Raw genomic sequence first — 57,671 nt, 5'->3', positions numbered from 1 at the left:
CGGAAATTGATTTAGTGTATGATGATTTGTTAGATAAGAAAACTCAAAAAGAAAAACAATCAGTAAAACTTGCTTATACCGATAATCTGGAAGCCGTAAAAAAAGCATTGCGCCAAGATGTCGTTACTGAGATTGAAATACAAGAAGTAAATGAAAATAGCGTTAAAGCATTAGAACTCTATAATAAAGGCGATCGAAAAGCTGCGCAGAGAATTCTAGAGGATAACAGTTATAGGCTTGAAGCAGTTGCTAATATGTATCCAGAATATGCGAATAGAGTGAAAGATGATATGAAATGGAATAAAAAAATGGCAGCAGATGCAGTTAATGAAAGTGGAAATGGCAAAATTTATAGTAAAGAAATGGCAGAAAAGCAACAAAATACTAAACTGGGTGTGATTAAAAAATAACGAAAGTATGAAACAATTAGCAGCGATTCTCTCTTGTATAATATTTGTAATGGCTCTTAGCTATCTTGGTTGGCGTAGTATTGAACATGAAGTTTTAATGCGTCAACATCAGCAAAGATCGTTAGCACAAAGCCGATTGGAGAATATAAAATCATCGATTGAATCGCTGTTAAATCAGCGTTCCGTTTATTTGATTAGCTTAATTCAACTTTTGGAAAAGGGCGCCGGTACGTTTGATAATCTGTTACAATCGCAATCAGATATTAAAAATGCTTTCGAAATTCGCCATAATAACATTGTTTATATCAGTAATAGTAACGATCTGCAATGGGTTAAATTTGTTGAGTCGATTAAGTATGATAATGCAATTTTAATCAACCCCAATTCGTCGAATGAATTATCTCTGCCAACCTCGGGTTGGTATCAGTCTTATGATCATCTGATTTTTTGGTCTAAAAAGGGTAACATTATCAAGGGATTTGAGCTATCAACGATTAAATTTGCGTTAGATATTATTCGGTTATTTGAAGATCAATCTATCGATGATAATTTCAGTCTCTATGAGGGTTCAAAACAAATCTATGTTCATGGTCACTCTACAATCAATGACATTAATGTGATGCTTGACTATCCACTACAGAATTGGCAATTAACTTATTATTATTTATCACCAAACTTTGTTACCTTTTATTGGTTAGGTGGTGGAATATTATTTTTGTTTATTGTGTTAGTTATTGGTATCGTTTGTTATGTTTATCGAGAATATACACGAGCGATTCGTTTAGCTAAACAACAAGTTAGCTTTGTTGGGCAAGTTTCACATGAGTTTAAAACGCCATTAACTAATATCACACTTTATTCAGAAATGTTAAAAGAACGGTTAATCGATGAACCTTTTCCTGTACCTGAATATTTGGATGTGATCACCAGTGAAAGTCAGCGATTAACTCGCTTAGTGCAAAATGTACTTAATTTAAGTAAGCCAGCTAAACAGAATTTTAAAGCCGTTAATTTAACGTTGCTCATTGAGCGAGTTTTTCAAACTTTCAATCCCGTTCTTAAAACAAAATCATTGCAACTGAATTTGATTTTAAATTCGAATAAAAATCACACTATCTTTACCGATGAAGATAGTGTGATGCAAATCATAAGTAATTTTTTAAGCAATGCTGAAAAATATGCCGTAAATGGCAAAAATGTTGATTTATCACTGACGACTAATGATAAACAGACTATTATCACCGTGCGGGATTATGGTCGTGGTATCCCTAAGCATCTATTAAAGAAAATTTTTAAACCCTTTTATCGGATAAATTCATCCATTACCGAAGGCGTTTCGGGAACAGGAATTGGGCTTACTATTGCCAACCAATTAGCGCAGCAATTGCAGGGTACTATCAAGGTAACCAATGAAAATCCGGGTACTGCGTTTTCATTAATTTTAACGGAGCATGTGCATGAAGATTTTAATCGCTGAGGATGATCATAACATTCGTAAAGGAATGTCGGATCTTTTACAACAAGAAGGTTATACCATCCTTCAAGCTGAAAATGGGAAAACTGCGCTTAAATTGTTTAAACAGGATAAACCTGATTTTATCATTTTAGATATTATGATGCCCGAAATGGATGGGTATTGTGTTTGTCGTGAGATTCGAAAATTAGATGATGATATACCGATTCTTTTTTTATCCGCTAAAGATGAAGAAATCGATCGCGTTATTGGTTTAGAGCTTGGCGCTGATGACTATATGAGTAAACCTTTTGGCATTCATGAACTTCGAGCAAGAATCAAAGCTATTGCTAAACGTTATTTAAAATTAAAACATGCTAACCATATAAACGATGAATTTTTTTATTTTGGTGATTTGACGGTTTATCCAATCGAGTTATGTGCAAAACGTAATCAACAAGTAATCGAGCTTTCACTTCGAGAAATCAAAATTATATCTTGCCTGTATCAACATCAAAATCAAGTTGTGACAAGGGATATGCTTTTTGATTATGTATGGGGATATGATTATTCACCAAATAGTCGAACACTTGATCAGCATATCTCTAAATTACGTAAACAAATTGAACTCGATCCATTGAATCCTGTTTTAATTAAAACCATTCATGGCTTCGGTTATCGACATTAAAATCGGGTGATTTATTAAATCGTTCTGCCTGAATTGAAATTTAAAAGCGATGTAATTGTTGTTTTATCAAAGCTTGAAAAGAGGTATTATTAACGCTAAATGTATTTATTGTGATAACTAAACGAATTTATGCAAATTAGCCCATTATTAGAATCACTCATGGAAGCATTACGTTGCTTACCTGGCGTTGGTCCCAAATCTGCACAACGGATGGCTTTCCATTTATTACAGCGTAATCGACAAGGCGGTATTAAATTGGCTCACGTACTTCATGAAGCGATGATTAATATCGGTCATTGCCAAGAGTGCCGAACTTTTACTGAACAATCCATTTGTACCATTTGTGCCAATGCTCGTCGTCAAAGTAGCGGTCAACTCTGTGTTGTTGAAACCCCAGCAGATATCGTTGCTATTGAACAAACCGGTCAATACAGTGGTCGTTATTTTGTATTGTTAGGTCATCTTTCTCCTTTAGATGGTATTGGTCCAACTGATATTGGTCTTGATCTATTAAAGCACAAACTATCTTCAGAAACGATCAGTGAGGTTATTTTAGCGACGAACCCAACAGTTGAAGGGGATGCAACCGCCAACTATATTGCTCAAATGTGTGCAGAGTTTGATGTAACGGCAACCCGTATCGCTCATGGCGTGCCAGTTGGTGGAGAACTTGAAATGGTAGACGGTACAACGTTATCGCACTCGTTTGTTGGTCGTCAAAAAATTGAATGGTAAATCGGTTGTAGATTAAGCATCAGTATTTTCTAATTAGTTACCAAATCATTCGTTAAATTAGCCAAAATCGAATGATGTAAAAGGGTGTAGGAATAGTTATTTGAAGATAGAAAGAGGAATAAAATGAAGTATAAAGCCGTTGCCTTTGATATGGATGGTACTTTACTTGCCAGTAATCGTCTAATTTTACCTGAGACAGTTGCGATGATTGAAAAAATCAGTGCCAAAGGTGTTAAAGTTATTTTAGTTTCTGGTCGTCACCATTCTGTTATTTATCCGTATTATTATCAACTTAAATTATCAACACCTGCAATTTGTTGTAATGGATCTTACCTGTATGATTTTGAAAAACAGCAATCATTTGCCGGTAAACCCATGACAAAAGAGCAAGCAAAAACATTGCTTAATTTGGTCAATCAATATGGTATTCATACGCTTATTTACACTGACCAAATGATGACTTATGAAGTGCTCGATGATCATTTAGAAGGTTTTTTTAAATGGGTAAATTCGTTGCCTTCATTTTTACAACCTGAGATTAAAAAAGTAGATAGCTTTGATAAGGTAATTGACGAAGCAGGAGCGGTTTACAAATTTGCCACAAGTAGTCATGATCTGCCTGCATTACGACAATTTTCGGATGCTGTTGAAGCACTTAATCAATTTTCATGCGAATGGTCTTGGTCGAATCGCGCTGATGTCGCCGTGAAGGGCAATACAAAAGGAAATGGTTTAATGCATTGGGCTAATCACGAAAATATCGATCTTAGTGAAATCGTCGCATTTGGTGATAGCTATAATGATATTTCAATGTTGACATTGGCGGGGCTGGGTATTGCGATGGGCAACGCAGATGATGAAGTGAAAGCCAAAGCCGACCATGTTATTGGTGACAATAACAGTACCAGTATTGCGAGTGAACTTGAAAAACTGTTTTTATAGTATTTGTTAAATAATGTTCGAAATTCTTTATCAAGATGATGCTTTAATTGCGATTAACAAGCCATCCGGTTGGCTTGTGCATCGCAGTTGGTTAGATAAACATGAAACAACGGTTGTCATGCAAACTTTGCGGGATCAGATTGGGCAACATGTGTTTCCTATTCATCGCTTAGATCGTCCTACATCTGGGGTATTATTGTTTGCTTTATCTAGTGAAACCGCTCGTTTAATGTCACAACAGTTTGCAACTAAACAGATTGAAAAAACGTATCATGCAATTGTTCGGGGTTATGTAGAAGGTGAGGCGATAATTGATTATCCTTTAGTTGAAGAGCTGGATAAAATTGCCGATAAGTTCTCGACACCGAATAAACCCGCACAAGATGCAATTACTTTTTATCGGGGTATCAGTAAGATCGAAGTACCGATTAAAGTTGGTAAATTTGATACAGCAAGATTTAGTTTTGTGGAATTAACCCCTCAAACCGGTCGAAAACATCAATTACGCCGCCACATGAAACATATATTTCATCCTATTTTAGGTGATAGTAAACATGGCGATCTTCATCAAAATCGAGCTTTTACTGCTTACTTTGGTATTAAAAGACTAATGTTACATGCAAGTTCGCTTAATATTATTCACCCACTAACGCAGTGTCCAATCACGATTAAAGCTGATTTAGATAATAACTGGCTATCTATTTTGAAAAATTTTGAATTGATTTAATCAATTCATTTTATCTTTTTATTAAATAATTTGGCGTTATTTTAGTGCAAGTAGCTTTAATTTCTATTAATAATACAAATGAATAGGGTCATTAAGTCCATTTAAAAAACGGAGTAAATAAAGTATTAAAATGTAATTTAATATAACGATTTTGTTTTTGATTACTTAAGAATAATTAATAAAATTTTACTTATTTCTTTTCAATTAAAATATTACATAGTATGATTTTGTACCTTTTCAAGTTTGTAAATCGATTTATGCTACCTTGAAAAGGAATTCGAATAGATTTATGTCGTTAATATTCTGTTAATGGGAAAAAAAAATGAAATTAGTTGTAAAATTTTTTGGTATTTTTATGTTATCGCTTATGGTTTTTGCCTGTACCAATAATGATTCTCCAGAAGCCGTTGGAGAAAAATTTACAAAAGCTGGTTATAGCGTTGATATGGATACCTTTATGGATTTATTGTATATTTCTGATGATATGCAAAAAGATGGTGTTGATGTAAAAATACTATTAAAAAGTAAATTTAAGAGTGTTTTAGATGAATCTGCAAAAATGGCAAAAAACCATGGCGGAATTGATAAAATCGTTAGTTCACCTGCTGAATATAATACCGATAAAACAAAAGCTCAAGTTGAAGTCACTGTTTCATTTAAAGATGGTGCTCAAAAGAAATCTAGTTTAGATTTGATAAAGATTGATGGTAAATGGCTTGTCAATATGAAATAAATCATAAGAATAGTATTTAATAACGAAAATAAAAAAGGGTAAATCAATGGTTACCCTTTTTCAATTATGATTAACTAATTTTTAAATTGTCATGAAATTTTGCCATTATGTCTTTATTGTTATACTGTTTTGTTCTAATTTAGTGACAAAAACGGTATCAGCTGATTCTTTAGATGCTCAATCTAACTTTATTCCACTTATAAAAGTAGGGGATTGGATTTTTCGCAAAGGTGTTCAAATTGATAGCTTGGTGATTAATCAATTAGGCGGGGGTGATTTTTCTCATATTGGTTTTATTATTGCAACTGAGCCAGAAGTTAGAGTAATTCATGCAACAACGGGCGATAATGAAAATCTACCAAATCAAGTTATTATTTCAACAATTGACGAATTTACTACGCCTTCACTTGCGCAGAAGTATGCGATAGCAAGACCCCATTTTTTATCTGATCAACAACAACAATTGATAGTTGCAGAACTATTAACTAAACAAGGTGCTCCGTTTGTACTAGCTAGTCGTGATGAAGATCATTTATATTGCACTACATTGCTTTATGACGCCATTGTCAAAATCTATCCACAGTTTAATTTAGAATGGAAGTATGCTAACTTTCCTTTATTCAATGGCATTTACTTATTTCCGAGTGCCTTCGCAGACTATGAGGGTATCACATGGATCTATCACTATTCTGAAAATTAATCAGATAGACAAAGCTTGTAAAAACCGTTCTGATAAATCATGGTTATTAGCTTTATTAATTTAAGTACTGACATCAGTCGTTATCAACCACCTTTTTAGTAAATCCGTAAGCAGGTAAATACCATTTTTAAAACACAATAGACTAGATGATTTTTGCTGATTACTAAATTTTATTTTTTTATATTTATATCTATTATGTGTTGAAATTTGGGTGAATAATTATCGAAAAGGGCAGTAAGATTAAATAACTTTTGTGACTGCTGTAATTATAAACTATTTATTCTTGACGTATAAACATGCCAATGCTAATATTTGCCACCTATTCAGTTAGACCTCAACGGCGCGTTGGCAGAGTGGCCATGCTGCGGATTGCAAATCCGTCTACCTCAGTTCGATTCTGGGACGCGCCTCCATTAAATTTTTAATCAACTCATATTCTAAATTTCAAACTTAATCTTACGCTATTTTCATTAATTTTTGTTTAAACTGATTGCTATATTGCTCAAAAAAGAGTACAAATAATAGTCAAATATAGGTATCCTTGATTTGACTACTATGAGCTACTTTAATTATCATGCAAAAGCAAAAAAATTAATCAAAGATGGTTTTCTTCTGGGCTATGAGTTTGTGGATAATTGGAATGGAATTAAACCTGCTTTGGTGCTGTATTTTGTGAACGAAAAGCCTATGCCAATCAGAGAGTATCGTTGGGAAGAGTATTTCCCTCTTATTAATAAAGAAATCTAAAAGATGAATAGTTAAACAAAGTGAAAACCATTCATTTACTGGTTTACGATATATGTTATATTCTTATCGTTGTTCCATTCATTAAAGAATTAGTTATTTGAACAATTTGATTTGATTTTAATCATCATTTTTGATGAAAATCGTATTAAGTCCTATCAAGTTAGGATTTGTTAAGTTCATCTTTAAATAAATTTGCCAAGCTCTAGCCTAAAGCGTAAAATGCCCACCTATTTTGCTTAACCTATTACTGCTGAGTAATACTGACTTGAAATCAGAGGCATTTTTTAATGACAAATTTATACCCAAAACCTGAGTTACTTTCGCCTGCCGGTTCTCTTAAAAATATGCGTTATGCGTTTGCTTATGGTGCAGATGCGGTTTACGCCGGTCAACCTCGTTATAGTTTGCGTGTTCGCAATAATGAATTTAATCATGAAAATTTAGCTATCGGCATTAACGAAGCCCACGCACAGGGCAAAAAGTTTTATGTGGTGGTGAATATTGCACCTCATAATTCGAAACTTAAAACGTTTATTCGTGATCTTGAACCTATTGTCAATATGAAACCCGATGCCTTCATTATGTCTGATCCGGGTTTAATTATGCTTGTTCGTGAGCATTTTCCGGAAATGGAAATTCATTTATCGGTACAATCCAATGCTGTTAACTGGGCAACCGTTAAATTTTGGCATCAAATGGGATTAACACGTGTTGTGTTGTCTCGAGAGCTGTCTCTTGATGAGATTGCCGAAATACGTGAAAAAGTTCCTGAGATGGAATTAGAAGTGTTTATCCATGGTGCACTTTGTATGGCATATTCTGGGCGTTGTCTGTTGTCTGGTTATATTAATAAACGAGATTCTAACCAAGGTACATGTACTAACGCATGCCGTTGGGAATACAAAGTTGCCGAAGGAAAAGAAGATGAAGTAGGGCAGATTGTTCATAAATGTGAACCAATACCGGTACAACAAGTTGAACCTACACTTGGCATTGGTCAAACAACAAATAAAGTATTTATGTTAGAAGAATCTGGTCGACCGGGTGAATACATGCAAGCATTCGAAGATGAGCATGGAACTTATATCATGAATTCTAAAGATTTAAGAGCGGTAGAACTAGTAGAAGATTTGACTAAAATAGGTGTCCATTCATTGAAAATTGAAGGGCGTACCAAGTCCTTTTATTACTGTGCAAGAACGGCACAAGTGTATCGTCAAGCGATAGATGCTGCAAGCGAAGGTAAGCCATTTGATCCTCGTTTGTTGGCTGAACTTGATTCTTTAGCGCATCGCGGTTATACCGAAGGCTTTTTGCGTCGTCATAAGCATGAAGATATGCAAAATTATGTTCACAGTCATTCGGTATCCGACAGACAACAGTTTGTGGGGGAATTTAGTGGTGAACGTCTAAATGGTTTAGCAGAAATTATTGTTAAGAATAAGTTTTCAGTGGGTGATAGTGTTGAGATGATGACACCAAAAGGTAACATGACTTTTACTATTGAACGTATGGAGAATAAAAAAGGGCAACCAGTGCCAGCGGGATTAGGTGATGGACATATTGTTTATATTCCAATCCCAGAAGAAATCGACTTAGATTATGCATTATTAATGCGTAATTTTGACTAAATATTGAAGTATCAACTGTCAGGTGTTACTGAACAGTTGATACAGATTTTATTGACGAATTAAATCATCCCCAATACCTATCCATTTATAGGTTGTTAGTGCTTCAAGTCCCATAGGGCCTCTGGCATGTAATTTTTGAGTACTTACAGCCACTTCAGCGCCTAAGCCAAATTGTCCACCGTCGGTAAAACGTGTCGAGGCGTTGACATATACCGCTGCTGCATCGACTTGATTAACAAATTGTTCCGCATGTATTAGGTTACGGGTTAAGATTGATTCTGAATGACCACTTCCATATTCTCGTATATGTTCTATTGCATTTTCGAGGGAATCGACGATAACAACATTAAGGTCTTTTGATAGCCATTCTTGACGTAACTCTTCATCGTTTATCGGATACACATTAGCTTTATTTGAGTTTAACATTTCAATTGTGCGCTTATCTGCATGTAAGGTAACCTCATTATCCGTCATTATTTGACTTAATATCGGCATAAACATTGGTGCAATTTTATGATGAACTAATAATGTTTCCAGCGTATTACAAGTACTAGGCCGCTGTGTTTTGGCATTAATAATAATGGCTAAAGCTTTATCAAAATCAGCACTTTCATCAACAAAAATATGACAAACACCAATTCCACCTGTAATGAAAGGTATAGTAGATTGTTCACGGCATAACTGATGGAGTGCCATGCCACCTCTTGGAATAATCATATCAATATACTTGTCGAGTTTAAGTAATTCGTTAATATATTTTCGGTCAGGATTGTCAATATATTGTATGGCAGTTTGTGGTAATCCAACTTGTGATAAGGCTTGTTGGATAACAGAAATAATCGCCATATTAGTCTTGAGCGTTTCTTTGCCTCCTCTGAGTATCGCCGCATTACCTGTTTTTAAGCAAAGCGAGGTGATATCAATGGTTACATTTGGACGAGCTTCATAAATAACACCAATTACACCTAATGGCACTCTGTGACGTTGTAACTTTAAACCACTGTCTAACGTTGACCCATCAATAATTTCACCTATAGGATCCTTCAATGTGATAACTTTACGAACATCATTTGCAATCGATGATAATCGCTCAGGGGTTAGCAGTAGACGATCAACAATAGCATCACTTAAGCCTTGTTCTTTTGCTAATTTTATATCGTGCGCATTAGCTGTTAGAATCAGGGTACTTTGTGCTTCTAATAAATCGGCAATGACCGTAAGTACTTTATTTTTCGCAGCAGTAGGGCATTGTGCTAATTGGTATGCAGCTTGTTTTGCTGCTTTTCCGATTTGGTTTAACATGATGAGACCTTTTTAGATTTTTTAATTCTTAATATTGGTTAAACGCAAAATATACGTTTAAAGCATTATGCTGATTTTCTGCCTTATTATTGGTATTTATGAATTCAAATCAATTGATTTTATCTTAATTATTAAGCCTAATATTTATTAGTGTATTGTATTTGAATAAGATTGCTAATAAATTATGATTTAATAATCATATCATTTCGATGAACGGCAACTGAACCATATTCATAGCCAATAATTTGGCTAATTTCCAATGAGTGATGTCCTGCTATTTGTTGTAGTGCATCGCTATTATAACGACTGACTCCTCGGGCAATGGATTTGCCTGATTTATCGCATATATCAACCACTTCACCACGTGAAAAGGTTTGTGCAACTTTTATAATTCCTTTAGGTAAAAGGGAGCTTCCATTATTTAAAATTGCATTAACTGCACCATCATCCAATATAAGTTTTCCTGCTATCGGTGCACCAAATATCCAATGTTTACGATGTTCTAATGGTATTTTTTGAGCAAGAAAACGGGTGCCAACCGATTTATTATTCATGATATCGATAATTACATTGGATCTGTTTCCTGCCGCTATCACAACTTCGATACCGGCACTTCCTGCGACTTCGGCAGCTTGTATTTTTGTGCTCATTCCACCGGTACCTAACCCTGAAACACTATCGCCTGCGATACTACGCAAATGATCGTCGATCTGTTCGATTTCTGAAATTAATTTAGCGTTTTTATCTGATCTAGGATCGGCAGTATATAAACCTTCGATATCAGTTAATAAAATAAGTTTATCAGCTTCTGCTAAAATAGCCGCAAGTGCAGATAAATTATCATTATCGCCAACTTTAATTTCCGCTGTTGCTACCGCATCATTTTCATTGATAACGGGTACAATTTGGTTATCCAACATTGCTTTTAACACATCTTGAGCATTTAGGAATCTTTCACGATCTTCTAAATCTGCACGTGTTAATAGCATTTGACCAATGTAAATTTTATAAATAGAAAACAGTTGTTCCCAAAGTTGAATGAGTTTACTTTGACCAACAGAAGCAAGTAATTGTTTTGATGCAACCGTATTAGGTAGGTTAGGGTAGTTTAAATACTCTCGTCCGGCAGCAATCGCACCTGACGTTACAATAATAACTTTATGACCTTCTTGATGTAAGATTGCACATTGTCGTATTAATTCTACTATCCGTGCACGATCTAGCTGTTTTGTCCCACTTGTTAATACGCTTGTACCCAATTTAACCACGACAACTTGCTGTTTTATGTTAGTCATAACAATACTCATTTTATACTGGTATTACAAAATAGACTTCATCCATGTTACTGATTGTGTAAGTGCTTGATGTAAACTTTTTTGTAATGGTGTTTTTGGAATAGTGATAATTTTATTTTGCTTGGCTGAATGAATAAGTTTTGCTTCAGTTAAGGTACTAAGCTTATCATTTTCGAAAATAATATTCATCACAGGAACTGGGCAAGCTCGAGTTAAAAGACCCTGATTTTTTAGTGAGAAATAATTTAATTCGGCGGCTAATTGTTGGTTGGATATTAGCGGTAATCCCAAACGGCTAGCTAGCATATCTTTGTAGCTATTAGGTAGATTCTTTTGTAGTTCTTTATCAGTGAAAATTTGATGAACAAAAGGTGTAAAATTAAATAATCCTTTTATTTTATTTGGCATCAAATAGGTTAATCGTGTTGCAATATGCGAACCAAAACGAAAACCTGCCACAATTAAACGATTATTATCCACCCAAGGCACGGTAGAAAGTTGCTCAATAATGGCTTGATGAATCTGACTACTATTTTGAGTTAAAGTGAAGTTACGACTGTATCCAACACTGGGTAAATCCACAGTTAACATCGCAATGCCTTGCGGTGCTAAATATTCACTAAAATATCGATAAAAATCAATTTGCAAATTACCAAGTGCATTACAGATCACAACGACAGGGCAAGTACCTTCAGTTTTAGGTAAATGAAGTAGCGTTTTGACATTCCGATCTTCAACTTTGAATTCAAGTTCTTTAATCTTATAAGGGGAATAATTGAGTGCTTTTGTATAAGCTTGATATGCACATGTTTGGGCATACATCGCTAACTCGTCATTTTTAAAATGAGGATAGCTTGCAATACTTGCATATTCGCTTGCAATCAAATAATAAGTATTTAGATTTTTTTTATCGTCTTCGCTTAAATTGGTGGGATCGATAGCATCGGCTTTTGCTGACCATTCAGCAGCTTGATTCAAAAATTCGTAAATCCAATTACCAGGTTGATAACTAATAACTGAATCTAACCATTTATCATTGGTGTGTTTTTTAGTTGAAGCAGCAATTCGTGATAAAACTGCTTCAACTTCAAGCTTTGGCAAACCACGCCAAAACCACAAAATAGGATTGATAATTCTATACCATCTTGAATCTAGGTCGCCGTCTAACGGACTAATACTACTACCGTCACTGTAATCAATACGATTAATAAGCCCCGAAGTTTCTGGATAATCATATTGCTGTTTAAATATCTGTTCTGATAGATTTTTAGTCGCTGACATAACAGCCAATTATCCTTTATGATAGATTAATTATTCATGATCACTAATTGGTTTAACAAACATGACACCGGTATCCCAAGGCTGTTCAATCCAAGTATCTTGTTCAATATCTACAACATAATCATCAACAAGAGGTTTACCAGCCGGTTTTGCAAATATAGTCACAAATCGTGCTTTAGGATACATATCACGAATGGTGTGAGCGGTGTTACCGGTATCAACTAAATCATCAACAACAATAAAACCTTCACCATCACCATTAGCTTGTTTAAGAATCAGTTTTTCACGCTGATGATCATGATCATAGCTTGAAATACAGACAGTATCAACATAACGAATGCTTAATTCTCGAGCAAGAATCGCAGCTGGAACTAAACCACCACGGCTTACTGCAATAATGCCTTTCCATTGATTTGCGGGTAATAAACGTTTTGAAAGTTGACGTCCATAGGCTTGTAACATTTCCCAGGTAACGTTGAATTTTTCTTTTTCAGCGATGATTTCAGCTTTATGCTGTTTTTTAGCTTTAATTTCTTCTTCAGTTAAATTTTGTTCTATTGACATGAGTAACTCGCAATTTTAATCGAATGTGTAAATATAATAAATTAATATTAATGGACTAAAAATAGATGTAAAATTGCACCTTATTATAGAGCGATTACACAAAAAAAACCACTCATTAATTAATTACTCACTTAATATTGAGGATATATTATGCTTTCCACATTAGAGCCAAAATTTACTTGGCAGATTTTTAATGATATTTGTAAAATTCCACATCCTTCACATCATGAACAAATGATAACTAAATATATTGTTGATTTTGCCAATTCTCATCATATTGCTTATCAAATCGATAATGCAGGAAATATTTTGCTATCAAAACCTGCAACCAAAGGTTTGGAACATTGTCCTTCAATTGCGTTACAAGCCCATATGGATATGGTTCCTCAAAAAAATGAAGGCACAGTACACGATTTTTTGACTGATCCTATTCAAGCTTATGTTGACGGTGAATGGGTCAAAGCTAAAGGAACAACTTTAGGAGCTGATAATGGTGTTGGGCTGGCTTCGGCATTAGCTGTTTTAATTGATCCGACTGTTGAGCATGGGCCGTTAGAAGTGCTTGTTACCACATCAGAAGAGACCGGTATGCACGGGGCATTTGGTCTTCAACCTAATTGGCTTAAAAGCAAATATTTAATTAATACCGATTCTGAAGATGAAGGTGAAATATTTACAGGATGCGCTGGAGGCGTTGATTTTACCACAACGTTCGCGATTACTTATGCTGTTATGCCTGAAAAACATGATTGTTATATGCGTATCTCATTAAAAGGTTTAAAAGGTGGGCATTCTGGGTGTGATATTCATCTTGGGCGAGGTAATGCCATTAAACTTATGGCAAGGTTTTTGGCTGAGTATGCTCAGGATTTTTCATTTCGATTGGCGGATATACAAGGTGGATCATTACGAAATGCAATCCCAAGAGAAGCATTTGCGGAAATTTCATTGAATAAACAAGATTTACCTAAGCTTGAGTCAATCATTCAGCAATACAAATCGATCTTAAAAAACGAATTAGGTAGTGTTGAACCAAATATTGAAATAAATTTGAGTGATGTTGATGAAACTAAAGTTAGACGTGTGTTAACAACCGAGCATCAAAACAAAATCATTAATTGGTTGAACTCAGCACCAAATGGTGTGGTGAGAATGAGTAATCAAATACATGGCGTCGTTGAAACATCTTTAAATTTAGGCATTGTGAATATCAAAGAGAATCAACTCTATGTAAATTTTTTAATCCGTTCACAAGTAGATTCTGCTAAAGATGCGGTTGTTTCGACCTTAATTTCATTGAGTCAATTAGTCAATGCAAATTATGAAATTAGTGGCGGTTATTCTGGTTGGGAACCGAAATTAGATTCTAGTTTGTTGCAACTTGCAAAAGACAAATATCATGAACTTTTTTCGCAAAAAGCAAAAATTATGGTAATACATGCTGGGCTAGAATGTGGTCTATTTAAGCAATCTTATCCTGATATGGATATGATTTCGATTGGGCCAACAATTGTATCTCCTCATTCTCCTGATGAAAAAGTGAATATTCAAAGCGTTCATCGTTATTGGGATCTACTTATTGCAATTTTAAAATCAGCAACACTTTTAAAATAGTATCAATTTAAAAAACCTGCGGATCGTCGTCGGCAGGTTTTTAACTGTCTTAAACATTACTTTAAATCGATAAATGAAATTAAATTCATAAAAAGTGAATAAAAATTCATTTTAGGGCTTGTGTCGGTTTAATAAATAACCTACTATATATTCATTATTTAATAATAAATTATAGGAATGGTATGTTAAAAGCGGTTATTGTTGGAGCGAGTGGTTATGCAGGTGCAAAATTAGCCTATTACTTGACTAAACACCCACATGTTGAACTTGTTGCTTTAACGGTTTCAGAAAATAGTCAAGATGGGGGAAAGCTTATCTCAGACTATAATCTTCATCCTCAATTAAAAGGGGTGGTTGATTTACCTTTGATTGCAACCTCAGATTATTCTTTTTTAATTAATGATATCGATTTGGTATTTTTGGCAACTGAGCATGCTGTTAGTCATGCTATCGCCCCTTATTTTTTAGAGCACGGCTGCACGGTTTTTGATTTGTCGGGTGCTTTTCGTGTTAATTCTTCCTCATTTTATCAAGATTTTTATGGTTTTACTCATCAACATCAACAATGGTTAGACCAAGCGATTTATGGTTTAGCCGAATGGAATTTTAAGGCAATTAAACAAGCAAAATTAATTGCCGTTCCCGGTTGTTATCCAACGGCCAGTTTGTTACCTTTAAAGCCATTAATTGAAGAAGATTTAATAGATAAATCGCAATTACCTGTCATCAATGCGGTAAGTGGAGTAAGTGGTGCAGGGCGTAAACCTTCACATAATAATTTATTTTGTGAAGTCAGCTTACATGCCTATGGATTGTTTACTCATCGTCATCAACCTGAAATTGCAACGCATCTAGGTCAAGAGGTCATTTTTACTCCTCATTTAGGATGTTTTAAACAAGGTATTCACGCAACGATAACCTGCCTTGTAAAAGCCAATGTGTCTTCTAATGATATTCTTTCGGCTTTAAATAAGTATTACAGCGATAAGCCTTTAGTTAGAGTTTATCAAAAAGATTGGCCAGCTTTAAAAGCTGTCGTTGGATTACCTTATTGTGATATAGGATTTGTTTTAAAAGGACGACATTTAATTTTAATTTCAGTGGAAGATAACTTATTGAAAGGTGCAGCAGCACAAGCTGTGCAGTGTATGAATATTCGATTTGGTTTTGATGAAACAACAGTGTTACTTTGAAAATTGGGATATTTATCGATAAATTAAGATGAATAACGGTTAACGATAATCTAAGTTAATAGGGAATTGAAATGAAACCATTAATTATTAAGCTTGGCGGCGTACTACTCGATAATAAAGATGCACTCAATAAATTGTTTTTAGTTATTCGTGATTATAAACAGAATTTTAACCGTCCTTTAATTATTGTACACGGTGGGGGCAGTGTCGTTGATTCCTTAATGGATAGGTTATCGATCCCCGTTGTTCGTCGTAATGGATTAAGGGTCACGCCGGCAGATCAAATTGATGTGATTGTTGGTAGTCTTGCCGGTAGCGCAAATACCACTTTACTCTCTGAAGCTAAAAAACAGCATATACCAAGTATAGGGCTCTGTTTAGCGGACGGTGATAGCGTCAAAGTTAAGCAGATTTCGGAAGAGCTAGGGTATGTTGGTGAAGCTCAGGCAGGGGATCCAACTTTAGTGAATCTTCTAATAAAAAATGGTTATTTGCCGATCGTAAGTTCAATTGGTATAACAGATGAAGGCCAAATGATGAATGTTAACGCTGATCATGCAGCAGTGGCGTTAGCTAAAACATTAGATGCTGATTTAATTTTGCTTTCTGATGTAGTTGGCGTTTTAGATGAAAATAAACAGCGCATTGAATCATTAACACAATCACAAGCTGATCAACTTATCGCTAATGGGGTGATTACTGATGGCATGATAGTTAAAGTTAATTCTGCATTTGAAGCTGCTGAAGCGTTAGGCAGGGGAATTGATATAGCAAGTTGGAAAGAACCGGATAAACTGATTGAATTATTTAATGGAAAATCCGGTATAACGGGCACAAGAATTATTGCTTAAATAGTGATCAGATATTATATTACATCGGTTATCATTATAACTGTTTTAAGAAAAAAAGTGATGTAGGTTTCAAGATTTTTTAACTTATTCGTCGGTCGTCGTTAATTAAGAAAGGGTATAACATGAAAAAAAGTAGCACAAAAAAGGTCGTTTTAGCCTATTCAGGTGGTTTAGATACATCCGCTATTATTCCTTGGTTAAAAGAAAATTATGGTGGATGTGAAGTTTATGCGTTAGTGGCTAATGTCGGTCAAGATCCAAAAGAATTGAAAGATGTAGAAAAGAAAGCCAAAGCTTCTGGCGCTGTAGCATGTAAAGTGGTCGATTTACGAGAAGAATTTGTTAAAGATTATGTTTACCCAGTCTTAAAAACCGGTGCTTTATATGAAGGAACTTATTATCTTGGTACATCAATGGCACGTCCAATTATTGCTAAAGCACAAGTCGAATATGCGTTAGAAGTTGGCGCCGATACGCTTTGCCATGGTGCGACAGGTAAAGGTAATGATCAAGTCCGTTTTGAAACAACTTATACTGCGCTTGCTCCCCAATTAAAAGTGATAGCACCTTGGCGTGAGTGGGATTTACGCTCACGTGAAGCCTTAATTGACTATTTAAAAGTAAGAAAAATACCAACAACCGCAACGGTCGAAAAAATTTACAGTCGTGACGAAAATGCTTGGCACATCTCAACCGAAGGTGGCGTTCTTGAAAGTACTTGGAATCAAGCAAACGCAGATTGTTGGGCTTGGACGGTTTCTCCTGAAGATGCACCAAATAAACCTGAACTTGTGACTATTGGTATTGAAAAAGGTGAGGTAGTTTCTGTTAATGGTAAAAAACTTTCGCCTTACAACTGTGTTGCCACATTGAATAAAATTGGTGCTAAACATGGAGTAGGTCGGGTCGATATTATTGAAAATCGTTTAGTAGGAATCAAATCACGTGGTTGTTATGAAACGCCTGGTGGTACCATTATGATGACCGCTTTGCGAGGGCTTGAGCAGTTGATTTTAGATCGTGATAGTTTCAAATGGCGTGAGCAATTAGGTCTTGAAATGGCTTATGTTGTTTATGATGGTCGTTGGTTTGCCCCTTATCGTCGCTCTATTCAAGCAGCAGCCGATGTATTAGCTGAAGATATGACAGGTGAAGTTGTGGTGAAGCTTTATAAAGGCAGTGCTACCGCAGTGCAGAAAAAATCACCGAATAGCTTATATAACGAAGAGTTTGCTACATTCGGAGAAGATGAGGTTTATGATCACAGCCATGCTGGTGGTTTTATTCGATTATTTTCTTTATCTTCACGCATTCGAGCATTGAATGAAGAAAAGAAAAAACAGCCAGCTAAAAAAGCTAAAGCTGCTACAAAAACATCTGATTCACCAAAAAAGGTAAAAACGGAGAGTAAAGCTAAAGCAGCAACCAAAGAAGTAACTAAATCTAAAACAACAAAAAAATCGGAAAAGTAATTTTTTGATATTGATCTAGATAAGTGAGATAAAAGATATATATAGGCTATGTCCTGTATATATCTCTTTTATAGTCTGTTAGCTATTTTATACAAAATAAGAACTATAAATTCAGATTGTTTAGCAATTAAAATTGATTAATAAATATTTGAGGTAGGTATGGCATTATGGGGTGGGCGTTTTAGCCAAGCAGCAGATCAACGTTTTAAACATTTTAATGATTCTTTGCGCTTTGATTATCGTCTTGCTGAGCAAGATATTATTGGATCTATAGCTTGGTCTAAAGCATTGGTCACGGTTAGTGTCTTATCCTATGATGAGCAAAAAAAACTCGAAAAAGCCTTAAATGAATTATTAGTCAGTGTTCAACACAATCCTCATCAAATTTTAGAAAGTGATGCTGAAGATATTCACAGTTGGGTCGAACAAAAATTAATTGAAAAAGTGGGTGATCTTGGTAAAAAATTACACACAGGACGAAGTCGTAATGACCAATCCACTACTGATTTAAAATTATGGTGCAAATCTGAAATTCAACAGTTGATTTCAGCCATTAATCACTTAAGACAATCTTTAGTTAATACGGCTGACAAGCATCAAGATACTGTGATGCCAGGTTACACCCATTTACAACGAGCACAACCCATTACATTTGCGCATTGGTGCCTTGCTTATTATGAGATGTTAACGCGTGATGTGAGCCGTTTACAAGATACGTTAACACGTTTGGATGTGAGTCCATTAGGTAGTGGGGCACTAGCCGGTACCGCTTATCCTATGGATCGGGAGGAGCTTGCAAGCTGGTTAGGGTTTGCTCAAGCAACAAATAACAGTTTAGACGCTGTTTCTGACCGTGACCATATTCTGGAATTATTAAATAACGCTTCAATTGGTATGGTACATCTATCACGTTTTGCAGAAGATTTGATTATTTTTAATAGCGGTGAAGCTAATTTTGTTGAATTGTCTGATCGTGTTACATCGGGTTCTTCATTGATGCCTCAAAAGAAAAATCCGGATGCTTTAGAGTTAATTCGAGGAAAAGTCGGGCGAGTTGTGGGGGCTTTAACTGGTGCAATTGTCACTTTTAAAGGATTACCGCTTGCTTATAATAAAGATCTACAAGAAGATAAAGAACATCTCTTTGATGCTCTAGATACATGGCTTGAATGCTTAGATATGGCCGCTTTAGTATTGGAAGATATCAAAATTAATAGCGATAGATGTCGAGAAGCCGCCAAACAAGGCTATTCAAATGCGACTGAACTGGCAGATTATTTAGTTGCTAAAGGTATACCATTTCGTGAAGCCCATCATATTGTGGGTGAGGCCGTGGTCGGTGCTATCGCTAAACAAAAAGCTTTAGAAGAACTCTCATTAGAAGAACTAAAAGCGTTTAGTTCGGTAATCGACAATGATGTTTACCCAATTTTGTCTTTGGCATCTTGTCTTGCCAAACGTTGTGCAAAAGGGGGTGTATCACCAGACCAAGTAAAAATGGCGATTGAAAATGCTAAACGACAATTAGCAATTTAATTGCTCATCCCACTTGTTTAGCCAGTATTTTGCTGGCTTTTTATATTATCACTGTTTTTATTACTCAATAATCTTATCAAATATACAAAACAAATTTGACGGCGATTATTCAAAAAATCTTGATAAAAATCTGATTGTATATCTTGCCAGACAGTGTAAAAATGTATGTCTATTTTTTGAAGGATTAAAGTGAATTGCAATGAGTAAGAGTTATAACTTTAGTGCAGGTCCGGCTAAAATACCTGCTGATGTTTTACAACAAGCACAGGCTGAATTATTAAATTGGCAAAATACGGGCGCTTCGGTGATGGAATTAAGTCATCGAGGCAAAGAATTTGATCAATGTGCGATTGAAGCAACCAATGATTTGCGTGACATTTTAAAAGTACCCAATAATTATAAAATATTATTTTGTCAGGGTGGGGCTCGCGCACAATTTGCAGCTGTTCCTTTAAACATTTTAGGGAATAAAACCAGTGCTGATTACATCAATAGTGGATATTGGAGTGAATGTGCAGCTAAAGAAGCAAAAAAATATTGCAATGTTATCGAACAAAATATTGTTATTAAACAGGCAGGAATTACATCAGTTAAACCTATGTCTGATTGGTATTTAAATAGTGATTCGGCTTATGTCCATTATTGCCCAAATGAAACCATTGATGGTATCGAAATATTTGAAGAACCTAATTTTGACGATAAAATTGTAGTGGCTGATTTTTCTTCTTCTATTCTATCTCAACCTATTGATGTTAGCCGTTATGGTATCATTTATGCAGGTGCCCAAAAAAATATAGGTCCTTCAGGTATAACCATTGTTATTGTCCGAGAAGATCTTCTTGGTCATGCTAAATCTATTCTGCCTTCCGTTTTAGACTATAAAGTGTTGAACGATTACGATTCTATGTTTAATACTCCGCCAACCTTTGCTTGGTATATGTCAGGTCTAGTTTTTAAATGGATTAAAAAACTTGGCGGATTAGAAGCGATGGCAAAACGCAATCATGCTAAAGCGCAACAACTTTATCAATTTATTGATCAGTCAGACTTTTATCGAAACACTGTGGCTAAAAATAATCGATCCATCATGAATGTAACGTTTTTATCACCCAATGAAGAGTTAGATAAAAAGTTTGTCAGTGAAGCAACGCAAGCCAATATTATTGGTATAAAAGGGCATCGTATTGCCGGTGGAATGCGAGCATCAATTTATAATGCGATGGATATTGAAGGTGTGAATTACTTAATTGAGTTTATGAAACAATTTGAAGCTCAAAATGGATAATTAAAATTAATTTTGTGAATAAAAAAGGGGAGTATTTCCCCTTTTAATCAATCTTAATTACAACGATAAACATCACCAACCATAACCGCATCAGTTGGTGCAACATCTGAGATATATTGTAATGATGCATCTTGAGCATCATATATCACATTTCCCCCCATAGCAGCAGCTTTGTTCATCAAATCAGATGCAGCATCACGTATCAGTTCGCTATGTGTTTTTGTACCAGAAAAAAATGTTCCACGACGTCCTTCTGCTTTACCTAACAGTTGGCAATTAGCCGTTGGTTTAGTATCAACAAACTGAACTTGACGCCCAGCTTGGGTAAGCTCATATTGAGAATTACTACATGCATTTAAAAATAACGCTGTAGACACTGTTAAACTAACTAATAATAATTTTTTGCAAGACATAATATTTCCTCAGCCATTAGAACAACAGAACATTAATTATAACCTAAAACATTGTAACAGGTTAATGGGTTTAAAAATATCAGTTATTAAAATCCAAAGTATCCAATAGATTAAAGATTAAGAAATAAGCAAACCGACTTGATTTATGCATTTAACTATAGCAAAATCGATTTAAGTCTATTATAATCGCAACCCTACTAACTTAGTAGCACATCACTAAAGGCCCCTTAGCTCAGTTGGTCAGAGCAGTCGACTCATAATCGATTGGTCACTGGTTCAAGTCCAGTAGGGGCCACCATCATAAGAATCAAGCAAATTTATAAACGTTCAAAAAAACATTATTTATTAAGTCATCCATATCTAACTGTAAAAGCATCCATCTTTTTTATCAATTCTGATTCGAAAGTTAGAACTTTAAGTTGAATCATTTAAAATTAGTAATGTGAGCTTTATCGGCAATTTATTTTTAGCATAAACGAAAATTGAACTTATGTTTAAAAAATTATTTTATTAATTTAATGTATTTATAATCATATAGTTATCTATTTTATTTTAATGAGATATATGTATTTTTAATTAAATAAAACCGATAATTTATCTTGATTAATTGACACCGTACATTTTTGGTGTATAATTAACCTAAACTAAGATAATTTTATTTAAAGCCCCGCTATAAATAGTGGGGCTTTTTTATTTCTCGAAAACATTAATAAGTTACTAAAATAATAATTTCCCGTTTTTTAGTTGATAGAAATGAAATTGATAGTTTATAAAATATTTCAGATTTATTTTTTATATGATCAATGCCAAATTATTTAAAAAGGAGGTTTTCAAAAAACGTAAACAAATAATTAATTTTATCTTACTCACAGTTTCATCAGTATAAAAAAGATGTTATATCTTTTCTTACAACTTTTTAAGTTAACATAAGTAACGTTTTCAATTTTTAGATTTAAACCTTAAACATCATCTCTATCGTGAGTTTATTCAAACTCTCAACAACTTTCTAATAATACAATCTCAAAAAATTAAATCAGAAATCTCATCAGTATATTAGATGAATTGATAGCCTCAATTCTAACGATTTATTTAGAAATTCTGATAATCAACCACCGCAAAATAGCAATATTTTCAATTGTTATTTTGCAAATACAACTAAAACATTTAATTAATTAGGAAATAATATGAATACAACAAAAACAATTGACAGTAATGTTACAAGTTTATACATCGCAGAAGAAGATGATTTAAAAATACTTCCTAGCAATCCAGTTTGGCATGGTATCGAAGTAAATAGCTATAGTGATTTCGGCGGTTCTACAACCTTACTACAGCGAGAAACGATCAATCCTTCACGACAAAATCAAAAGGGTAAAATTGTTGATATTGATGCTTCAGCAGGTTTTAGCCTTGATATGACTAAAAATATTTTTCCATGGCTAATGCGAGGCTTCATGTTTGCAGAAGCAAGAGAAAAATTTACAACTCAATCACTTAGCGGTAAAACATTACCTATTAAGAGTGTATCAAAAGGTTATAATTTTCCAGATAGTCATAAATTACTGCAAAAATTACTCACAGGCACGATTATTCATGCTTCAGGGTTTAGCAATTTTGCAAACAATGGTTTAAAAATTGTATCTTCTTGCTCTGATAACAATATTTCAACTAACTCAAGTACACCACAAATAGAAGAATTGAATCCGCCAGCTAGCGCAAAAATTTCTGCTGTAGGTTTTAAATTCAGCTCTGGTAGTTGTTCAATGGAAGTTAAAAAAGGAACATTACCTAAATTGGTTTCTACTTCGACTGATTTAACTAAGCTCGGATTAATTGAAGGTGAATGGATTTGGGTTGGTGGTGATGCATCGGACTCTTATTTTCCAAAAAATAGAGGTTGGGCAAGAATAACCGAAATTGCTGCGAAAACAATAACTTTTGATGATACCGACTTTGTGCCTGAAAATGATACCGGTGCTAATATTAAATTAGAAATCTATTTTGGAACGGTAATTAAAAATGAAAAAGAACAAAATAAAATTATTAAAAAAACCTATTGTTTTGAACGAACACTCGGTTCAGTTAATAACGAAATTCAAGCCCAATACGTAAATGGGGCAGTTGCAAATGAATTAACCATTAATATGGGTTCAGCACAATATGTTACTGCAGATTTGAATTATGTTGGATGTAATTCTTTCACGAAAAAAGGGAAGAATCGAATTATAGGTGAACGTTTAGAATGTGATAAATCATCACCTTTTAATGCAACTTCTAATATTTATCGACAAAAATTAAGTATTAATGATACCAAAAGTTCAACACCAAGTGCTTTATTTGCTTATGTTACTGATTCCAGTTTAGCTATTTCTAATGGTGTTACAGGAGTTAAAGGACTTGGAATTTTAGGGAGTTTTGACGTATCTGTTGGTAATTTTAGTGTAACTGGATCAATTACCGCATACTTTTCTTCGGTTGATGCGATAGAAGCGATTCGAAACAACGCAGATGTTGGCTTTTCGACAATTTTAGCTGCGGAAAATTCAGGTGTCATTTTTGACATTCCTTTATTAGCATTAAGTGGTGGTATGCCTAATATAGAAAAAGATCAGAAAATTACGATACCACTTGAGAAAACAGGGGCGGAAAACAAACATGGTTACACAATGATGTATCAAACATTTGAATACCTTCCTGATTCAGCCATGCCATATGTTAACGTTTAATTATATTAATCATAATTGTGCTTTTTAGGAGAAAAAAATGAGCTTATTTGAACAATTTGAAACAGATAGAAATAAAGAAAAAGATGGGGTTCCAGTGACTTATGGAGCCAATAAAGATGGAACAATTCCAACGTTCTATTTAGCCCGAATGGGAGGCGTAAATTCTAAATACTCAATGTTAATCAAAAAACTAACTAAACAATACAAAAGACAAATACAGTTAGATTCTTTGCCAGAAGATAAAGTCATTGAAATTTCGATGCAAGCTTTTGTTGGTGGTGTACTAAGAGGCTGGGAAAACATACAAGGACGTGACAATAAAATTATACCGTTCACTTCTGACAATGCAATTAAGCTCTTAACTCAGTTGCCAGATTTATTCAATGATTTAATTGCACAAGCAAGTGATATTGATTTATTTAAAACGGTTGAGCTGGAAAAAGATATAAAAAACTAATTGAAGTCCTTGAATATCAACTTGATATGAATGGAAAGGACGAAGATATCATCAGAATGTCTCAACAAATGGGACAAGCAATTCCAGATAAAATCAAAAATAAACCCGAACTTGACGAACATCTTGAATTTTACTATCAAGCTTTTCTCGATTTAGATACGACACGTTCACATTCAATGGGCCCAACACCTATTTCATGGTTAGCAATCATTGAATACGCTCGGTTTTATCAATTAGATAATGAAGATACGAATGATTTTGTTTATCTAATACGTGAAATGGATAAGGTAAATTTAAAACATGTTAATCGGGCTTTTAAATCAAAAAACTAAGTAACATTTTTTAAAAGTAGATGATTATTTATCTTTATTAAGCTTAGTTCATTAAATTTTTTATTGAAAATAGAGTGGTTATATAAGGCTAAAATGAACTTGTATAACTACTACTATTTTGTAAAAAGTTTACCTATAAATAATTTAAATCAGCGCTTTAAAAATATATCAACATGAGAGACAGACTTATCAGTTAATAAAGATTGTACCTCAATTTGATTATATTCAGGCAAAAAAGGGGTTTATATGCCAATTGAAACAATACAGTTTTCAGAGAATATTCCTACCTCAATCAAAACAAAGCTAAAAAGTATCGATAGTGCTTCAGTTTCAGCAAGAGTAAATTTAAACAAATTAAAAACATTGTTAAAAAATAGTTGGAATACAGATCCGTTTAAGAAAGCTGAAGATAGTATTAAAAACTTTAGTAACGAAATATTAAAAAGCTTTGAGGTTGTAATAAATCGTACAAAAGTATTGAAGAATCCAAATGAAAATTTCAATACATTGACGACAAAAACAAAAAATACTGGGATAGCACAACATCAATCAACAGCTAAAAATACAGATAACACATTAATAACTCCAGATGAACAACTTTTACTAAGTTCGTTAAATCCAATAAATGATAAACTAACAGAATTCAACAAAAAACAATCAGAATTGGCAGGCATCTATCAAAAAGCAGCAATTAGTCAAAATGAGTACAATGACTATATGACATTATTGAATCAGCAATATGATGAATCAATAGATCCACTTGGTAATTATAATAAAGAGTTAGAGCGAACATGGGAACTGATGAAACTCTCTTCTCAAGAAAGGGCTATAGAAAATGAATTTAATCGTATCACTCTAGATCTGATGAATAAAGGTTTAATATTAAATCAACAGCAAAATGCTGAATTAAGAAAAACAATCGAATTGAATCAGGAATATTTGAGAATACTTGCGATTAAAGACGGCTTAGAGAACAATTCAAAAAAACAAAAGCAACAAGATTTTGGTGATTTGGTTAATGCTTTAAGTCTGTCCGAATTAGATGATAATGAAATAATCAACGTGTTGAACACAGATAGTCGAAGTCCATTTACAGGAATGTTCGAAAACTCTTGGAGCTTATTAAGTTTGCAGATTGAACAATATCAATCGATGTATGATCAAATAAATGTTCTTACAGAAAAATTCAATCTTGATCAGTCGGTTGCCGCATCATTAAGAGCACAAGTTTGGGCCAAACAAAATGATGTTATTTTAAGTCAGGCAGATAAATTTTTTGGCAATGTGGCAAAATTACAAAGTTCAAATAATGCTACGATGGCTAAAGTTGGTAAAGCAGCAGCGATTGCACAGGCCATTGTAAATACTTATCAATCTGCTAATGCTGCCTATGCATCTATGGCAGGTATTCCTTATATAGGTCCGGCTCTAGGTGCAGCAGCAGCGGCGGCGGCTATTACTTCCGGTATGGCGAATGTCGCAGCCATTCGATCTCAATCAACAGGCTTTATGAAAGGTGGTTATACGGGGAACCTGGCACGAACTCAGGTAGCAGGTCTAGTACATGGTCAAGAATTTGTGATGAATGCATCAGCAACGCAACGAATAGGGGTTAATAACCTTGAAGCCTTACAACGAGGAGATATGAGTGGCATACAAGTTCCTCAAATTACGAATCAAAGTTCAACATCTGAAAAAGCTGAAAGTAGCTTACAAACTATTGCCCCAATCATTAATATTGCTTTAGTCAATGATAATGACAGTGCACAGCAATGGTTATCTACTCAAGAAGGTGTCAAGCGAATAATGCAAATAAATCGAGAAAATGGTGATGAACTAGCAACAATAGTGAAAGCTTGTTAATTAAAATGTCTAAGTAAGACCAAATTGCATCAAAATTGAAAATCCCAAATGATATAGTTATAAGATCAAAGTGGATTTAAAACTTGAGTAACTAATAAAATTAAGCGCCTCAATTGGCGCTTTTTCTTTATAAACATTCAAGAACAAATTAACAAAAGCGAATTTAGCTAGCCTTTCACCATTGCCAACATATCAAAAATTGCTTAATTCTTATTTTAAAGAAGGCCAACATGTCAAATATCATTACAGAACAACCCATAAAAGGGGCTAAAGAAACATTTTCCTGGCTAACTGATATCATCGAAACAAAAAACGGTAGAGAGCACAGAATAGGTTTACGTGCTTTACCACGAGTTTCTTATGAATACTCATTTTTAACTCATATTCATAATCGTAACTATTATTTAAATTCACTCAGAAATAAATTTACTGAGATATGGTTGATACCAGATTGGTTGTCAGGAATATATCTTGGTGAACTAGAATTAGGTCAGAAAACTATACCTAATATCTTAAATCAAAAAGTGGGTGATAAGTTTTTGATTTATCAGAATGCTGAACATAGTGAAGTAAATGAATGGCTACAATTACCAAAACAAAAGCCATTAGAATTTGTTTTCATAGAACCCAAAAAAACCAAATTAGTGTTTGAACTAAAAAAAAGAGTTCCTGTTGAAAAGCAGGTCAATATAAAACCGATAAATTATCATTATAAAGCAGCGTATATTCTTCCATTAATGCCATGTTATCTTACTAATACTAAATACACGACTTCAGGGTATGAAAGTCAAATAGATATTAGTGTTGAACTAAGTCATGAATTGAATTTTAGCAGCGGCGCTAATTATGGTATCAAGTATCTTGGATTAGAAGTATTGCATAATTGTTATGGAGTTAATGAATCAACAATTCAAAAAGATATTGAAATTGTTGATTATGATCTAGGTAAAATTACCCGAATTGAGAATTGGCAATATTCAAAGCTGTCTCGATCTTTGACTTTTTACCTTGATGGACTGAAAGAAATCCAGGCTTTTAAAAAATTTATTTATCGAATCGAAGGAAAACTTAACGCATTTTGGTTATGTGATAACGATGAAAATCTTGTTAAAACACATATATTAGGCGATAAGATTTATATAGAAAATCAATCATTTAACCCATCATTCAAATATTTAGCATTATTTCATCCAGATAGTGTTTCGTATGTGAAAATTATCAATATTAAAAATACGGGTAAAAGTATTCAATTAACGATTGATCAAGTTATCACTAAGCCTATAACAAAAATTAGTCACTTAATGTTATGTCGTTTTGACACCGATGATATACAAATTGAATACGATACCTATTTACAAGCTCAATCTAACATTCCAATAATCGAGGTTTTCGATGATCAATATTTTTAAACAAGCTGAATTATATGTTTTTAATGATGGAATCAATACATATCGTTATACCAATGGTATGCGTGAACTAAATATTGATAATCAGACATATAAAAAGGAGTCCATCAATCGCACAGCGATAAAACGGGATGCCGCTATTTCCAAAAATAAAATTGATATAACCATGCCAATTACTAATGAAGTCGTGAAATCATGGATAAACCCGGATATCACGAAGCATTTACTTGTTGATATCTATATTCTCGATAAAAAAAATATGACTACTATGTCATGGAGTGGACGTTTAACTCAGACATCAACATCAGAAAAAGAGATGGTGATGACATTTGAATTATTGATTACACGCTCAGGGCAAACTGGTGTAAATGAAAAAATTCAGCGTAATTGTCGTTATTCTCTTTATGGCGAACATTGTGGTCTAAATAGAGAGGATTTTAAGGTAAAAGGCACTGTGTTAGCTTATGAAAATGATATCGTCACGGTTGAATTTGAACGTGAAATTGAAAATGGTTATTTCACGGCAGGTATTTTAAGGACGCCTGAAGGCGAACAGACGTTTATTAAAGAACATAATCAATCATCAATAGTCCTAATCAGAAAAAATCAGCAATTGTTGGACAATTTAAATAAAGGGATATTACAAATTACGCTGTACAAAGGTTGTTTAAGAACCCTAAATTCTTGTCATTCATTCAATAACACCATCAATTATGGTGGATTTCCTTATTTACCTTTAGAACCGTTAAATAACGGTAATTCAATTGTTTAGGAGCGAAATATGTTTTTTTTAATTTCTGCATTAGTTGCTGTTGTTGTTGGAATGGTCGTTGGGATGGTGTCTTCAAAGGGCAAAGCAAATCAACAAAAAATAGAAGCTGATGAATTTAAAACGGGAACTTCAACAGAAGGAACGGGAATACCCATTGTATTTGGTACCGTTAAGATAACCAATCCAATTTATACCTGGATTGGAGATAAAAAAACGTCAGCTATTAGAAAAAAAGGTGGCAAAAAATAATGAAAATAATTGTAACCAGAGACGATATGATTGCAGTAAAACAATGTAGTCGTGGTGGACGGGAGTTTTTTAAACGTCATGGACTCGATTGGAACCAATTTTTGAAAGAAGGAATAGATGCTGAAATTTTAAAATCAACCAATGATGCAATGGCAAATCAAGTTATAGAACATGCGGAGCGTAGAACATGGGCGGAAGTAAGAAAAAGCAAACTGTAGGTTATAAATATTACGCTGGAGTCAGTATGGTTTTATGTCAAGGCACTATAGATAAATTGACTAATATTAGCGTAGCAGACAGGACAGCATGGCGAGGTGCTGTGCAAGATGGACAAATAGCCATAAATAAACAAGGATTATTCGGTGGTGACAAAAGGGAAGGTGGTGTATCAGGTACAGTTGATGTGTATTCAGGTCATCATCAACATAATCGAAATAGTTATTTGGCAAGTAAATTATCAGCTATTGTACCGGCTTATCGTCATGTCGCGGGTCTTGTATTCCGACAATTTTATTGGGGAAATAACCCTTATATGAAAGATATTTCGTCAGTTGTTCAGCGTATACATTATCAAGACTCCAAAAAAACACGACAATGGTATGACAGTAAAGCAGAGATAAAAACTGAAAATGGAAGTGCAAATACAGCTATCCATTTTATATTGGATACTTCAATGAGTATGAGTGGAGGGCGAATCCAAGCACTTAAATCAGCGATGAAACGTGCTATACAAAATCTTTCAACTTCAATCGATTTGATGACATTAAGATTAGATATTCTGATAACCACTTATCAAGGCGGAAATCCACAAACAAAACTAGTTAGAAAAGTTTCTCAAAACGATATTGTAGGTCTTTTATCTTTTATTGATAATTTAAAAATTGTTGGCGGAGAAAATCTTGAAAATGTGTTATCTCATTCTATAAATTTCTTTAAAGACACATTCAATCAAACAATGAATCGATGTTGTATTTTTGTTAGTGATGGTGAACTTGAAAACGCTGACCATATCAAAAATGAAGAAATTCATAATATGATTGATAAAAAAGGTCAATTTAATGAACAAGATGAACATGATGTCAATATATTTTGTATCAATGTTGATAATACCAATAAATCATTAAGTTCAAAAATTGATAATACGCCAGAAGATGGGATACCAGTAATAAAGGGAACCGATTCGAACATTATTTATGATACCATCATGAATGCAATCAATAATCTCAATGCAGATATGAATCCCGCTCACATACTAAGAGAATTAGTACTTAATCAGCAAAATGGTTTTAATTCGAGCCTAATCAAGAACAGCATTAACGAAGATTCATTTAGACAAGCTGCTGATCTCTTTTATCGAGAAAAACTTGGTCTTTCTTATATATGGAATGATCAAAGTAAGTTTGAAGATTTGAAGAAAAATATTGAAAATACTGCAAACTGTGTTTTATATCAAAATGCTAAAACAAATCAATTTGAAATAAAAGTAATTCGAAATGACTACCATATTGAAAAATTACCTCTTTTTGATAAAACGAATATAGTCAAAATTTCCGATATTAAAAAAAATATCATCACTGAGATGATTAACTCGGTTACCGTCAATTTTATAGACAGAACAAATGACTATAAACAAGGCTCGGTGACTGTTCGGGATGATGCTTTAATTTTGATGGCTGGACGTGAAAATAATACGACTGTTACTTATGATATGGTTTACAATCGTTCATTAGCTTCTAGACTAGCACTTCGTGATTTAGCCGCATTATCTTCAGATTTAGCTTCTGTTTCATTAACCCTTAATTTAGACGGAAGGATGCTTAATCGTGGTGATGTTTTTGTATTGGATATGCCACAGCTAGGGCTAAATAAAGCCGTAATGCGTGTAACTTCACTTGATTACGGTACTCAGAAAAGTAATCAAGTTACCGTTGAATGCATGAGAGATGTGTTTTCATTGCCATCATCGACAGTGGTAAGTAATCAACCCGTCATTATACCCACAACCGATATAAATTTAGCTAAACCAGCTGAACATTACGCTATTATGGAATGTCCCTATTATGAACTGGTTTATAATTACGGGCAAAGAGAAGTTGATTTTATGATTCAAGATGATAAGTCGATCGGTCAAATAGCTGCAACAATTGCATCGCCACCTGAGGGGACTTTTCATAGTGAGTTGGTTACATCTCTTTCGAATACTTTTGAGAATCCAGAAAATATCATAGATTGTGAAATGAGATTAATAGAGCATGAACTTGATCAAGTTACATCAATTATTACACTCAACTTTAATCCACCAGAACAAGACTATAACTGGATCTTGATTGGAAACGAAATTTTATATGTTCAATCTTTTTCTAACAATCAGCTGACCGTCAAAAGAGGGTGTCTTGACACATTACCAGAAAAACATGAAAAAGGGAGTAAAGTCTATTTTTGTGGGGGACAATTATCATTAAAAAGTGATGAATATTATCAAGGTGATAAAGTTGATTGCCGAATTATTACAAATACTTCTACTGATTCATTAGATCCTTCATTAGCGACAGGTGCAATGATTAATATTCAAGGTCGAGCTGCAAAACCTTATCCTCCTGCAAATGTTACGATAAATAATTTTTATTTTCCCGATAAACTTAGTACCGACCAACTCTACATCAAATGGTCATCGAGAAATCGACTTCAACAAACATCAGGAGAACTTATTGGATGGTATGAAAGCGATATTACACCAGAAAGTGGTGTTAAATATCATCTGACCATCAAACTCAATAAAAGAATAATTGTAGATCAAATTATTGATGTTACTACATTTGAATTGGATGTTTCTGAATATCTTCAGGGAACGCTAGATATTCAAATATCAAGTATTGTCGATAATATTTATTGTTTTACACCATTTTCTCATTCGATTGAACTTTATAATGACTTAATTTTTAAAATTCATGAAGAACAATCAGCAATTGATAAAAATAATCTACTAGTCAAAATTAAATAGGAAAAATTATGGCAAAAATAGCAATTATATCTACTAGCACCTATCGAAAAGACATCAAGAATGTATTTGATGGGTTAGGTCACCAAGTTGATTATCTGATAGATAACAGTATCACTTATAATCAATTGATGACCTACGATTTAATCGTATCAACAACCCAATATTCGCGTAAAGAGGTAATTAAACAATGCGTGGATAATGGTATTCCTGCAATTGTAGCGCAAGGGACGTCATCGACAGTTTCTTTAGCTAAAGATTTAGGTATGTTTGATCAAAATGAACATCAAGTTAATGATTGGAATTACTTAAGACCATTGAAAATATCTTTAATAACACAAAAGATCCCTAAATTGGGTTTTGCCCCTTATTTGAAACCAACATGGTGTTCGTCCTTTCCTATTTCTTCAATGGCACCTGGGGGTGAAGCACTGTGTGCCATGTATCATGACCGTGATGATTTTATCATTTGTGCACAATTTAAAAAAGGAACGGTCGATACATATGGGGGAACTTTTGGCGCAAATTGTGTTTTTATGTCATTCTTAGATCGTGAATTTTTAACAAGAATTGCGATAAAAATGCTCGATAATGCTATTAATTTTTGTTTTCAAAATTATACAACCCTATCGGGGAAAGTGGTGGATGAAACAGATCAACCAATCTCAAGAGAGGTAAAAATATATGATCAGAAAACAGGAGAATTAGTTTCGGAAATAACAAGTAATGAAGACGGTTTATTTTCTGCTGAAGTATTTTCTGGACAAAGCTACTATGTCATTGCATTTGATAAAGATAATGGTAAGAAAAATGCAGTAATTATAGATAATATCAAAGTTTGATTAATCATAATAATAACATATCAATATAAGTCCCATAAAATTAACCTATTAAATAATTTTAAATAATACTTAAAACCGAAATTCTAATCTAACCAACTATAACTTCTCAATTTAACCATTCATTTTATCACGATATTAAAACGACGTTTGGAACTAAAAATCACTTGTACATGCTAATAATAGATTTTCAATGAATGGTTAATTGTTTTTTTCAATGCATTAAATTTCATAATTACGTTATTAAGGAGGTCAAAATGGCCAAAATTGTTATATGCAGCGAAGAACTTATAAGAGTGCAATCAATGATAGATGCACTAAATCCATATCATGACATTACTTTTTGTATAGCAAGCTCGACAGATTACAATGAACAGTATTTATCGACATTCGATTTAATTATGGATTATCGAAATGGAACAGAATATACCACATCATTTTGCATTAAAAACTGCTCTAAAAAGGGTATTCCAGTTATAGCAGGTGGAACCAGAAATAGTACGGGCAGTATTATGTCACTGGGAATGGCCAAAAACCCTATGTATTTTTCAAGTGGAAATTTAAATAGGATAATCAATGTTAGTGACGTATTAACAAGTGATCGAAAACACGAAACAATCGCACATAGCTCAAGCGGTGAAATATTTATGATAATAGAAGATTTAAAAAAAGAGTTTGGAATTGAAATTTTATCAGTCAATCAAATGTATAATGGTACTTATTATATTAATACCGCCATATTCCGCCAAGGCAGTTTAAATGTCAATGGTGAGGTTTTTGGTAGCGATTGTGCTTTTATTGGTTTTCCTTTTAGTCGACCATTAACAGAAGAAGCAATACAGATGGTCAATGATATTATTAATTGGCTAGTTAATCGTAAAGATGTTGTCGCACAGGTAAAAGATGAAGAGGGTAACCTTTTATCGCATTGCGAAATTCAGCTTTGTTTAAGAAAAACGGGAGAAGTCATGATGACTTATACCACAGATGAAAATGGTCAAGTGAGTTTAAGAATAAGACCTAATCATGAATATTATGCCGTAGCCTTTGATCAAACAACCGGTAATAAAAATGCCGCTATTATAGATAATATTAAGGTTTGAGCCAAAGAATATAGAGTATTTTTTATAAATCAAATTAATCAATTAAATAATAAATTAGCCTCAACACGAGGCTGTTTTTATCATTAAGCATACATAAAAATTATGATTTAATTATCAAAACTATAAAATAAATTTAAAATACAGCAATAAACTTAACCAAAATTTCAGCCTAACTATAACGTTGTAAAACTGATATTATCATTTATAAAAATACTAATAATCTGTAAACTTAAAAAAATGATTAAATTCACAAGGAGATGGGTAAGAATGAAACATTGTCTATTATTTTTGACGATATTAAGCTGTTTTGGTACTTTCAATTTTGCAAACGCTAATGATAACAAACGTTGCCAAGCATTAGTAAACCTTAAATTTGATGATGCTAAAATTATCAAAACAGAACTTATTGCCGATCGTTTTACGCCGCCGTCTAATTTAGCGGATTCATTGCGCAATGCGGATACAAAAGAAATATCTCATCTTCCTCAAATTTGTCGGGTTGAATTGGTGATTCAACCTAAAATCAATGTTGAAATTTGGATGCCAACTCAATGGAATCATCGTTTACAAGCCATTGGGGGAGGGGGATATGCTGGTTTTATTCCTTTTGACGAATTAGCTGTGGCAGTTAAAAAAGGGTATGCTACAGTGGGAACTGATACCGGACATAGCGGAAATCTGTTTGAAGGTGATTTTGTATTCAAGAATAATCAGTTACAAGCCGATACGATAGTGGATTTTGCTTATCGTAGTGTTCATGAAATGACAATTAAAACTAAACAAATTATTCAAGCTTATTATGGTGAACCAGCTGACTATTCATATTGGAATGGTTGTTCAACGGGTGGGCGACAAGGATTAATGGAGGCGCAAAGATTTCCCGCTGAATATGACGGTATCTATATTGTGGCACCAGCAATTCAATGGGACAAATTTATCCCTTCTGAATTGTGGCCTCAAGTTGTTATGCAAAAGGAGTTAGGGCATCCGATTGACACTCATAAACTTATAATGTTACGAAAGGCAATAATTCAATTAGCTGATGAACAAGATGGAATTAAAGACGGTATAATCAATGATCCAACAGCATTAGAAATTTCTGATAACTTTTTAAAAGAACATAATTTTAATGATGCTGAAATTATAGCATTACGAAAAATTTGGCAAGGTCCGACGAATCAACTTGGAGAATCCTTATGGTTTGGTGTGGAAAAAACCGCACCGCAAGAGGCACTTGCTGGTAGTGAACCATTTCCAATCCCTGTTGATTATCTAAAATATTGGATAGCACAGAATTCAAATCTTGATTGGAAAAACATGGACTACCAAAGCTTTGTCGATTATTTTAATGAATCAGTAGATTTATTCAGACCTATTATGGGAACGGATAACCCAGATTTGAGTCAGTTTAAAAAATCCGGTGGAAAAATGATTATTTGGCATGGTTGGGATGATCGTTTAATCCCACCCAAAGGGACGATTCATTATTACAATCACGTTGTAAAATTAATGGGGGGACAGAAACACACGGATGAATTTGTTAAGCTTTATATGGCACCGGGCGTTGATCATTGTAATGGTGGTGATGGTGCAGACCAGATCAATGGTTTTGAATCACTGGTAAATTGGGTCGAAAAACAACAACCGCCAAAAACCCTAACAGCCAAAAAAATAGAGAATGGTAATCTTACTTTGCAACGACCATTATGTGCATATCCACAAAAAACAGTTTACAAAGGTGAGGGTAATACCAATAATCCTGCTAATTTTGAATGTCAGTAACAGTCCATCTAAAAACGATATCTTTTTGTTTTCTTAAAAGACATCATTATTTAAGGCTGTTTACCAAAATGAATTGAGTAAGAATTATTGGATTCATCCATTTGATTGGTGATAGGAGACTTGCATGTAATTTTTTAGTTCATGTTATTGTACAATACAAACCACTCATTACTAGACCTTGACTTACCATTTTATGGTACGAGACTATTCATTGATGATAAGTTATTTAATAGAATAATTTGACATCAATGAATTAACCGATTTTTTATAAGATTTAATTATTTTTTCTGCTCGTTCAACCAGTTCGTGACGTATATGTTCAGGCTCTAAACAAATACATTGATGACCTAAGCTCAGCAAAATGCCATAACTGTAGTCATCATCAATAAAGTCAAAATTTACAAGATACTGTTGTTCGTTTAATTTCTTAATATCTTTTTCATCACAAAAATTTAAAATACGTTCCAAAAGCGATTCATCTATTAGTAATTTTATTTTAAAAATCTTTTTTTTCATTTCGGTTTGGAATAAAGAAAATGCTTTAGGCGTTGTTTGCCTAATAAATTTAGTGTTTGTTTTTCTAATGTTTGACATTTTTGACAATTTAAATACACGAAAGTCATTTTTAGTTAGACAAAAAGCTTGTAAATACCATTCTTTTTCCTTAAAAATAAGTTTATATGGCTCAATTAAACGTGTCGCTTGTTTATTCCTAATACTTAAATAATCAAACGATAAAAGCAGTTGTTCTTTCAGTGCCAGTCTTATAATAGATATTTTGTTATCAATATTTTGTTTGGAAAACCAAGGAGATAAATCAACAATAAGTTGATTTAAGTTATTTGTCACTTCATCAAGTTCTTGTTCTGATAAAAAACTCTTTATTTTCTCGAGTGTTCTTAAATTTTCACTTTCTTTTAAAACTGGTGAGGATAATAAGTTGAGGCCTTTTAATAAAACAATGACATCTTCTTTAGTGAATAGACCTTTACTAATTTTATAATTTTTTAAAATACTTATTCCACCGTCACTTCCTTGATAGGTAATAATGGGGATTCCCGCTCCCTCGATAACTTGTATATCTCGGTAAATAGTACGCAATGATACATTTAATTTTTCGGCTAATTCTTTACCACTGATTTTTTCTCTTTGAAGCAATACCATGATGATAGTAATTATACGATTAATTTTCATGCTTTATGTTTGCAAAATAATTTAGATTGAATTTTAAATATGACATACAGTTGTCAGCAATGCTACATCAAAATAGAGATAACTAAAATTAATTGAACTAATTTTTATCACTAAAAGGAAAGAAAAAATGTTTAAACCTAATAGCGTTATTGTTTATGTCAAAGATGTCGATGCTAGCACAGAGTTTTACACAAAAATACTTGGGCGTCCACCTGTTGAAACTTATCCTGGCTTTGCTGTATTTTTATTGAATGATGGTTTTATTTTGGGACTTCAAGAGGCTGATAAAATAACACCAAAGGCACCTAATCATTATGGGGGATTTGAGCTGTCATTTAGTGATGTAACAAAAAATGATGTAGATGCGATTTATTCTGCATGGAAAAAACTAAACGTTAAAATTGAACTTGAACCCCAAATGCTCGATTTCGGATACACATTTGTAGGAAATGATCCTGATGGCCATCGACTCCGTGTTTGCGCTACCGATACTTCAAAGTTTGAGTAGAATAATGTCTTAAGAGATTAAAACAATGGGGACTGTATTATGCACTCATTGTTTATGAGGAATTCATTTCATGAAAAAAGTGTAGTTGAGCATGCGAGCATATTGTGGATTTTATTTCGCTTGGGAAAATCTAATTGGGTTTGAGGAGATAATTTGATTTGCAATAAACGTTAACAATATAGTTGTATTTAAACAAATATATTTTTTAAATTTCATTTCAGTACAAGTAAGGTATTAAACAAAATTGAAACCTTTCTGACTTCAATAGGTTGTATTGAATGTGATATTGGAGCGGGAAACGAGGTTCGAATCCAGCTTTATAACCTGTTGTATATAAAAGAATTATCCAGACACCAATATTGCTTTTGCTAACCTTTTGGACTATTTTTTGGACTAGTTCTTAGCGGTTCTTAATGGATGTTTATGGACTTCTACGGACTCAAAGTACAAAAACCACTTTTTTACTAATCCTTACTTATACATTTTAGAATATTAATTTATTATAATACAAGCTATTTATTAACATCTTGAATAAAATATAATCAGGTCGAAATCCACTATCCGCAGATAAACTCAAATTAAGATAAAAATCGATTTAATAAATTTTAAACTTAATTATGTCAACAAAATCATCATTTTGATGATATCACTATTTTTCTCATTACAAATAATTTTATCTTGATTTCGGAAAGTAATATCATTTCAAGAAAAACTTTCAAATTTTACCAATAGACAAATCAAGCTATCTTTAGATGATAAATTGGTGCAAATAGAGTCCTCACCTTTGCTCTTTTGTCCGCCAGAGCACAAGGGGAGAAATTTCGATATTGATAAGTGCAATACACTGGCCCCCAAATTCCGTTTTGACGGCAAAGAGTTTGTTATTAGCCGGTAAGCCAGATAGCTTAAAGCCGATGATGATGTCGACTTTTCTTTAAAACAGATTTAAGGATAATTATATGCCAAGGGTCATTTTAGTTCGTGATTTGTAGGCAGTGAACACGATGGATATCACACAAGCTCGGTGATTGAAGGCTCTTCTACAGTCACGATAGATAACCGTCAGGTTGCCCACGATAGCGAGGCTAATTTGCACGCTTTTATGACCGATAAACCCGCTTGAATAAGCGAATATGCACACAATTTTTTTTCGGCCATCACTAACCCTTTTTTACGAAATTCTCCTTCATGGCATGGTTTTCGAGGCTGACTCCGCAAACAACTTTTTAAGTTTAAAATTTTCATCTTCAAGCTCTTTTAGTCTTTTAACATCTAACAGTATCTAAATAGCTGGAATGATGTTAACTATTTTGTCTATATTTATGAATAATATGGCCTCAAGATTTAAATAATCTCCTTTATAAACTCAGCAATCCGTTTGCACCTAAAATTCAAAATTAATGATTTATAGGCCAAATTTAATATAAAAATAATTTAACAGTACCATGTATTGAAATTTGCATATTTTCTTTATACAATAAAAATATCCTTACAAAAACAATGGGTATTTTTAGTGTCGACTTATTAATATTTATCTTAACAGTAATATAATGGAGGTTAGTTTATATGAAAAATCAATCAAACAGAAAAATTGACATTATTTATAACATTACTAGAGTTTGTCCATGGGATTGTGCTATATGTTGCGTTGATGCTTTACATGTTAAGAAAAAGAATAATAGTCTCATTATTCGTAGTGAATCTCTTTCTAAAGAAGAAATTTACCCGTGACTTAGTGAGGAAGAAAATATTTATGAAAAAGCAACTAATATTTTAATAAATAATAAAGAGGAACTGAGTTTAGAACAAAAAAAACAAGTTATTGATAATCTTGAAGGCTTTAATGTAAAAATTGATATATCAGGTGGTGATGCACTAATTAACCCACAAAATATTGAACTTCTTAAATATGCATCAAATAAATTAGGGAAAGAGAACGTAACTTTAACTGCAACGGGACTTGGAATTGCGAAATATGATATAAAAATGTTAGCATCACTCGTGGGTGAATATAATTTTACTTTTGATGCTGAAGATATAGATGATGTTGCAAATAGACCTAATGCTTATGCAATTGGAAACTTAAAAATAGGAGAGCAGTTTCACAAACTCAATTGTAGCACTAGGGCCGAGTTACCATTAACAACAGATATTATTAATCGAGCTCATCTAGTAAGATTATATAAAAAATTACATGAGAGAGGAATTGATAAACTTTTAATTATGCGTTTATTTCCCGTCGGTCGGGGAATGTTGTTAAAAGAAAAAATACCATCTATTGAACAGTACAAATTAGCAATTGAAGTTTTACTTGAACAAGAATCTAAATATGGATCACCACAGATAAAACTACAATGTGCATTGAAACATCTTTTTCCTCAATTTAATAAACATCCAGGTGAAAATCCTTGTGATTTAGTTTCTAATTCATTCGGGATTACCCCCAATGGTACATTACTAGCATCGCCTTGGGCTTATAACGCATCAGGTAAACCATTAGGTGAAGAGTGGGTGCTGGGAAATTTAAGTAATCAGACATTATCCGAAATCTTTGACTCTCAAAAATATAAAATCATGCTATCTAAAGTTAACGAAAATGTAGGCCATTGTAGAATATTTTCTTTCTTTAATTCGCAAAAAAGTTTACCTATTGAACGAATATTTGATTCAGCTGATCCGCTTTATAATAACTTATAAAATGAAATTGGAGGAATAATATGTGGGATAAAAGATTATCAACCTCATTAGGACCCATTAAGCTAAAAAATCCTTTTTTAATAGGTGCAGGCCCTGCATCTATGTATCTCGACGATATAAAACGAGCTGAAGAGGAGAATGCTGGAGGGGTCATTTCAAAATCAATTGGTGCGCATAACTCTAATGAATCAATAAAGCCAACAGATATACGTAGGTATAAATGGATTAGAGGATATGGAAATTATTTAAAATCTACTTATTTAAAAGAAATTTTACCAATGGATTATGGAATGAGGTTGATAGAAAACGCCAAAAGTCAGTGTGATATACCTATTATTGCATCTCTTTTTTATCCGTATTTTTTTGAAGAAAATAGTATTGATATCTGGTTATCGCTTTTTAAAGAGGCTGAAAAAGCTGGTGCGGATGGGATACAAATAGATTTTTTTTACTTAGACTTAAAAAAAATGTGTAATGCGGACATTTATAGAGTGATAGAAATAATAAATCGATTAGCTCGATCAGTTAAGATACCTGTATTTCCCAAATTAAACATTAGAATGGATGATGATTTGATTGATGGTATTATAACTAATTGTAATGTAGGGGGACTTATTTATCTTGACTCTATAAATGTCCAACCATACATTGATATTTCTAACAAAGGAAGACCCATTTTTGATGGAGATCTATACGATTCGTTAACTGGAGCATCAAATAGTGTAGTTGCAGGAGAGCCCTTACTGCCTTTTACCTTTAATTATACACAAATCTTACGTTCCAAGACTAATTTATCTTTATCTGCTGGTGGTGGATTAGATAAATGGCAAGATATAATTAGATGTCTGATGCTTGGTGCTAATTCAATTCATTTGACGTCTGTAATTATGAAAAAAGGATTTCAACATATTAATGGGTTAAAGGAAAGTTTAAATAAATTTTTGGATAAAAATGAATATAATACATTACTTGATTTAATCGGAGTCAGTTTAGAACATTATCCAGAACACTTTGGTAAAATAAAAAGTAGAGAAACTTTACAAGTTAAAACAACACTATTAGAGGATAAATGCGTTAAATGTAATATATGTGAAAATATGGTTACTTGTAACTCGTTTAAAAGTATTCCGTATAATTTTGATAAAAATTGTGATGGTTGCTCAATGTGCCATGATTTATGTCCAGCAAAGGCTCTAGTATATGACATACACTAATTCCATGAACAAAAATAAGATGAATATACCAAAGCTACTATTAAATCAGGCTTGGCCTATATTTATAGGCCAATTGGCTGTTACAAGCTATTCCATTATTGACTTGATAATTGTTGGGCATTTCTCTTCTCTTGACATTGCTATTGTGGGCGTTGGGGATAATGTTTTTTTTACTATTTTTATTGGATTTTCTGCAATTTTGTTAATATTACCCCCCCTGTACGCTCAAAAATATAGTGACGGAGGGTTTGAAAATGTAAAAAATTTAACTGCGCAAGGATTCTGGTTAGCAATAATACTTTCGATTATTGTTTGTTTTATATTATTAAACGCAGAGCCACTGATTAACATTAGTCATCTAGATGAACAGTCATTTTTTAAAGTCAATGAATATTTAACAATTTTAATTATAGGTGTTCCTGCGTTATTAATTTATAAAATTATTTTTGCCTATGCCTCAGGAATTTATAAGCCTAAAATAATTATGTTTACAAATTTTATCGGACTTGCGATCAAAGGTGTACTTACTTATCTTTTTGTTTTAGGATTCTATTCCATACCAGCTATGGGAGTTAATGGATGCGCATTAGGAACCGTTTGTGCGTCGTGGTTAGTTCTTATAATAGCTATTTGTATCTTTTTTAAAAAGAAAATCCCATTGTCAATTTCGTTCAAAATTTCAACTAAGACACAACTTTTTTTATTAAAAACTGGAGGCCCAATTGGCCTCACTTTCTTAGTAGATTATAGCTCCTTTACTATTATAGGTCTATTGGTTGCTAATTTGGGATTGACTACAATGGCTAGCCATCAAATCGCTGCGAATGTGTCTTACATTTCTTATCTAATCCCTTTGTCAATAGGTAGTGCCTCTTCAGTAATTGTGGGGAGTTATTTGGTAAAAGAAAATCAATTAGCAAAAAAAGTAGGGTTTTCATGTATCAAATCAGGGGTTTTAATTGCTTTTATATATAGTTTATTGCTTTTTTTGCTAAGAAAACAGATTGCTTCATTTTATACAACTGATCAAATTGTATGTGATGTCGCATCCTTATTAATTGGCTTTGTTGCTTGTTATCATTTTTTTGATGCGATTTATACAATAGTTAGTGGCGTATTGCGAAGTTTTAATAAAACATTTATACCAACTCTTATTCTAGGTAGTTGCCTATGGGGAATAGGATTATGTGGTGGTTATTTCTTGACTTTCGATGGTGAGTTTGGGGTGAAAGGATTTTGGTTTGCGCTGATTATTGCGGCGATTATAGCATCAAAAATTACATTGTTATATTTTCATAATATAACCCTACCAAATAAGTATAAAGAAGGATAGCTTTATGAAATATTATGAAATAGACTGCAAAAATATTATTATAAAATCTAAATTACCAGACACTGATTATGTTGTAAATCCCTATATTGGTTGTAGTTTTTCCTGTTTATATTGCTATGCAAGCTTTATGGGGAGATTCATTGGCGAGCCTGTCGAAAACTGGGGGAATTATGTTTATATAAAAAAAAACTCAGTAGAGATATTTGATAAACAATTAAAAAAATTTTTAGATAAAAATTCGAGCTCAACAATATTTTTTAGCTCAGTAACAGATCCATATTTACCTCTTGAAAAAAAATATCAACTAACGAGGAATATGCTTGAAATATTAAAAAATACCAATTACCCTGGTTTGATAAGCATACTCACAAAGTCAGCTTTAGTGCTTAGGGATATAGATGTTTTGCAAGGTTTAAAAAATGTTGAAGTAGGTTTTACTATTACTTCATCTCAGGATCGTATAAGCCGAGCACTAGAGATAAAAGCGCCATCTATAACGAGCAGATTAGATGCATTACATAAACTGAATAGTCATAATATTAGAACTTATGCATTTCTTGGACCAATATTACCCCATCTTCTTCAAAATCCTTCTGAATTAGAATCTCTTATTTCACTTGTTGCACAAACAGGTACTAAATCTGTTTATGTAGAACATATAAATTTAAGCCCTTATATAAAACAAAAAATAGTTTCATATGATAAAACGTTGGCAAGCACCTATCTATCTTTGAAAAAAAACAAGATCCAAATAAATGACGATTTTATTCGAGGTTTGTTAGATAAATATGGACTTCACTTGCGATTAGGAAATGTGATTGAACATCGTAAATAAAATGAAGGTGAATAACAATGGATATTAACGAGCTATATTTACATCAATTTAAATCTTTTCTCCTTAAAGCAAAGTTGCATGGTTATGCTGGAGGGGATAGATTAAAAATTCGCTCCAGTGATTTTTCCAAAAAATATTTATATGAAGAAGATGAATTTAGTTATGAAGATCGTTACTTCGGCGAGTTTGTTGATATGGGACAGGAAATTGTTAGGTATAAAGGCATCCCTGTGTGGGGAATGAGCTATAGAGGCGGGATATTTTCCTTATATGATGACAATAAACAAAAGGTTTTCAACTTTTTAAGATTAGCATTGAACGAGGTAGATAATCAGCTACCTATTAGAGGTCCAACTCTTTATCAAAACGGCACATATACCTACAAAAATTGTACTTTAGGTGATTTAATGTCATTTACTGGGCATGAGGAAATTTGGGAAGGTAATGAACAGATATGTTTTAGATACTATTTAGGGGGAATGATAAGAGGTAGATATAATAAAGAAATGAAAGTAATTTAAACAAAAAATTCATCATAAAGGTAACATATTGAATATGTGCATAATTAATAAATTCGATTTTATCTTAAGTAGTTCAAATTTAGAAATAAAGTCTAAAGATTTTGATGATAATAAAAATATAATTTTTCTATTCCCCCCATTATCTGGCTGGGGGATTGTTTATGAAAACATTATAGGAAGAGTTGAAAATTATTCTTTTTATTGTTTTGATTTTTATGAAGATATTTTTCCTGAAAAACTAATTGATATTTATTGTCATACCATATTTAAACTTTCAAAAAATAAATCAATTTCAATTATGGGATATTCAGCAGGAGCTAATATTGCTTTTGAAGTTATTAAGAAATTAGAAAGTGTCAGTATAAAAATTGATAAACTGATAGTTCTAGATGCTCCACTTCGAGATAAAAAAATAATAATGGATCATATTGAATTAAAGGAGTTTAATGATGGTTTTTATAATTATCTGGTTGATGTTGGGTTTATAAGAAAATTGAAAAAATATTCTAAGTTAGATCCAGATGTACTAAATAATAAAATTATGAAAAGACATTCAACTTATAAATATTTTTATAATGAACTAATCAATTATGGTTATTTAGCTACTGATGTATATTTAATCAAATCAGAAAAAGCATCAGATCTTACCGATAAAAATATAGAAAGATGGTGTAATCAGGTAAATGGTAATGTTAAAATATTTTCTGGAGGTGGAGATCATTTCTCAATGCTGAGTTACCCAAATGTTCAAAAAACATTAAGTACGTTAAAAAGAATATTTTAAGTGTAGTAGCTCGAATTTAATCTAACAGACGCTAATTATTCATGGTGTTGTTCAAATTGATCCAATTTGTTTTATTTCGTACATTTTGTACGAGGAATTTATGGTAACCAAGGATAAATTTGAGGATAAAGACTTCATCATTTTTTCATAAATAGTGACAATGTAGCAAGAATAACTACTGAAGTGTGATCCACAAGCATTCGCTTCATTAAAAGCAAATATAAAAAATGATAGATTGCAACTCCTATCTACCATTTTGTATTGATTTTATTTTTAATTACTAAGTCTAATATAGTTCTATCTCGTTATTATCTAACGCCTCAAAAATCATTGATGATTGTTGAGGTAAGTCTTTTGCCACTTGCTTGATGAGCTTTTCTCTAAGATCTACTTCAAAAATTTTATAGAGTTTCTTTGAAATGTATTCACATAAATGCTTCGAAGCTGTTTCAATGTCATTACTGGCTAATGCTTTACACAATGCCTTGGAATATTTTTTTGCCTCATTGATATCTACAGTAAATATCCCATCTTTAGTGGCATAAACATTATCAGCAGATTCATACGCAGGTATAGCATTTTTGTAGTACCACAAACTTTTAAAATTTAGTATTTGTAGTTGATGACCATCATCAAAAGCCAAAGCAATTTGAAAGAGTTGGTAAAGTTCGACTTCTCCCTCTTCATTGAGTTCACCAACAGCATTGGCCAGATGATAAACTTGTTCTAAAGTAAAGGCTTCATCATAATCCATGCGCAAGATAAGATCATCTAAATAGTCTCGTTCATTTACAGTATCAGGATCAAGTGGTTCAAAGCGGCGGCTCTTTTTGATGACCTTATGTAAACGTCGGATGATTGTATGCCAAGAAGGATAGGTATACTGTGAATATTTGGCGATATTAAAGTGATTTTTGTATTTTGTGTTTTTTTTAAGAGGTATAACCCAAATAATGCATCAATAACCGGTGTGTGTTTTTTCATCACTAAAATGCCGGTGCCGTTGTATATGGGGAGTTTAATGCTCATATAAATTCCTCTGTATAAGATAAGTTATATACTAGTATTGAGAATTTATTTAATAAAAGAGTGTAAAAATCGAATTTTGACAATGATTTATTTATTAAGATCTATCGAAATTAAATCTCAATACTTAAAAGTAAAGCTTCATTCATCAAAAATGATATATCCTTCAAGTTAATTTAACCAAAATTATTTATTATCTGATAACCATCTGTTCGGTTTATGAACTTTAAATCGATATTTCTCAATAAAAATGATGAAACTTGCATGCTGATAGGCCGAATAACATGTTAGTTTATTTAAGACAAGATCATGTTTTTGTTAAAGGAAAAAATATGTAAAAATTATAGGTGAGAAATATGAATCTAAAAAAACTGATGTATTTTAGAACAGTTGCGCAAGAGCTTAATTTTGGGCAGGCAGCCGCTAAACTTTATGTGGATCAGTCATCGCTAAGTCGAGCGATACAAGGATTAGAATCACGATTGGGGGTGATTTTATTTGAACGACATTTGCGTCAGCTTAAATTAACTGAGCACGGAAGTCTGCTTTTACAAGAGACTAATCAGATTTTTTGTCTTATTGACAGCATTAATCATCGAATTAAAGCTTCACAACAAGGGCAGTCTTACACCATTGAGCTAGCTATTTCACCCAACATAGATGGATACCGCGTGGCTAAGCTATTACGGCAATACCATGAAAAATATCCACATATACATCTCCATGTTCATGAGGCGGCTTATCAGGATATTTTATCTGGTTTAACTCAAGGGAGGTATCACTTTGCATTATCGCTACACATGGCAAGTCATCGCTATGATTCACTTATTTTTAAAAAATTATGGCAGGAGCGACTAATCATCTTACTTTCAAAACAACATCCTTTAATGTCATTACAACACATAACATTTAATGATATACAAAATTATCCCTTTATTTCATTCCAGCCAAATACCTTGCTTCATGAGTTGATCTATACAGCTACTTTTAGCCCACTTGAAACATTATTCGTGAAATCCTATAGCGTGTTACAAGCACTGGTGATGACCGGCTTAGGGATAAGTATAGTGACACAAAGCATGTTAGACAATATGCAAAACCAACATGTGGCCACTCGAGCTATTGAACCTGATTTATTGGTTGATACTTATCTTATCTACCAGCCTAATCGATACAGTCATCAGCAAATCAAGAATTTGGAAAGTCTAGTTAATACGTTTTTTATCCGTAGTTAGACGAATGTTATAAAAATACAGTTTAATCGAGTTACAAGTAATATTCTCAATTACATGATCTTGCTGTTCTTTGTGTTTTTTGCATTGGTATGTAAAAAACGCAAAGAACTTATTCCTCAAAATAATCGTCATCCTTGTACATTAATTTATAACCTATTGAAAATTAACGCTTATAAAAACAGTCGATTGATGCCGTTTTTGCATAGCTATGCATTTTTTGCAAAGTCATGCATTTAATACATAGCTATGCAAAAACGGCAATGCACGATTTGTTTTCGACCTTTATCATAAAAAAGCATCCACTATTTTGTATTTAGGCTTTAAGTATCTACTTATGTGGACTATTTTGCGCTGAGACTAAGTACCATTACTGACCAGGGAGTATTGACCATGATTAATGATGACGAACAAACTTATCCCACTATCTTGCGTATGCCCGAAGTTGAAAGACGCACAGGTTATAAAAAATCACACATCTACGAACTGATCAAAAATAATCAATTCCCGCCATCGATTCGTATCGGTGTTCGTTCTGTTGGTTGGAATTCAGCGGAAATTGATAATTGGATTGCTGAGCGACTTGCGAACGTCAATTAACCCTTAATCCTCAAATACAATAAGGAACATGGTATGCAAGTACTCTCAGTGATTTCGACTAAAGGTGGAGTAGGAAAAACGACTGTGGCAGCAAATCTTGGTGGCTTTATGGCTGATGCAGGGCTTAGTGTTTTATTAATCGATTTAGATATACAACCTACGCTGTCGAGTTATTACAAATTACGCCATACAGCAAAATCTGGTATTTATGAGCTGATCTCAACCAATGAAACCAGGCTAGAACATTTAGTTTCTCACACGACAGTAGATAATCTTCATCTTATTTTTTCCAATGACGACAAAGGTCAATTAAATACCCTACTACTTCATGCACCCGATGGCCGTTTTCGGCTTAAGAATTTAATGCCTATTTTCGAGCCTCACTATGATGTGGTTATCATTGATACCCAAGGTGCACGCAGTATTTTACTCGAAATGGCGATTGTTGCTTCAACCCATTTACTCTCTCCCATTACCCCCGAGGTTTTGGCTGCGCGTGAATTTAAGCGTGGGACACTGCAACTGATTGAGGATATACAACCTTTACAACATTTAGGCATCAGTATTCCTGTTATCAATCTATTGATTAACCGAGTACCGAGTGTATCTAACAATGCCAAGTTAATTAAAACGATGTTAGAAACGTTATTTCAACATGATAGTAGCCTATGTCTGCTTCAGACTTACATTCCGGCAATAGAAGCCTATACACGATCCCCCATACTTGCGGAGCCCGCCCATCGATTAGAGTATAAAAAACCTGCTGGTAGAGTGGCATCTGCGGCTATCGACTCTATGCGAACTTTAGCGCAAGAACTATTTCCACAATACTCTTTGCACTTTGAACGTCTACGCGGCAGGCCTGATAAGGTGGTGAAGTATGACACCTAAACAGCTAGCTGCTATAAAAAATAAGCAACTTCATCCTTTTATTAGTTTTGCGCTGAGTGAAGGCTGGCATGTGAAATTGTCGCCCAAGGGAAATATTCAACTCAAGCGAAAAGGCTATGCCAGTATTTACAGTGCCAGTTATTTATTAGAAACAAAGCAATATACAGCAGAGAAATTGATTCAATTTCCTACTAGCGTGAAAGGAGAGAAATAATGTCTGGAATAACAAATAAAAATGCAGAACAATTATTGGCTAGCAATTTTAATAAAGCCGGCACGATTGTTGAAAAATTATCAGACCCGCTCGTTATTACGCCGATGCTGTTAACGCTCGAACAAATAAAACCTTACGACCATAATCCACGTCAAAGCCGTAATCCTAAATATGATGAGATTAAAGCGTCGATTAAAGAAAGAGGACTTGATGCTCCCCCCCCTGTTACCCGTAGACCTGGGGACGAGCAATACATGATTAGAAATGGTGGTAATACAAGGCTTGAAATCTTGTGGGAGCTTTGGCAGGAAACTAAAAATGAAACATTTTTTAGGATTAATACCTTATTCCATCCGTGGACTGGCGAAGTTACATTACTGACGGGGCATCTTGTAGAAGATGAATTGCATGGAAGACTAACTTATATCGATAGAGCTATCGCTGTTGTTGGAGCGGCAAATGTTTATAAAAAAGAAATCGGTATGGATTTCACGCAATCACAACTGGCACAGAAATTAAGTCACGATGGTTATCCGATTAGCCAGCCTACCATTAGCCAAATGATGGATACCGTAAATTATTTATTCCCCGTGATCCCTCAACAACTCAATAATGGGATGAGTCGAAGTCTTATTGAAAAAGTATTACGCCTACGAAAAATAGCTAAAGCCACTTGGAATAAACAGAATAAGATAAATAATGTTGAAACAGAACAGAGCTATACGTTTGATAACTTATTTATCGAAGTTTTATCGCAATACAACGATCAACCACTGGATTTAAATCGATATCAAGATGAATTAATTGGTCGTATGTCCAGTATTTTTGAGTGTAGTTATGAATTGATTGAATTGGAATTTAATGAGAAACAGGCGAGACAACGTTCACTAGAAACACCATCAACAACCACTGATGATGATTTTGATGAAGCCAGTCTTTTTGCAAATGAACCCATAAACATTGATAACTCAGATATTGAGTTAGATGAAACACAGATACTTGCTATTACGGCCCCCAAACGGCCTTTAACGCCTAAAGTGAATACCGTCACACGAACAGCCGTCGATGGTACAGATATTGGTGATAAAAACCAAAATCAAAAGGCACCGATATTACACAATGATGATAATGAATTTATTGACAATACACCACAAACAGACGGGACTTTCAGTCAACCTCCGTGGATTGACACTAACACAACACCAAGACTAGAACAAATACAACAACTAATCGATCAATACAATCATCATTCTGAGCCCGATAGCAGCGAAATAATCATACAAACTATTCCTATGCAATCAGGTGTAATTTCTCCTAGTTCTGAGAACTTGAACGATCAAGATGAAATCCATCAAATTGACGTATTAAGACAACAGATTGGACAATTATTGAATGAAATTGTTTATACAATCAGTGATGAGTCTTTCATCGTGTTGACAGACAAGGGATTAGGTTTTAATTGTACAAAAATACTTTCAGAAAATAAGTCGGTGCAAACACTAATTGATTTATTACAAGCGCTATTAAATCAACCACCGACAATGGAAAACGAAGCATTACTCAAACTAATAAGTCTGCTGACAGGTTTACAGAGCCGAAATACAGAGGTTGTTCGGCTTGATGATACCAGTTTTATCAAATTAATACGGGTATTTCGCTTGATACGACAATATGTTGATTTAACTCATGATAATGGAGGATGAGAAAATGTCTGGTCATCCAATTAATCAAGCCATTATTGCACAACTATTATTTGATTTACGTAATGGACAACTGCGTCGGGCGCTAGACATGGGGTTTAGTGAAGAAGATTTAACGCTTCTTCAAGATCCAGAAATGCTGAGTGTACTGGTTAATAGCTCGGTACGTTGGTCCACAGTGAGCGTCAATGCTGAAGTAATGCATCGTTTACTTAGCCGTGTTAAAGACAGCGATAAAGAAATACAAATGATCGATCTGATGCTCAAATACGGTGCTAGTAGTAAGCTGCTAGCCGAAGCATTTGGTTTAGATCCTCGTGAAGTCGCTCTGCGTAAGCGTGTAAAAGGTATCGATAAAAAGCAAGGACGTTGGCAAGAAATTACTGAAGAACAAGACCACCTGCTTTGGCGTGAGTGGCAAGCTAAAATTCAACAATATCAACTTGATAAACATGATGCACTCGATATGGCTAAAGTTTGCATGATCTTGTCAAAAAAACATGGTATACAAATGGCAATGATCTGGCAAGCGATGGAAAAGTGGATTGAAATGCCATGACCTACAGTGATAAGCATCAAAGACAAGATGGATTTATCTACAGTGGCAATCGACATGAAAGCGTCCCGAGGGCGCTTTTTTTTGATAAACGCTTAACCCCTCTTGAGCGTAATGCCTGGCAAATTATTCGATTATGTTTAGATAGCAATGGTACTACCAATGTCCCAACTTATGAGTACCTACAGCAGTTTTTAACTTCCATGCCTTGTACTGAAAAAGCGTCAACCGAAACGGTTGCTCGTGCGTTGAGTATTTTGAGGCTCACACGTTGGCTTAGTGTCATTAAACGGCGCGCTAAAGATGGGACAAAACAAAGCAACCTTTATGTTTTACATGACTCTCCGTTAACGCCTTTTGAGGCATTGAGTTTAGATGAGGATTACTTAACTTTGGTGTGTGACTCAATGAATCATGCCAGTAAAGCGATCCAGTTAGTAGCGGCTGAGGTATTAGACGATGTGGCAAACGATGCTTATTTAAGTACTAAACAGCTACCGTCACGCTTAGACCTACTATTAAATCGAACCATCGAACAAAATGATCTAGAAAAGTTATCCACAGTTCACAAATCCGAAGGAAGTACAATGGACTTACTTCGGAATCAGAGAAAACAAATTTCGGAATCCGAAACAGGTACGCAAAGCCTGAAAACTAAGGATATTCGGAATCCGAAGTCTGCTATTAGTAGTAATAAAAATAAAATACTACTACCACCCTATCTACCTGATCGGTTTTATAAATTGAGTACAACACAGCGGACTGGAATATTAAAAGTAATGTCGCAATTATCAACGGAAGTACAGCAGCAAGTACTTAATGAATGGGATGGACGCTGCACTCTGCAAAAAATCAACAACCCCGCTGCTTACTTGTTTGGTATTACTCAAAAAGCGATCAAAGGCGAGCTTAATGAGTTGCGGACAGAACAAAAAAGTAGTGAACAGCCGGAGCTACAAATCGAAGCGAAGGATGAAAGTCCAACAAGTCCTCATCAAGATAAACGAAAAATTCAAGCGCATATAGACCATTTAAAACAGTTACTTGTTACAAATAGATAAAATTTTCACTAGTTCAATTAGTGTTATTCAATGCGTTTACATCTCATCTTTGAGTTTATCGTGGCATTAGCTATATCATTATCATTTACCAATATCGTTAACTGGTTAGTTTTTTCAAATTCATTCTCGGAAATGTAAGAAAACTCAGCGTACAATTCTGATTCGGCGCCATTTGGTTGTTTATATTTATCATGATGTAATTTCTCAAGTGAACTTGCAACACGTTTCCTATCTACGTTTGTATAGAATACCCCATCATCAATTGAATATGAAAATTTAGGTGTTGTATTATATATCTCGTTGCTAGTACTTGCTATAGAGCCATCTAAATTGAATAAAGTCATTTTATAGTCGCTATATTGGTATTCCCAATTTCCGCTTAGATACTTTTCTGTTATTTGTTTATCGTTATGACATCCTACCAAAACAAAACTAATTAGTATCAAAAGTGATAAATGTTTAATCATTAATCTTCTCTATTTTCTTTAAAAATGTCGTTAATTGTTGCTAAATTTAATAAAAATATAGCTAAAATAAATATAGAAAGTTATTTCACGAAAGTGAAAATATTTCAAATTATATAGTATTTAGAATTTTTGTAATTGTTTAGATTAAGTAAACTCATTATGGTTATTTCTTGTCAAAAAAATTATTCGGGGGCGAATAAAATAATTGGAGAGTTTCTTGTCAAAAGTTTTATTCGGGGGCGAATAAAATAGTTGGGGAGCTTTTTGTCAAAAGTTTTATTCGGGGTCGAATAAAATAATTGGGGAAATTTCTGTTAAAAAAATTATTCGGGGTCGAATAAACTAAGCCTAGATAATTTAAGTTTAGTGAATGACTAATAAAATAAAAAAGCTTGAAAATTCGCCATCATAATCAAAAAAAGCATCGAAATTAGCTAATTGATTGCAAGTTTGCATCTCATGCTTATGATACTAAAAATAATCTGCACTTGAATTTATATTTAATACAGACTCTCTTCTTTTACTCCGTCATAGTGTGCCTTCCATTTAGTTATCACAATAAAAGAGGCTTTTATGACAGACAATAAAGTCGGTGTACTGCAAAGCCAAGTCGCTTTACAAGTGCATACTTCGCAATCGGTTCGTTTGTGGCATGGTCGTAAACCAGACTATGAAAAAAATTTACCCGGTATATTTGGATTACAAAACTTTCTCTTCATTACCAATTTAATCAATAAAGGTTCAAAGCGAGGCGATCCATATTCAGACTGGTATATGCTGCGTGTCGAAGAAAAACTTGAACAGACTAAAACAGTCTTAAATGAGTTAAATAGTCAAATTGATGAGATTATCTCAACGTTGCCCAAAGCACTGATTTTTACTGAAACAATAAGTGCTGAGCCTGCACAATTTTCTTTTTCAGCACGTTCACATATGGGCTATCAGGCGGTATATATTTTAGCTCAGTATGATGAGATAGCCCGTAAAATTGTGCAGGCGGTGCAGTTTGGCTTAATTGATTTAATTACTAGAAATCATTTATTCGAAATAGGCGATCACGCTTTAAGAAGTCTATTTACATTAGTTCAACGGTATCGTTATTCAGGGATTACACGTATTGATTTAATACAAAATAATGCTGCTGCCATCGCCGCCATTGCTAAATTTGGAGAAGTACCACCTGATATTATCTCTGGGCAATGGCGGTCTCGTTTTTCTCCCCCTTTACGTGATAATGATGAACTAATCTCTCATGGGGAATTGGATAACGAGGACGACGATGAGTTCATCATTAATGTCTCATCGAAAGACGAGGTGCAAGAAACATCATGATACCAAGGGATGAAGGCATTCAGTCATTTTATTATCGAGTACTGCAACACGATGCCTTCTTAGTGCTGAAACACGCTGACTCTCTAAAAGGTCTTTTTAAAGGTAAGAGTCTGAGTGAGCTTGCATCCAATAGTTTGACCTTACGTGATGAATTGATTGAGTTAGCAAAAGAACACGCTTTATCTCAGGTGAAAGCTTACCCCTTTGCATTATTACCCGTTGAATTGGCTTTACAAACAACGGGTGCAGGCACTGCATTTTTAAGGTGGCGAAAAAAAGATCGGAGCAAGATGGGCGTAAGTTTATGGGAGGCGTTGGTCAACGAGCCACAGGTTTCGGAGAAACTAATTAATGACCTTTATCTTATCGAGTGTGAGCGAATACGGCTCAATATGAAAATTAGTATTTGCCACACCATTTCACGTAGGGCAACCGAGGGAGAAAAACAATTGCAACAAGCACACCATATTTATCAACGCAGAGTTAACAAGTCAATGTTATAGGAGAATGCAATGAGTACATTTTTTATTGGCACCGGTAATGTAGGGGCCGAGCCAGAATTTAAAGTCTTTCCACAAGGTAATGAAGCACCCCGTAAGATGCTACGATTGAATGTTCGATTTGATAACCCAATACCAAGCAAAGAAGGCTATCAGGATCGGGGGGGATTTTGGGCCGCGGTGGAAGTCTGGCATCAAGAGGCAGAACAGTGGAATGAACTGTATCAGAAAGGGATGCGTGTCTTAGTACAAGGTCGCATGACGTATCAAGAGTGGGAAGATAAAACCACGGGTGAAAAACGCTCCGCGTTTAAAATTGAAGCGCGTGATGTGGGTATACTGCCGCATCGAGTACTGAGTATTGCACTGGAAACCAAGCCGGATAAACCACAAGAATCGGCACCACCCTATATGGAGGAACCCGATTAAACGCTATTTGGTTATTTAAAATAAAATAACGGCTAATTTATGTTTTTTAGCTACAAATAAGCTACATATTGCTACATTTTAATTATTTTTTTAAGAGGATGTAATTTATGCGGCTTATTTTATGTGAGAAACCCTCACAAGGCAGAGATATCGCGAAAGTTGTAGGAGCAACAACGCGTGGTGAAGGCTGTTTGACGGGGCAAGGTATTACGGTGACCTGGTGTGTGGGACACTTACTCGAAACCGCACCCCCTGAGCATTATGATGAAAATTATAAAAAATGGGCACTCGAACACTTACCGATTATCCCACAACAATGGCAAATGCTCGTATCGAGCAAGACTAAAAAACAATTTACTGTGGTTAAAAAACTTTTAACTCAAGCCGATGAATTAGTCATTGCCACCGACGCTGACCGAGAAGGTGAAATGATTGCCCGTGAACTTATTGATTACTGCGGTTATAAAGGAAAAATACAGCGATTATGGTTATCCGCACTCAATGGTGCGTCCATTCGAAAAGCGTTTAGCGAATTAAAGTCAGGTGATTCGACTGTCTCTATGTACTACTCAGCATTGACCCGTTCACGCTCTGATTGGTTGATTGGAATGAATCTTTCAAGGCTCTTCACTTTACTCGGTAGGCAAGCTGGTTATGATGGCGTGTTATCGGTAGGAAGAGTACAAACCCCGACACTTAATCTGGTCGTAAAACGTGACCGAGAGATTAAGCACTTTATTCCAAAACCTTACTGGACGATAAACGTATCGTTAAAAAATGGAACTCAGCCTTTTATTGCCAGTTGGTGTGTACCCGATAATCTTAGTGATGAAGCCGGACGGTGTATTCATCAGCAAGGTGCAATATCGGCATTTAATCAACTTAAAACGAACCCTATTGCCCAAGTATTAGACGTTCAAACCGAGCGTATTAAAGAATCACCACCATTAGTCTTTGATCTAGGCACCTTACAAGAAGTCTGTTCCCGCAAATTTGGTTTAGGCGCGCAAGAAACTTTAGATATCGCTCAAGCCCTATATGAAACCCACAAAGCCACTACTTATCCACGTTCTGATTGTGGCTACTTGCCAGAGTCAATGTATGCAGAAATTACCACTGTACTTAACGCTTTAATTAAAACCGACCCTAGTTTACAAACCACTGTGAATAAATTAAATACAGGGCTTAAATCACGGGTTTGGAATGACAAAAAAATTACCGCCCACCACGGTATTATTCCGACGATGCAGGCAATTAATCTCAGTGCAATGAACGAAAAAGAGCGTGCGGTATATGAGTTAATCAGAACCTATTATCTTTGTCAGTTTATGCCAAGCCATGAATATGATCGCACCGTAGTCAATTTAAGTTGTAGTCATCAAGTGCTTAAAGCTACTGGCAAACAAATTGTTGTTGCAGGCTGGCATAGCCTTTTAAAACCTGAGTTGCCAGAATCTGAAAAAGAAGAGAAATTAGTGATCTTGACGAAAGGACAAGTGTTGCCAGCGCTGAAACAAGGAGATAACTGTCAAGTTATTGACTGTGGGCTTAATGACTTAAAAACCACCCCACCTAAGCCATATACCGAAGGTGAACTAATTAAAACCATGAAAGGGATAGCGCGGTTTGTGACTGACCCTCGGCTTAAACAAAAATTGAAAGAAACCACGGGTATTGGTACAGAAGCAACCCGTGCAGGGATTATTCAATCGCTGTTAAAACGCGGTTATTTAGTTAAAAAAGGCAAAATCCTGCAAGCATCCGATGCGGCTAATGCGCTTATTGATGCCGTTCCCGCAGCCATTATTGATCCGGGTATGACCGCGTTATGGGAACAAGCCCTTGATGGCATTGAACAAGGCAGTATGACTATGCAAAGTTTTTTGAGCAAACAAAGTGAATGGATATCATCACTGATCAAGCACTATGCACAGACAGCGTTAGTTATCAAAGCCAGTCACCAAAAATTATGCCCAAGTTGTCAAGCTGTGATGAAAAAACGTAAAGGCCCCAAAGGTGAGTTTTGGGCATGTAGCCGTTATCAAGACTGCAAAATTACCCAAAATATCAGTAATAAGAAACCTCGCTTTAAAAGCACATAGATTTTGACTTTGGGAAAATGAATGAGAAAACTATTAGATAATTACCTTGTTATTCAGCATCGAACAACTGTCATCGACCATTTATTTAATGATTATGATCTCACATATCAATTTCAATCTATTTATACATTTATTGACAAAAAAAAAGGACTGGCCTACTGCACTCAATCAACTCAAGCCAATCATTGAAAAGTTTGCTTTGAATTATCCCGAAAGATCGACGGATGATATGATTGATTTCTTTGACCAATTGCTAATGCAGATGATCAGATATAAACGATTTAAAGATCAAATTGATGTGATGCACAGTGCAATATACGAGTTGCTAGATACACAAACCATCAATATAACCGTTTTATTTAAATTGGCACTCGTC

53 protein-coding genes, 2 tRNA genes and 2 pseudogenes (1 of these 57 only partly in view) are annotated in these 57,671 nt (G+C 34.1%); 48 read left to right on the top strand and 9 right to left on the bottom strand.

Translation table 11 applies throughout. The features are described from left to right. The 11 genes from J3U14_RS08705 to yegQ form a co-directional block, all read left to right on the top strand. Nucleotides 1-410, top strand: the end of a protein-coding gene (locus J3U14_RS08705; protein ID WP_267352293.1) for a vWA domain-containing protein. It extends 928 nt beyond the left edge of the window; 410 of the gene's 1,338 nt are visible here — the last part of the coding sequence; the start codon falls outside the window, past its left edge; the stop codon is at nucleotides 408-410. 7 nt (nucleotides 411-417) lie between these two features. Beyond that, complete coding sequence (locus tag J3U14_RS08700; protein WP_267352292.1) at nucleotides 418-1,887, top strand: sensor histidine kinase; 1,470 nt, start codon at nucleotides 418-420, stop codon at nucleotides 1,885-1,887. Next, the gene (locus J3U14_RS08695; protein ID WP_267352291.1) at nucleotides 1,868-2,551 is read left to right on the top strand and encodes a response regulator transcription factor; all 684 of its coding nucleotides are present in this window, start codon (nucleotides 1,868-1,870) and stop codon (nucleotides 2,549-2,551) included. The genes J3U14_RS08700 and J3U14_RS08695 overlap by 20 nt, the downstream gene beginning before the upstream one ends. 129 nt (nucleotides 2,552-2,680) lie before the next feature. Further along, the gene (gene recR, locus J3U14_RS08690) at nucleotides 2,681-3,286 is read left to right on the top strand and encodes a recombination mediator RecR (protein WP_267352290.1); all 606 of its coding nucleotides are present in this window, start codon (nucleotides 2,681-2,683) and stop codon (nucleotides 3,284-3,286) included. A gap of 123 nt (nucleotides 3,287-3,409) precedes the next feature. Further along, nucleotides 3,410-4,228 (top strand): pyridoxal phosphatase, encoded by an 819-nt coding sequence (locus tag J3U14_RS08685; protein WP_267352289.1) that lies wholly within the window; start codon nucleotides 3,410-3,412, stop codon nucleotides 4,226-4,228. Nucleotides 4,229-4,241: 13 nt separating this feature from the next. Beyond that, on the top strand, nucleotides 4,242-4,955 hold the full coding sequence (truC, locus tag J3U14_RS08680) for a tRNA pseudouridine(65) synthase TruC (RefSeq protein WP_267352288.1): 714 nt from the start codon (nucleotides 4,242-4,244) through the stop codon (nucleotides 4,953-4,955). Between the two features lie 322 nt (nucleotides 4,956-5,277). Then, nucleotides 5,278-5,688, top strand: coding sequence for a DUF4878 domain-containing protein (locus J3U14_RS08675; RefSeq protein WP_267352287.1), 411 nt, complete (start codon nucleotides 5,278-5,280; stop codon nucleotides 5,686-5,688). A 91-nt stretch (nucleotides 5,689-5,779) separates the two neighbouring features. After that, entirely contained in the window at nucleotides 5,780-6,388 is a 609-nt protein-coding gene (locus J3U14_RS08670; protein WP_267352286.1) for a YiiX/YebB-like N1pC/P60 family cysteine hydrolase, read from the top strand. Between the two features lie 339 nt (nucleotides 6,389-6,727). After that, nucleotides 6,728-6,801, top strand: a tRNA-Cys gene (locus J3U14_RS08665). A gap of 142 nt (nucleotides 6,802-6,943) precedes the next feature. After that, a complete protein-coding gene (locus J3U14_RS08660; protein ID WP_065557694.1) occupies nucleotides 6,944-7,135 on the top strand; it encodes a thermostable hemolysin delta-VPH in 192 nt (63 codons plus the stop codon). 287 nt (nucleotides 7,136-7,422) lie between these two features. Further along, a complete protein-coding gene (gene yegQ / locus J3U14_RS08655; RefSeq protein WP_267352284.1) occupies nucleotides 7,423-8,766 on the top strand; it encodes a tRNA 5-hydroxyuridine modification protein YegQ in 1,344 nt (447 codons plus the stop codon). Nucleotides 8,767-8,814: 48 nt separating this feature from the next. On the opposite strand, the gene proA is transcribed toward yegQ, so the two are convergent. The 4 genes from proA to gpt form a co-directional block, all read right to left on the bottom strand. Further along, the gene (gene proA, locus J3U14_RS08650; protein ID WP_267352283.1) at nucleotides 8,815-10,068 is read right to left on the bottom strand and encodes a glutamate-5-semialdehyde dehydrogenase; all 1,254 of its coding nucleotides are present in this window, start codon (nucleotides 10,066-10,068) and stop codon (nucleotides 8,815-8,817) included. Between the two features lie 182 nt (nucleotides 10,069-10,250). Then, a complete protein-coding gene (proB, locus tag J3U14_RS08645; protein ID WP_267352282.1) occupies nucleotides 10,251-11,363 on the bottom strand; it encodes a glutamate 5-kinase in 1,113 nt (370 codons plus the stop codon). Between the two features lie 24 nt (nucleotides 11,364-11,387). Beyond that, nucleotides 11,388-12,644 (bottom strand): esterase FrsA, encoded by a 1,257-nt coding sequence (gene frsA, locus J3U14_RS08640; RefSeq protein ID WP_267352281.1) that lies wholly within the window; start codon nucleotides 12,642-12,644, stop codon nucleotides 11,388-11,390. Nucleotides 12,645-12,674: 30 nt separating this feature from the next. Next, nucleotides 12,675-13,208, bottom strand: coding sequence for a xanthine phosphoribosyltransferase (gpt, locus tag J3U14_RS08635; RefSeq protein WP_220217131.1), 534 nt, complete (start codon nucleotides 13,206-13,208; stop codon nucleotides 12,675-12,677). 150 nt (nucleotides 13,209-13,358) lie between these two features. Between gpt and J3U14_RS08630 the strand changes: the two genes are divergently transcribed. The 6 genes and pseudogenes from J3U14_RS08630 (at nucleotide 13,359) to serC (ending at nucleotide 21,159) form a co-directional block, all read left to right on the top strand. After that, a complete protein-coding gene (locus J3U14_RS08630) occupies nucleotides 13,359-14,822 on the top strand; it encodes an aminoacyl-histidine dipeptidase (RefSeq protein ID WP_267352280.1) in 1,464 nt (487 codons plus the stop codon). Between the two features lie 182 nt (nucleotides 14,823-15,004). After that, the gene (argC, locus tag J3U14_RS08625) at nucleotides 15,005-16,015 is read left to right on the top strand and encodes an N-acetyl-gamma-glutamyl-phosphate reductase (protein ID WP_267352279.1); all 1,011 of its coding nucleotides are present in this window, start codon (nucleotides 15,005-15,007) and stop codon (nucleotides 16,013-16,015) included. Nucleotides 16,016-16,086: 71 nt separating this feature from the next. Further along, nucleotides 16,087-16,866, top strand: a complete 780-nt coding sequence (gene argB, locus J3U14_RS08620) for an acetylglutamate kinase (protein WP_267352278.1) — start codon at nucleotides 16,087-16,089, stop codon at nucleotides 16,864-16,866. A 122-nt stretch (nucleotides 16,867-16,988) separates the two neighbouring features. Beyond that, nucleotides 16,989-18,206 (top strand): annotated as a pseudogene (locus tag J3U14_RS08615) (argininosuccinate synthase); the annotation flags it as partial. Nucleotides 18,207-18,497: 291 nt separating this feature from the next. Next, nucleotides 18,498-19,874 (top strand): argininosuccinate lyase, encoded by a 1,377-nt coding sequence (gene argH, locus J3U14_RS08610; protein WP_267352276.1) that lies wholly within the window; start codon nucleotides 18,498-18,500, stop codon nucleotides 19,872-19,874. Nucleotides 19,875-20,073: 199 nt separating this feature from the next. Then, nucleotides 20,074-21,159 (top strand): 3-phosphoserine/phosphohydroxythreonine transaminase, encoded by a 1,086-nt coding sequence (gene serC / locus J3U14_RS08605; RefSeq protein ID WP_267352275.1) that lies wholly within the window; start codon nucleotides 20,074-20,076, stop codon nucleotides 21,157-21,159. A gap of 53 nt (nucleotides 21,160-21,212) precedes the next feature. On the opposite strand, the gene J3U14_RS08600 is transcribed toward serC, so the two are convergent. Next, a complete protein-coding gene (locus tag J3U14_RS08600) occupies nucleotides 21,213-21,572 on the bottom strand; it encodes a DUF4156 domain-containing protein (protein WP_065557704.1) in 360 nt (119 codons plus the stop codon). Nucleotides 21,573-21,793: 221 nt separating this feature from the next. On the opposite strand from J3U14_RS08600, the gene J3U14_RS08595 reads away from it, so the two are divergent. From J3U14_RS08595 to J3U14_RS08535, 13 genes are all read left to right on the top strand, one after another. Then, nucleotides 21,794-21,870 (top strand) — tRNA-Ile (locus J3U14_RS08595). 886 nt (nucleotides 21,871-22,756) lie between these two features. Beyond that, nucleotides 22,757-24,298, top strand: a complete 1,542-nt coding sequence (locus tag J3U14_RS08590; RefSeq protein WP_267352274.1) for a phage tail tube protein — start codon at nucleotides 22,757-22,759, stop codon at nucleotides 24,296-24,298. A 37-nt stretch (nucleotides 24,299-24,335) separates the two neighbouring features. Beyond that, nucleotides 24,336-24,755 carry a hypothetical protein gene (locus J3U14_RS08585; RefSeq protein WP_267352273.1) on the top strand — a complete coding sequence of 140 codons (420 nt, stop codon included), beginning with the start codon at nucleotides 24,336-24,338 and terminating at the stop codon, nucleotides 24,753-24,755. 26 nt (nucleotides 24,756-24,781) lie between these two features. Beyond that, nucleotides 24,782-25,087 (top strand): hypothetical protein, encoded by a 306-nt coding sequence (locus J3U14_RS08580; protein WP_267352272.1) that lies wholly within the window; start codon nucleotides 24,782-24,784, stop codon nucleotides 25,085-25,087. A gap of 246 nt (nucleotides 25,088-25,333) precedes the next feature. Beyond that, nucleotides 25,334-26,950 carry a hypothetical protein gene (locus tag J3U14_RS08575; RefSeq protein ID WP_267352271.1) on the top strand — a complete coding sequence of 539 codons (1,617 nt, stop codon included), beginning with the start codon at nucleotides 25,334-25,336 and terminating at the stop codon, nucleotides 26,948-26,950. 230 nt (nucleotides 26,951-27,180) lie between these two features. Beyond that, complete coding sequence (locus J3U14_RS08570) at nucleotides 27,181-28,359, top strand: hypothetical protein (protein ID WP_267352270.1); 1,179 nt, start codon at nucleotides 27,181-27,183, stop codon at nucleotides 28,357-28,359. Beyond that, nucleotides 28,343-29,128: a phage BR0599 family protein gene (locus tag J3U14_RS08565; RefSeq protein ID WP_220217143.1), complete on the top strand. Its 786-nt coding sequence runs from the start codon at nucleotides 28,343-28,345 to the stop codon at nucleotides 29,126-29,128. Before J3U14_RS08570 ends, J3U14_RS08565 begins: the two co-directional genes overlap by 17 nt. A 9-nt stretch (nucleotides 29,129-29,137) precedes the next feature. Next, nucleotides 29,138-29,377 (top strand): hypothetical protein, encoded by a 240-nt coding sequence (locus J3U14_RS08560; protein ID WP_065557716.1) that lies wholly within the window; start codon nucleotides 29,138-29,140, stop codon nucleotides 29,375-29,377. Then, the gene (locus tag J3U14_RS08555) at nucleotides 29,377-29,595 is read left to right on the top strand and encodes a hypothetical protein (RefSeq protein WP_220217144.1); all 219 of its coding nucleotides are present in this window, start codon (nucleotides 29,377-29,379) and stop codon (nucleotides 29,593-29,595) included. The genes J3U14_RS08560 and J3U14_RS08555 overlap by 1 nt, the downstream gene beginning before the upstream one ends. After that, nucleotides 29,565-32,378 carry a phage tail protein gene (locus J3U14_RS08550; protein ID WP_267352269.1) on the top strand — a complete coding sequence of 938 codons (2,814 nt, stop codon included), beginning with the start codon at nucleotides 29,565-29,567 and terminating at the stop codon, nucleotides 32,376-32,378. The genes J3U14_RS08555 and J3U14_RS08550 overlap by 31 nt, the downstream gene beginning before the upstream one ends. Nucleotides 32,379-32,386: 8 nt before the next feature. Continuing rightward, nucleotides 32,387-33,217, top strand: coding sequence for a carboxypeptidase-like regulatory domain-containing protein (locus tag J3U14_RS08545; protein WP_267352268.1), 831 nt, complete (start codon nucleotides 32,387-32,389; stop codon nucleotides 33,215-33,217). 254 nt (nucleotides 33,218-33,471) lie between these two features. Next, a complete protein-coding gene (locus J3U14_RS08540; RefSeq protein WP_267352267.1) occupies nucleotides 33,472-34,317 on the top strand; it encodes a hypothetical protein in 846 nt (281 codons plus the stop codon). Between the two features lie 267 nt (nucleotides 34,318-34,584). Beyond that, nucleotides 34,585-36,099, top strand: coding sequence for a tannase/feruloyl esterase family alpha/beta hydrolase (locus J3U14_RS08535; protein WP_267352266.1), 1,515 nt, complete (start codon nucleotides 34,585-34,587; stop codon nucleotides 36,097-36,099). A gap of 222 nt (nucleotides 36,100-36,321) precedes the next feature. Here J3U14_RS08535 and J3U14_RS08530 read toward each other — a convergent pair whose 3' ends face one another. Further along, complete coding sequence (locus tag J3U14_RS08530; RefSeq protein ID WP_267352265.1) at nucleotides 36,322-37,293, bottom strand: helix-turn-helix transcriptional regulator; 972 nt, start codon at nucleotides 37,291-37,293, stop codon at nucleotides 36,322-36,324. Between the two features lie 127 nt (nucleotides 37,294-37,420). Between J3U14_RS08530 and J3U14_RS08525 the strand changes: the two genes are divergently transcribed. After that, a complete protein-coding gene (locus J3U14_RS08525; RefSeq protein ID WP_267352264.1) occupies nucleotides 37,421-37,801 on the top strand; it encodes a VOC family protein in 381 nt (126 codons plus the stop codon). Nucleotides 37,802-38,866: 1,065 nt separating this feature from the next. Here the strand turns inward: J3U14_RS08525 and J3U14_RS08520 are convergent. Then, nucleotides 38,867-39,074 (bottom strand): annotated as a pseudogene (locus tag J3U14_RS08520) (IS3 family transposase); the annotation flags it as partial. A gap of 713 nt (nucleotides 39,075-39,787) precedes the next feature. Between J3U14_RS08520 and J3U14_RS08515 the strand changes: the two are divergent. Genes J3U14_RS08515 through J3U14_RS08490 form a run of 6 tightly spaced genes read left to right on the top strand, consistent with a single transcriptional unit; the run spans nucleotide 39,788 to nucleotide 45,185 of the window. Then, nucleotides 39,788-40,498, top strand: coding sequence for an SPASM domain-containing protein (locus J3U14_RS08515; protein WP_086272523.1), 711 nt, complete (start codon nucleotides 39,788-39,790; stop codon nucleotides 40,496-40,498). Between the two features lie 20 nt (nucleotides 40,499-40,518). Beyond that, nucleotides 40,519-41,712 (top strand): hypothetical protein, encoded by a 1,194-nt coding sequence (locus J3U14_RS08510; RefSeq protein WP_024496423.1) that lies wholly within the window; start codon nucleotides 40,519-40,521, stop codon nucleotides 41,710-41,712. After that, nucleotides 41,699-43,045: an MATE family efflux transporter gene (locus J3U14_RS08505; RefSeq protein WP_024496422.1), complete on the top strand. Its 1,347-nt coding sequence runs from the start codon at nucleotides 41,699-41,701 to the stop codon at nucleotides 43,043-43,045. Before J3U14_RS08510 ends, J3U14_RS08505 begins: the two co-directional genes overlap by 14 nt. Before the next feature lie 4 nt (nucleotides 43,046-43,049). Next, on the top strand, nucleotides 43,050-43,880 hold the full coding sequence (locus J3U14_RS08500; RefSeq protein ID WP_024496421.1) for an SPL family radical SAM protein: 831 nt from the start codon (nucleotides 43,050-43,052) through the stop codon (nucleotides 43,878-43,880). 17 nt (nucleotides 43,881-43,897) lie between these two features. After that, a complete protein-coding gene (locus J3U14_RS08495) occupies nucleotides 43,898-44,401 on the top strand; it encodes a DUF5680 domain-containing protein (protein WP_024496420.1) in 504 nt (167 codons plus the stop codon). 34 nt (nucleotides 44,402-44,435) lie between these two features. Beyond that, nucleotides 44,436-45,185 carry a thioesterase domain-containing protein gene (locus J3U14_RS08490; RefSeq protein ID WP_024496419.1) on the top strand — a complete coding sequence of 250 codons (750 nt, stop codon included), beginning with the start codon at nucleotides 44,436-44,438 and terminating at the stop codon, nucleotides 45,183-45,185. A 286-nt stretch (nucleotides 45,186-45,471) separates the two neighbouring features. Here the strand turns inward: J3U14_RS08490 and J3U14_RS08485 are convergent, their stop codons facing one another. Beyond that, nucleotides 45,472-45,939, bottom strand: a complete 468-nt coding sequence (locus J3U14_RS08485) for a hypothetical protein (protein WP_025315265.1) — start codon at nucleotides 45,937-45,939, stop codon at nucleotides 45,472-45,474. Between the two features lie 628 nt (nucleotides 45,940-46,567). Between J3U14_RS08485 and J3U14_RS08480 the strand changes: the two genes are divergently transcribed. The 7 genes from J3U14_RS08480 (at nucleotide 46,568) to J3U14_RS08450 (ending at nucleotide 52,465) form a co-directional block, all read left to right on the top strand. After that, a complete protein-coding gene (locus J3U14_RS08480) occupies nucleotides 46,568-47,446 on the top strand; it encodes a LysR family transcriptional regulator (RefSeq protein ID WP_267352263.1) in 879 nt (292 codons plus the stop codon). 390 nt (nucleotides 47,447-47,836) lie between these two features. Continuing rightward, the gene (locus tag J3U14_RS08475; protein ID WP_025315263.1) at nucleotides 47,837-48,043 is read left to right on the top strand and encodes a helix-turn-helix transcriptional regulator; all 207 of its coding nucleotides are present in this window, start codon (nucleotides 47,837-47,839) and stop codon (nucleotides 48,041-48,043) included. A gap of 33 nt (nucleotides 48,044-48,076) precedes the next feature. Further along, nucleotides 48,077-48,934 (top strand): ParA family protein, encoded by an 858-nt coding sequence (locus tag J3U14_RS08470; protein WP_086271898.1) that lies wholly within the window; start codon nucleotides 48,077-48,079, stop codon nucleotides 48,932-48,934. After that, entirely contained in the window at nucleotides 48,924-49,148 is a 225-nt protein-coding gene (locus J3U14_RS08465) for a hypothetical protein (RefSeq protein WP_086271899.1), read from the top strand. Before J3U14_RS08470 ends, J3U14_RS08465 begins: the two co-directional genes overlap by 11 nt. Further along, a complete protein-coding gene (locus J3U14_RS08460; protein WP_086271900.1) occupies nucleotides 49,148-50,851 on the top strand; it encodes a ParB family protein in 1,704 nt (567 codons plus the stop codon). The genes J3U14_RS08465 and J3U14_RS08460 overlap by 1 nt, the downstream gene beginning before the upstream one ends. Nucleotides 50,852-50,855: 4 nt before the next feature. Next, nucleotides 50,856-51,407 carry a DUF2857 domain-containing protein gene (locus J3U14_RS08455; protein WP_181414236.1) on the top strand — a complete coding sequence of 184 codons (552 nt, stop codon included), beginning with the start codon at nucleotides 50,856-50,858 and terminating at the stop codon, nucleotides 51,405-51,407. Continuing rightward, nucleotides 51,404-52,465 (top strand): STY4528 family pathogenicity island replication protein, encoded by a 1,062-nt coding sequence (locus J3U14_RS08450; protein ID WP_267352262.1) that lies wholly within the window; start codon nucleotides 51,404-51,406, stop codon nucleotides 52,463-52,465. Before J3U14_RS08455 ends, J3U14_RS08450 begins: the two co-directional genes overlap by 4 nt. 23 nt (nucleotides 52,466-52,488) lie before the next feature. Here the strand turns inward: J3U14_RS08450 and J3U14_RS08445 are convergent, their stop codons facing one another. Continuing rightward, a complete protein-coding gene (locus tag J3U14_RS08445; protein WP_267352261.1) occupies nucleotides 52,489-52,932 on the bottom strand; it encodes a hypothetical protein in 444 nt (147 codons plus the stop codon). Between the two features lie 573 nt (nucleotides 52,933-53,505). Between J3U14_RS08445 and J3U14_RS08440 the strand changes: the two genes are divergently transcribed. From J3U14_RS08440 to J3U14_RS08425, 4 genes are all read left to right on the top strand, one after another. Further along, nucleotides 53,506-54,264, top strand: coding sequence for a PFL_4669 family integrating conjugative element protein (locus J3U14_RS08440; protein ID WP_267352260.1), 759 nt, complete (start codon nucleotides 53,506-53,508; stop codon nucleotides 54,262-54,264). Further along, nucleotides 54,261-54,767: a DUF3158 family protein gene (locus J3U14_RS08435; protein ID WP_267352259.1), complete on the top strand. Its 507-nt coding sequence runs from the start codon at nucleotides 54,261-54,263 to the stop codon at nucleotides 54,765-54,767. Before J3U14_RS08440 ends, J3U14_RS08435 begins: the two co-directional genes overlap by 4 nt. A 9-nt stretch (nucleotides 54,768-54,776) precedes the next feature. Next, on the top strand, nucleotides 54,777-55,193 hold the full coding sequence (locus J3U14_RS08430) for a single-stranded DNA-binding protein (protein WP_267352258.1): 417 nt from the start codon (nucleotides 54,777-54,779) through the stop codon (nucleotides 55,191-55,193). Nucleotides 55,194-55,300: 107 nt separating this feature from the next. Then, a complete protein-coding gene (locus J3U14_RS08425; RefSeq protein ID WP_267352257.1) occupies nucleotides 55,301-57,295 on the top strand; it encodes a DNA topoisomerase III in 1,995 nt (664 codons plus the stop codon). Nucleotides 57,296-57,671 lie beyond the last annotated feature (376 nt).

The organism is Gilliamella sp. B3801 (assembly GCF_026536645.1).
GTDB classification, from domain to species: domain Bacteria; phylum Pseudomonadota; class Gammaproteobacteria; order Enterobacterales; family Orbaceae; genus Gilliamella; species Gilliamella apicola_I.
This window is presented reverse-complemented; position numbering and strand designations above follow the sequence as displayed.

Coding starts and splice junctions, on each gene's coding strand:
- J3U14_RS08490 (WP_024496419.1), top strand. CDS start 44,436: ATGTGCATAATTAATAAATTCGATTTTATCTTAAGTAGTTCAAATTTA.
- J3U14_RS08455 (WP_181414236.1), top strand. CDS start 50,856: ATGTCTGGTCATCCAATTAATCAAGCCATTATTGCACAACTATTATTT.
- yegQ (WP_267352284.1), top strand. CDS start 7,423: ATGACAAATTTATACCCAAAACCTGAGTTACTTTCGCCTGCCGGTTCT.
- argB (WP_267352278.1), top strand. CDS start 16,087: ATGAAACCATTAATTATTAAGCTTGGCGGCGTACTACTCGATAATAAA.
- J3U14_RS08700 (WP_267352292.1), top strand. CDS start 418: ATGAAACAATTAGCAGCGATTCTCTCTTGTATAATATTTGTAATGGCT.
- J3U14_RS08500 (WP_024496421.1), top strand. CDS start 43,050: ATGAAATATTATGAAATAGACTGCAAAAATATTATTATAAAATCTAAA.
- J3U14_RS08460 (WP_086271900.1), top strand. CDS start 49,148: ATGTCTGGAATAACAAATAAAAATGCAGAACAATTATTGGCTAGCAAT.
- J3U14_RS08450 (WP_267352262.1), top strand. CDS start 51,404: ATGACCTACAGTGATAAGCATCAAAGACAAGATGGATTTATCTACAGT.
- J3U14_RS08560 (WP_065557716.1), top strand. CDS start 29,138: ATGTTTTTTTTAATTTCTGCATTAGTTGCTGTTGTTGTTGGAATGGTC.
- argH (WP_267352276.1), top strand. CDS start 18,498: ATGGCATTATGGGGTGGGCGTTTTAGCCAAGCAGCAGATCAACGTTTT.
- J3U14_RS08670 (WP_267352286.1), top strand. CDS start 5,780: ATGAAATTTTGCCATTATGTCTTTATTGTTATACTGTTTTGTTCTAAT.
- J3U14_RS08545 (WP_267352268.1), top strand. CDS start 32,387: ATGGCAAAAATAGCAATTATATCTACTAGCACCTATCGAAAAGACATC.
- J3U14_RS08515 (WP_086272523.1), top strand. CDS start 39,788: ATGTTAGCATCACTCGTGGGTGAATATAATTTTACTTTTGATGCTGAA.
- J3U14_RS08470 (WP_086271898.1), top strand. CDS start 48,077: ATGCAAGTACTCTCAGTGATTTCGACTAAAGGTGGAGTAGGAAAAACG.
- J3U14_RS08685 (WP_267352289.1), top strand. CDS start 3,410: ATGAAGTATAAAGCCGTTGCCTTTGATATGGATGGTACTTTACTTGCC.
- J3U14_RS08435 (WP_267352259.1), top strand. CDS start 54,261: ATGATACCAAGGGATGAAGGCATTCAGTCATTTTATTATCGAGTACTG.
- J3U14_RS08575 (WP_267352271.1), top strand. CDS start 25,334: ATGCCAATTGAAACAATACAGTTTTCAGAGAATATTCCTACCTCAATC.
- J3U14_RS08695 (WP_267352291.1), top strand. CDS start 1,868: ATGAAGATTTTAATCGCTGAGGATGATCATAACATTCGTAAAGGAATG.
- J3U14_RS08430 (WP_267352258.1), top strand. CDS start 54,777: ATGAGTACATTTTTTATTGGCACCGGTAATGTAGGGGCCGAGCCAGAA.
- J3U14_RS08600 (WP_065557704.1), bottom strand. CDS start 21,572: ATGTCTTGCAAAAAATTATTATTAGTTAGTTTAACAGTGTCTACAGCG.
- J3U14_RS08425 (WP_267352257.1), top strand. CDS start 55,301: ATGCGGCTTATTTTATGTGAGAAACCCTCACAAGGCAGAGATATCGCG.
- J3U14_RS08475 (WP_025315263.1), top strand. CDS start 47,837: ATGATTAATGATGACGAACAAACTTATCCCACTATCTTGCGTATGCCC.
- J3U14_RS08570 (WP_267352270.1), top strand. CDS start 27,181: ATGTCAAATATCATTACAGAACAACCCATAAAAGGGGCTAAAGAAACA.
- J3U14_RS08630 (WP_267352280.1), top strand. CDS start 13,359: ATGCTTTCCACATTAGAGCCAAAATTTACTTGGCAGATTTTTAATGAT.
- J3U14_RS08565 (WP_220217143.1), top strand. CDS start 28,343: ATGATCAATATTTTTAAACAAGCTGAATTATATGTTTTTAATGATGGA.
- J3U14_RS08465 (WP_086271899.1), top strand. CDS start 48,924: ATGACACCTAAACAGCTAGCTGCTATAAAAAATAAGCAACTTCATCCT.
- J3U14_RS08555 (WP_220217144.1), top strand. CDS start 29,377: ATGAAAATAATTGTAACCAGAGACGATATGATTGCAGTAAAACAATGT.
- proA (WP_267352283.1), bottom strand. CDS start 10,068: ATGTTAAACCAAATCGGAAAAGCAGCAAAACAAGCTGCATACCAATTA.
- J3U14_RS08540 (WP_267352267.1), top strand. CDS start 33,472: ATGGCCAAAATTGTTATATGCAGCGAAGAACTTATAAGAGTGCAATCA.
- frsA (WP_267352281.1), bottom strand. CDS start 12,644: ATGTCAGCGACTAAAAATCTATCAGAACAGATATTTAAACAGCAATAT.
- J3U14_RS08480 (WP_267352263.1), top strand. CDS start 46,568: ATGAATCTAAAAAAACTGATGTATTTTAGAACAGTTGCGCAAGAGCTT.
- J3U14_RS08585 (WP_267352273.1), top strand. CDS start 24,336: ATGAGCTTATTTGAACAATTTGAAACAGATAGAAATAAAGAAAAAGAT.
- J3U14_RS08550 (WP_267352269.1), top strand. CDS start 29,565: ATGGGCGGAAGTAAGAAAAAGCAAACTGTAGGTTATAAATATTACGCT.
- J3U14_RS08525 (WP_267352264.1), top strand. CDS start 37,421: ATGTTTAAACCTAATAGCGTTATTGTTTATGTCAAAGATGTCGATGCT.
- gpt (WP_220217131.1), bottom strand. CDS start 13,208: ATGTCAATAGAACAAAATTTAACTGAAGAAGAAATTAAAGCTAAAAAA.
- J3U14_RS08530 (WP_267352265.1), bottom strand. CDS start 37,293: ATGAAAATTAATCGTATAATTACTATCATCATGGTATTGCTTCAAAGA.
- truC (WP_267352288.1), top strand. CDS start 4,242: ATGTTCGAAATTCTTTATCAAGATGATGCTTTAATTGCGATTAACAAG.
- recR (WP_267352290.1), top strand. CDS start 2,681: ATGCAAATTAGCCCATTATTAGAATCACTCATGGAAGCATTACGTTGC.
- J3U14_RS08495 (WP_024496420.1), top strand. CDS start 43,898: ATGGATATTAACGAGCTATATTTACATCAATTTAAATCTTTTCTCCTT.
- argC (WP_267352279.1), top strand. CDS start 15,005: ATGTTAAAAGCGGTTATTGTTGGAGCGAGTGGTTATGCAGGTGCAAAA.
- J3U14_RS08580 (WP_267352272.1), top strand. CDS start 24,782: ATGAATGGAAAGGACGAAGATATCATCAGAATGTCTCAACAAATGGGA.
- J3U14_RS08660 (WP_065557694.1), top strand. CDS start 6,944: ATGAGCTACTTTAATTATCATGCAAAAGCAAAAAAATTAATCAAAGAT.
- J3U14_RS08505 (WP_024496422.1), top strand. CDS start 41,699: ATGACATACACTAATTCCATGAACAAAAATAAGATGAATATACCAAAG.
- J3U14_RS08590 (WP_267352274.1), top strand. CDS start 22,757: ATGAATACAACAAAAACAATTGACAGTAATGTTACAAGTTTATACATC.
- J3U14_RS08485 (WP_025315265.1), bottom strand. CDS start 45,939: ATGGATTATGATGAAGCCTTTACTTTAGAACAAGTTTATCATCTGGCC.
- serC (WP_267352275.1), top strand. CDS start 20,074: ATGAGTAAGAGTTATAACTTTAGTGCAGGTCCGGCTAAAATACCTGCT.
- J3U14_RS08535 (WP_267352266.1), top strand. CDS start 34,585: ATGAAACATTGTCTATTATTTTTGACGATATTAAGCTGTTTTGGTACT.
- J3U14_RS08675 (WP_267352287.1), top strand. CDS start 5,278: ATGAAATTAGTTGTAAAATTTTTTGGTATTTTTATGTTATCGCTTATG.
- J3U14_RS08445 (WP_267352261.1), bottom strand. CDS start 52,932: ATGATTAAACATTTATCACTTTTGATACTAATTAGTTTTGTTTTGGTA.
- proB (WP_267352282.1), bottom strand. CDS start 11,363: ATGACTAACATAAAACAGCAAGTTGTCGTGGTTAAATTGGGTACAAGC.
- J3U14_RS08440 (WP_267352260.1), top strand. CDS start 53,506: ATGACAGACAATAAAGTCGGTGTACTGCAAAGCCAAGTCGCTTTACAA.
- J3U14_RS08510 (WP_024496423.1), top strand. CDS start 40,519: ATGTGGGATAAAAGATTATCAACCTCATTAGGACCCATTAAGCTAAAA.